The sequence below is a fragment of the Polaromonas sp. P1_F6 genome, from assembly GCF_056405695.1.
The window spans coordinates 1-54,364 of record NZ_JBFUBQ010000007.1 but is presented as its reverse complement, the minus strand read 5'-3'; the positions used below and the strand labels follow the sequence as shown (position 1 = coordinate 54,364).

Annotated in this window: 60 protein-coding genes and 1 tRNA gene (1 of these 61 cut by a window edge); 30 read left to right on the top strand and 31 right to left on the bottom strand. The window is 61.1% G+C overall.

What is annotated here, in order from left to right; translation table 11 throughout:
* Window positions 1-146, top strand: the final stretch of a protein-coding gene (locus tag AC1DY9_RS18555) for a DEAD/DEAH box helicase (protein ID WP_477667286.1). Its footprint begins 1,123 nt before the window's first position; only the last 146 of its 1,269 coding nucleotides appear in the window; its start codon lies beyond the left edge, outside the window; its stop codon occupies window positions 144-146.
* Between the two features lie 41 nt (window positions 147-187).
* On the opposite strand, the gene AC1DY9_RS18550 is transcribed toward AC1DY9_RS18555, so the two are convergent.
* The 9 genes from AC1DY9_RS18550 to AC1DY9_RS18510 form a co-directional block, all read right to left on the bottom strand.
* The gene (locus AC1DY9_RS18550) at window positions 188-658 is read right to left on the bottom strand and encodes a hypothetical protein (RefSeq protein WP_477667285.1); all 471 of its coding nucleotides are present in this window, start codon (window positions 656-658) and stop codon (window positions 188-190) included.
* Complete coding sequence (locus AC1DY9_RS18545) at window positions 655-978, bottom strand: STAS-like domain-containing protein (RefSeq protein ID WP_477667284.1); 324 nt, start codon at window positions 976-978, stop codon at window positions 655-657. The genes AC1DY9_RS18550 and AC1DY9_RS18545 overlap by 4 nt, the downstream gene beginning before the upstream one ends.
* Before the next feature lies 1 nt (window position 979).
* Window positions 980-2,035 carry a hypothetical protein gene (locus AC1DY9_RS18540; protein ID WP_477667283.1) on the bottom strand — a complete coding sequence of 352 codons (1,056 nt, stop codon included), beginning with the start codon at window positions 2,033-2,035 and terminating at the stop codon, window positions 980-982.
* 188 nt (window positions 2,036-2,223) lie between these two features.
* Window positions 2,224-2,769 (bottom strand): CcdC protein domain-containing protein, encoded by a 546-nt coding sequence (locus AC1DY9_RS18535; RefSeq protein ID WP_477667282.1) that lies wholly within the window; start codon window positions 2,767-2,769, stop codon window positions 2,224-2,226.
* Window positions 2,770-2,915: 146 nt separating this feature from the next.
* Window positions 2,916-3,356: an OmpA family protein gene (locus AC1DY9_RS18530; protein ID WP_477667281.1), complete on the bottom strand. Its 441-nt coding sequence runs from the start codon at window positions 3,354-3,356 to the stop codon at window positions 2,916-2,918.
* 26 nt (window positions 3,357-3,382) lie between these two features.
* Window positions 3,383-3,778 carry a type II toxin-antitoxin system PemK/MazF family toxin gene (locus AC1DY9_RS18525; protein WP_477667280.1) on the bottom strand — a complete coding sequence of 132 codons (396 nt, stop codon included), beginning with the start codon at window positions 3,776-3,778 and terminating at the stop codon, window positions 3,383-3,385.
* Window positions 3,779-3,834: 56 nt separating this feature from the next.
* Complete coding sequence (locus AC1DY9_RS18520) at window positions 3,835-4,185, bottom strand: hypothetical protein (protein WP_477667279.1); 351 nt, start codon at window positions 4,183-4,185, stop codon at window positions 3,835-3,837.
* 68 nt (window positions 4,186-4,253) lie between these two features.
* Window positions 4,254-4,757 (bottom strand): hypothetical protein, encoded by a 504-nt coding sequence (locus tag AC1DY9_RS18515; protein WP_477667278.1) that lies wholly within the window; start codon window positions 4,755-4,757, stop codon window positions 4,254-4,256.
* 2 nt (window positions 4,758-4,759) lie between these two features.
* On the bottom strand, window positions 4,760-5,083 hold the full coding sequence (locus AC1DY9_RS18510; RefSeq protein ID WP_477667277.1) for a DUF6172 family protein: 324 nt from the start codon (window positions 5,081-5,083) through the stop codon (window positions 4,760-4,762).
* Window positions 5,084-5,217: 134 nt separating this feature from the next.
* Between AC1DY9_RS18510 and AC1DY9_RS18505 the strand changes: the two genes are divergently transcribed.
* The gene (locus tag AC1DY9_RS18505) at window positions 5,218-5,814 is read left to right on the top strand and encodes a hypothetical protein (RefSeq protein ID WP_477667276.1); all 597 of its coding nucleotides are present in this window, start codon (window positions 5,218-5,220) and stop codon (window positions 5,812-5,814) included.
* Between the two features lie 13 nt (window positions 5,815-5,827).
* Here the strand turns inward: AC1DY9_RS18505 and AC1DY9_RS18500 are convergent, their stop codons facing one another.
* The gene (locus tag AC1DY9_RS18500) at window positions 5,828-6,388 is read right to left on the bottom strand and encodes a helix-turn-helix domain-containing protein (protein WP_477667275.1); all 561 of its coding nucleotides are present in this window, start codon (window positions 6,386-6,388) and stop codon (window positions 5,828-5,830) included.
* Between the two features lie 92 nt (window positions 6,389-6,480).
* On the opposite strand from AC1DY9_RS18500, the gene AC1DY9_RS18495 reads away from it, so the two are divergent.
* Window positions 6,481-7,002, top strand: coding sequence for an N-acetyltransferase family protein (locus AC1DY9_RS18495; protein WP_477667274.1), 522 nt, complete (start codon window positions 6,481-6,483; stop codon window positions 7,000-7,002).
* Here AC1DY9_RS18495 and AC1DY9_RS18490 read toward each other — a convergent pair.
* From AC1DY9_RS18490 to AC1DY9_RS18475, 4 genes are all read right to left on the bottom strand, one after another.
* On the bottom strand, window positions 6,999-7,553 hold the full coding sequence (locus tag AC1DY9_RS18490; RefSeq protein WP_457278576.1) for a DsbA family protein: 555 nt from the start codon (window positions 7,551-7,553) through the stop codon (window positions 6,999-7,001). The genes AC1DY9_RS18495 and AC1DY9_RS18490 overlap by 4 nt on opposite strands.
* A 160-nt stretch (window positions 7,554-7,713) precedes the next feature.
* Window positions 7,714-7,962 (bottom strand): hypothetical protein, encoded by a 249-nt coding sequence (locus AC1DY9_RS18485; RefSeq protein WP_436154840.1) that lies wholly within the window; start codon window positions 7,960-7,962, stop codon window positions 7,714-7,716.
* Entirely contained in the window at window positions 7,949-8,314 is a 366-nt protein-coding gene (locus AC1DY9_RS18480) for a hypothetical protein (protein ID WP_477667273.1), read from the bottom strand. Before AC1DY9_RS18480 ends, AC1DY9_RS18485 begins: the two co-directional genes overlap by 14 nt.
* A gap of 355 nt (window positions 8,315-8,669) precedes the next feature.
* Entirely contained in the window at window positions 8,670-9,581 is a 912-nt protein-coding gene (locus tag AC1DY9_RS18475; RefSeq protein WP_477647799.1) for a LysR family transcriptional regulator, read from the bottom strand.
* A 162-nt stretch (window positions 9,582-9,743) separates the two neighbouring features.
* On the opposite strand from AC1DY9_RS18475, the gene AC1DY9_RS18470 reads away from it, so the two are divergent.
* Genes AC1DY9_RS18470 through AC1DY9_RS18460 form a run of 3 tightly spaced genes read left to right on the top strand, consistent with a single transcriptional unit; the run spans window position 9,744 to window position 13,045 of the window.
* The gene (locus AC1DY9_RS18470) at window positions 9,744-10,709 is read left to right on the top strand and encodes a hydroxymethylglutaryl-CoA lyase (RefSeq protein WP_477667272.1); all 966 of its coding nucleotides are present in this window, start codon (window positions 9,744-9,746) and stop codon (window positions 10,707-10,709) included.
* Window positions 10,710-10,734: 25 nt separating this feature from the next.
* Entirely contained in the window at window positions 10,735-11,943 is a 1,209-nt protein-coding gene (locus tag AC1DY9_RS18465) for a CaiB/BaiF CoA transferase family protein (protein ID WP_477667271.1), read from the top strand.
* A gap of 58 nt (window positions 11,944-12,001) precedes the next feature.
* A complete protein-coding gene (locus AC1DY9_RS18460) occupies window positions 12,002-13,045 on the top strand; it encodes a Bug family tripartite tricarboxylate transporter substrate binding protein (RefSeq protein ID WP_457278581.1) in 1,044 nt (347 codons plus the stop codon).
* Between the two features lie 133 nt (window positions 13,046-13,178).
* Here AC1DY9_RS18460 and AC1DY9_RS18455 read toward each other — a convergent pair whose 3' ends face one another.
* The 3 genes from AC1DY9_RS18455 to AC1DY9_RS18445 form a co-directional block, all read right to left on the bottom strand.
* Window positions 13,179-13,394, bottom strand: coding sequence for a TOBE domain-containing protein (locus AC1DY9_RS18455; protein ID WP_457278582.1), 216 nt, complete (start codon window positions 13,392-13,394; stop codon window positions 13,179-13,181).
* A gap of 107 nt (window positions 13,395-13,501) precedes the next feature.
* Window positions 13,502-14,101: an NADPH-dependent FMN reductase gene (gene ssuE / locus AC1DY9_RS18450; protein ID WP_477667270.1), complete on the bottom strand. Its 600-nt coding sequence runs from the start codon at window positions 14,099-14,101 to the stop codon at window positions 13,502-13,504.
* 168 nt (window positions 14,102-14,269) lie between these two features.
* On the bottom strand, window positions 14,270-15,310 hold the full coding sequence (locus tag AC1DY9_RS18445; RefSeq protein ID WP_457278584.1) for a sulfate ABC transporter substrate-binding protein: 1,041 nt from the start codon (window positions 15,308-15,310) through the stop codon (window positions 14,270-14,272).
* A gap of 145 nt (window positions 15,311-15,455) precedes the next feature.
* On the opposite strand from AC1DY9_RS18445, the gene AC1DY9_RS18440 reads away from it, so the two are divergent.
* Window positions 15,456-15,728 carry an oxidative damage protection protein gene (locus AC1DY9_RS18440; RefSeq protein ID WP_457278585.1) on the top strand — a complete coding sequence of 91 codons (273 nt, stop codon included), beginning with the start codon at window positions 15,456-15,458 and terminating at the stop codon, window positions 15,726-15,728.
* A 150-nt stretch (window positions 15,729-15,878) separates the two neighbouring features.
* Window positions 15,879-17,792 carry a bifunctional tRNA (5-methylaminomethyl-2-thiouridine)(34)-methyltransferase MnmC2/FAD-dependent 5-carboxymethylaminomethyl-2-thiouridine(34) oxidoreductase MnmC1 gene (gene mnmC / locus AC1DY9_RS18435; protein WP_457278586.1) on the top strand — a complete coding sequence of 638 codons (1,914 nt, stop codon included), beginning with the start codon at window positions 15,879-15,881 and terminating at the stop codon, window positions 17,790-17,792.
* Window positions 17,793-17,880: 88 nt separating this feature from the next.
* Here mnmC and AC1DY9_RS18430 read toward each other — a convergent pair whose 3' ends face one another.
* A complete protein-coding gene (locus AC1DY9_RS18430) occupies window positions 17,881-18,747 on the bottom strand; it encodes a response regulator transcription factor (RefSeq protein ID WP_457278587.1) in 867 nt (288 codons plus the stop codon).
* A 66-nt stretch (window positions 18,748-18,813) separates the two neighbouring features.
* Window positions 18,814-20,025 carry an ABC transporter substrate-binding protein gene (locus AC1DY9_RS18425; protein WP_457279760.1) on the bottom strand — a complete coding sequence of 404 codons (1,212 nt, stop codon included), beginning with the start codon at window positions 20,023-20,025 and terminating at the stop codon, window positions 18,814-18,816.
* Between the two features lie 266 nt (window positions 20,026-20,291).
* Between AC1DY9_RS18425 and AC1DY9_RS18420 the strand changes: the two genes are divergently transcribed.
* The 9 genes from AC1DY9_RS18420 to AC1DY9_RS18380 all read left to right on the top strand — a co-directional run bounded on the left by AC1DY9_RS18420 (window position 20,292) and on the right by AC1DY9_RS18380 (window position 29,603).
* Entirely contained in the window at window positions 20,292-21,083 is a 792-nt protein-coding gene (locus tag AC1DY9_RS18420; protein ID WP_477667269.1) for a sulfite exporter TauE/SafE family protein, read from the top strand.
* 44 nt (window positions 21,084-21,127) lie between these two features.
* Window positions 21,128-22,939: a nitrite/sulfite reductase gene (locus AC1DY9_RS18415; protein WP_477667268.1), complete on the top strand. Its 1,812-nt coding sequence runs from the start codon at window positions 21,128-21,130 to the stop codon at window positions 22,937-22,939.
* Window positions 22,940-22,959: 20 nt separating this feature from the next.
* Complete coding sequence (locus AC1DY9_RS18410) at window positions 22,960-23,355, top strand: DUF934 domain-containing protein (protein ID WP_457278590.1); 396 nt, start codon at window positions 22,960-22,962, stop codon at window positions 23,353-23,355.
* Window positions 23,356-23,360: 5 nt separating this feature from the next.
* Complete coding sequence (locus AC1DY9_RS18405) at window positions 23,361-23,981, top strand: phosphoadenosine phosphosulfate reductase domain-containing protein (RefSeq protein WP_457278591.1); 621 nt, start codon at window positions 23,361-23,363, stop codon at window positions 23,979-23,981.
* A gap of 7 nt (window positions 23,982-23,988) precedes the next feature.
* Entirely contained in the window at window positions 23,989-24,945 is a 957-nt protein-coding gene (cysD, locus tag AC1DY9_RS18400; RefSeq protein ID WP_457278592.1) for a sulfate adenylyltransferase subunit CysD, read from the top strand.
* A gap of 114 nt (window positions 24,946-25,059) precedes the next feature.
* A complete protein-coding gene (locus AC1DY9_RS18395) occupies window positions 25,060-26,385 on the top strand; it encodes a sulfate adenylyltransferase subunit 1 (RefSeq protein WP_457278593.1) in 1,326 nt (441 codons plus the stop codon).
* Window positions 26,386-26,477: 92 nt separating this feature from the next.
* Window positions 26,478-26,807: a ferredoxin FdxA gene (fdxA, locus tag AC1DY9_RS18390; protein WP_457278594.1), complete on the top strand. Its 330-nt coding sequence runs from the start codon at window positions 26,478-26,480 to the stop codon at window positions 26,805-26,807.
* 106 nt (window positions 26,808-26,913) lie between these two features.
* A complete protein-coding gene (locus AC1DY9_RS18385) occupies window positions 26,914-28,017 on the top strand; it encodes an NAD(P)/FAD-dependent oxidoreductase (protein WP_457278595.1) in 1,104 nt (367 codons plus the stop codon).
* A gap of 287 nt (window positions 28,018-28,304) precedes the next feature.
* Entirely contained in the window at window positions 28,305-29,603 is a 1,299-nt protein-coding gene (locus AC1DY9_RS18380; RefSeq protein ID WP_477667267.1) for a purine-cytosine permease family protein, read from the top strand.
* Here AC1DY9_RS18380 and thiD read toward each other — a convergent pair.
* From thiD to AC1DY9_RS18365, 3 genes are all read right to left on the bottom strand, one after another.
* The gene (gene thiD / locus AC1DY9_RS18375) at window positions 29,587-30,432 is read right to left on the bottom strand and encodes a bifunctional hydroxymethylpyrimidine kinase/phosphomethylpyrimidine kinase (protein WP_477667266.1); all 846 of its coding nucleotides are present in this window, start codon (window positions 30,430-30,432) and stop codon (window positions 29,587-29,589) included. The two genes, AC1DY9_RS18380 and thiD, sit on opposite strands and share 17 nt — an antisense overlap.
* A gap of 62 nt (window positions 30,433-30,494) precedes the next feature.
* Complete coding sequence (locus tag AC1DY9_RS18370) at window positions 30,495-31,049, bottom strand: DUF4124 domain-containing protein (protein WP_477667265.1); 555 nt, start codon at window positions 31,047-31,049, stop codon at window positions 30,495-30,497.
* 128 nt (window positions 31,050-31,177) lie between these two features.
* A tRNA-Asn gene (locus AC1DY9_RS18365) sits at window positions 31,178-31,253 on the bottom strand.
* A 296-nt stretch (window positions 31,254-31,549) separates the two neighbouring features.
* Here AC1DY9_RS18365 and aat point away from each other — a divergent pair.
* The 3 genes from aat (at window position 31,550) to AC1DY9_RS18350 (ending at window position 33,956) form a co-directional block, all read left to right on the top strand.
* Window positions 31,550-32,326, top strand: coding sequence for a leucyl/phenylalanyl-tRNA--protein transferase (gene aat, locus AC1DY9_RS18360; RefSeq protein ID WP_457278599.1), 777 nt, complete (start codon window positions 31,550-31,552; stop codon window positions 32,324-32,326).
* Window positions 32,323-33,102: an arginyltransferase gene (locus AC1DY9_RS18355; protein WP_457278600.1), complete on the top strand. Its 780-nt coding sequence runs from the start codon at window positions 32,323-32,325 to the stop codon at window positions 33,100-33,102. The genes aat and AC1DY9_RS18355 overlap by 4 nt, the downstream gene beginning before the upstream one ends.
* A 74-nt stretch (window positions 33,103-33,176) precedes the next feature.
* Complete coding sequence (locus AC1DY9_RS18350) at window positions 33,177-33,956, top strand: IclR family transcriptional regulator (RefSeq protein ID WP_477667264.1); 780 nt, start codon at window positions 33,177-33,179, stop codon at window positions 33,954-33,956.
* Window positions 33,957-34,031: 75 nt separating this feature from the next.
* On the opposite strand, the gene pbpG is transcribed toward AC1DY9_RS18350, so the two are convergent.
* The 7 genes from pbpG to AC1DY9_RS18315 form a co-directional block, all read right to left on the bottom strand.
* Window positions 34,032-35,096, bottom strand: coding sequence for a D-alanyl-D-alanine endopeptidase (gene pbpG / locus AC1DY9_RS18345; protein ID WP_457278602.1), 1,065 nt, complete (start codon window positions 35,094-35,096; stop codon window positions 34,032-34,034).
* Window positions 35,097-35,299: 203 nt separating this feature from the next.
* A complete protein-coding gene (locus tag AC1DY9_RS18340; protein WP_457278603.1) occupies window positions 35,300-36,838 on the bottom strand; it encodes a 2-isopropylmalate synthase in 1,539 nt (512 codons plus the stop codon).
* A 54-nt stretch (window positions 36,839-36,892) separates the two neighbouring features.
* A complete protein-coding gene (leuA, locus tag AC1DY9_RS18335) occupies window positions 36,893-38,587 on the bottom strand; it encodes a 2-isopropylmalate synthase (RefSeq protein WP_477667263.1) in 1,695 nt (564 codons plus the stop codon).
* Between the two features lie 173 nt (window positions 38,588-38,760).
* Window positions 38,761-39,573 (bottom strand): CDP-diacylglycerol--serine O-phosphatidyltransferase, encoded by an 813-nt coding sequence (gene pssA, locus AC1DY9_RS18330; RefSeq protein ID WP_457278605.1) that lies wholly within the window; start codon window positions 39,571-39,573, stop codon window positions 38,761-38,763.
* Window positions 39,574-39,816: 243 nt separating this feature from the next.
* Window positions 39,817-40,833 carry a ketol-acid reductoisomerase gene (gene ilvC / locus AC1DY9_RS18325; protein ID WP_348050421.1) on the bottom strand — a complete coding sequence of 339 codons (1,017 nt, stop codon included), beginning with the start codon at window positions 40,831-40,833 and terminating at the stop codon, window positions 39,817-39,819.
* Between the two features lie 127 nt (window positions 40,834-40,960).
* The gene (gene ilvN / locus AC1DY9_RS18320) at window positions 40,961-41,452 is read right to left on the bottom strand and encodes an acetolactate synthase small subunit (protein ID WP_011483239.1); all 492 of its coding nucleotides are present in this window, start codon (window positions 41,450-41,452) and stop codon (window positions 40,961-40,963) included.
* Between the two features lie 110 nt (window positions 41,453-41,562).
* A complete protein-coding gene (locus AC1DY9_RS18315) occupies window positions 41,563-43,341 on the bottom strand; it encodes an acetolactate synthase 3 catalytic subunit (protein WP_457278606.1) in 1,779 nt (592 codons plus the stop codon).
* Window positions 43,342-43,668: 327 nt separating this feature from the next.
* Between AC1DY9_RS18315 and AC1DY9_RS18310 the strand changes: the two genes are divergently transcribed.
* The 6 genes from AC1DY9_RS18310 (at window position 43,669) to AC1DY9_RS18285 (ending at window position 47,176) form a co-directional block, all read left to right on the top strand.
* Entirely contained in the window at window positions 43,669-44,235 is a 567-nt protein-coding gene (locus tag AC1DY9_RS18310) for an RNA polymerase sigma factor (protein WP_457279761.1), read from the top strand.
* Window positions 44,232-44,678: a DUF3619 family protein gene (locus AC1DY9_RS18305; RefSeq protein ID WP_477667262.1), complete on the top strand. Its 447-nt coding sequence runs from the start codon at window positions 44,232-44,234 to the stop codon at window positions 44,676-44,678. Before AC1DY9_RS18310 ends, AC1DY9_RS18305 begins: the two co-directional genes overlap by 4 nt.
* Before the next feature lie 47 nt (window positions 44,679-44,725).
* Window positions 44,726-45,403 (top strand): DUF3106 domain-containing protein, encoded by a 678-nt coding sequence (locus tag AC1DY9_RS18300; RefSeq protein WP_477667261.1) that lies wholly within the window; start codon window positions 44,726-44,728, stop codon window positions 45,401-45,403.
* A 73-nt stretch (window positions 45,404-45,476) separates the two neighbouring features.
* On the top strand, window positions 45,477-46,034 hold the full coding sequence (locus AC1DY9_RS18295) for an RDD family protein (RefSeq protein WP_457278609.1): 558 nt from the start codon (window positions 45,477-45,479) through the stop codon (window positions 46,032-46,034).
* A 36-nt stretch (window positions 46,035-46,070) separates the two neighbouring features.
* Complete coding sequence (locus AC1DY9_RS18290; RefSeq protein WP_457278610.1) at window positions 46,071-46,547, top strand: diacylglycerol kinase; 477 nt, start codon at window positions 46,071-46,073, stop codon at window positions 46,545-46,547.
* A complete protein-coding gene (locus tag AC1DY9_RS18285) occupies window positions 46,544-47,176 on the top strand; it encodes an LOG family protein (RefSeq protein WP_477667260.1) in 633 nt (210 codons plus the stop codon). The genes AC1DY9_RS18290 and AC1DY9_RS18285 overlap by 4 nt, the downstream gene beginning before the upstream one ends.
* A gap of 143 nt (window positions 47,177-47,319) precedes the next feature.
* Here AC1DY9_RS18285 and AC1DY9_RS18280 read toward each other — a convergent pair whose 3' ends face one another.
* Together AC1DY9_RS18280 and AC1DY9_RS18275 are read right to left on the bottom strand one after the other, a co-directional pair.
* Window positions 47,320-47,658, bottom strand: coding sequence for a P-II family nitrogen regulator (locus AC1DY9_RS18280; protein WP_007869659.1), 339 nt, complete (start codon window positions 47,656-47,658; stop codon window positions 47,320-47,322).
* A 148-nt stretch (window positions 47,659-47,806) separates the two neighbouring features.
* Window positions 47,807-49,495 carry an NAD+ synthase gene (locus AC1DY9_RS18275; RefSeq protein WP_477667259.1) on the bottom strand — a complete coding sequence of 563 codons (1,689 nt, stop codon included), beginning with the start codon at window positions 49,493-49,495 and terminating at the stop codon, window positions 47,807-47,809.
* 24 nt (window positions 49,496-49,519) lie between these two features.
* On the opposite strand from AC1DY9_RS18275, the gene AC1DY9_RS18270 reads away from it, so the two are divergent.
* The 4 genes from AC1DY9_RS18270 (at window position 49,520) to AC1DY9_RS18255 (ending at window position 54,061) form a co-directional block, all read left to right on the top strand.
* Complete coding sequence (locus AC1DY9_RS18270; RefSeq protein ID WP_477667258.1) at window positions 49,520-50,761, top strand: GNAT family N-acetyltransferase; 1,242 nt, start codon at window positions 49,520-49,522, stop codon at window positions 50,759-50,761.
* A 201-nt stretch (window positions 50,762-50,962) separates the two neighbouring features.
* Window positions 50,963-51,295, top strand: a complete 333-nt coding sequence (locus AC1DY9_RS18265) for a hypothetical protein (protein WP_457278614.1) — start codon at window positions 50,963-50,965, stop codon at window positions 51,293-51,295.
* Window positions 51,296-51,533: 238 nt separating this feature from the next.
* Window positions 51,534-52,319 carry a hypothetical protein gene (locus tag AC1DY9_RS18260; RefSeq protein WP_477667257.1) on the top strand — a complete coding sequence of 262 codons (786 nt, stop codon included), beginning with the start codon at window positions 51,534-51,536 and terminating at the stop codon, window positions 52,317-52,319.
* Window positions 52,320-52,429: 110 nt separating this feature from the next.
* Window positions 52,430-54,061 (top strand): wax ester/triacylglycerol synthase family O-acyltransferase, encoded by a 1,632-nt coding sequence (locus AC1DY9_RS18255; protein ID WP_477667256.1) that lies wholly within the window; start codon window positions 52,430-52,432, stop codon window positions 54,059-54,061.
* The last annotated feature ends 303 nt before the right edge of the window (window positions 54,062-54,364 follow it).

Sequence of the window (54,364 nt, the reverse complement as noted above, 5' to 3'; positions counted from 1 at the left end):
TGGCGCGTGAGCAGGTGGCGGGGTTTGAGCCGGTAGAGGTGGCGGTGGTGAATCCGGCGGACCCTGCTGGGACCGGTGGGGTCAAGGGGAAACGGCCTAGCAAGAAGGATAAGCTGCGGGCTACGGCATCCAAAAATGAAGACTAGCGTCTAGAGCGTCAACTCTGCCAAATTCGGATTAGTGGCCTTCAGTCATTGATCGCGAACTGACGATGACGAATCTTCAATAGACCCCGCTTCAAGTCCAACATTGCTGCCGCGATCTCTTCATGTTGAATGTCCCCGTCTGCAAGCGGAGAAGTATGCTCATCTTCGAAGTGTCGACCCGTTATTGCCTTTCGTAGCGCCAATATCTGACTGCGACAATGAGCGATAGATGAAGCATCCTTATAGATATCTGTAAGACTTCCAAGCTTCATAGACAGATCTTGCAAATCCATTTTGATTCTGGTTTCAAGTGCAATCACCCTATCTTTCGAGTGATACTCACGCGCATTAGTGAGTATCTCCGTAGCGGACAATGCGATCGCATCAACTGAATCAACGATAGCTTCGCGACGGGCCTTCTCACTGTCGCGTCTGGCAGAGAGCCGATCAACTACATACCACCCGATTCCCACTACAACGGCTTGTCCTAGCCAGGATAAAAAGGCCGTCATGCAGCTAGTGAGCGAGCGGCCTCACTGATATAGCTTGTCACTTCCTCGTTGATGGACGAGTCTGAGGACTCTAAGGAGAGGTGTTCTAAAACATACTCCGACGTTAATTTCAGTTTTCGGACTAAGCCGCCAAACGCCTCTTCTAAGAATGAAGACCCGTAGCCAACCGTACCGTCGAAATTTACCGTGACGTGCTCTCCTGCTTTCAAGGCAGGCTCCAAGAATTTCTCGCGAAATGCCTCGCCACTGGTGTCACCATTAACTTTGTAGCGCCCAGCAGGGAATCGAGTGAAGTCTTTCGCAATGTTTACATAAACCATGTCAATCTCCAATGGGCAACTTCCACCAAATTATCGTACCTCTTATATCTATAGTGAGGCTTCCCCGAGACTCTACAAGGGGCTTTCCCCGCGAAGATGAGTATTGAACCCACCCACTGTTGCTAAGGATCATAAGATCGCCGCGGCCATGTTTTTGTAGGACAGAAAGCGCATCTCTAGATCCCTTCCCTCGCTCTGTCTTTGCAGTCCTGGTCTTTCCGTATTCCATGGCGGTATGTATAGCTACAGCATCACGATTTGTACCCGCCAAAGCTGCGGCTAGCTCAACCACGAATTTTTGCGGCAATGTTTGGGCAATCGTATTGCGATAACCGCACCCCAAGTCACAAACTGCAACAGTAAAAGTACCCGATCTGAGCTGGGTAAACATCCACCACTTCGTATCGTTTAGCCCCTGGAATCCATCGTCGCGGGGCAACGTATAGGCGTGTTCGACAGAATTTCCAACTGCTTCGCTAACTCCACGCCAAACACCGCTCAGTTCGACGTTTTTTGCGTGATCTCGATTAACTCGTTCCGCTACAACTTCGAGGACCGCCAGATTAGTTCCAGATTGGTCGCGGCCTTTTGTTGCTTTCCAATAAACAACATCTTCCCGTTCCGGAATGATGTCACATGTATCTCCCGTGATCTCATGGATGCCGATCTGCTTCAACACTTCTCGAGGTCGCCGCAACCTAGGATCCAGAATCGTAATTGGCTTTACCAAGTCAGACAGAGAGACCACGCGATCGATCTCAGCAAACAAGTAAATGGTAGTGATAGGGAAGAACGACTCAGTGCGACGAAAGTCCAAAACCACAGCCTGCTTCATTGCGAGTACTGTGTGCGCCATCGCGCGGAGAAATTTCAGAACTTCTGTACCCGCCGAGCGAATAGCATCAAATTTCACCGGAGCGATGATGAAAGAGCCTGGACGAACGTACTTGTTCTGAGGCGGTACATGTCTCCGATCTTTGCGCCGCCGACGCTCATCATCTCGAAAGTATGCGAGTCGGTGCTGGCGTTCAAAAAGATGCGGGGTCGGCTTTTTCAAAGCCGTTCCGTCCACAAAATCCTATGTCTCCCCATACCCGCTCCTGAATGTTTTACTGTAAGTATCAGCTAAGAGTGCTCTTTTCGGATTACGTCCATGAAATATCGCCATTTTTGACTCCTAGCATTGGAATAAACGACGCGTAGAGATGTGCGAAGCTTGCCGAAATTAACCTGGCCGATGGGAGGCTACGCCTCTCCCCTCAGCGCCTCGCGCGCCTTCTTGGCCCGCAGAACACGAAATCGCCACCGCACCAGACCGATGGCGTAGCTGATGTAGTAACCCGCAAGCAGCCCAAAGACAGCGAGCGTGAGCGAACTGCGTGCGAAGTCGCCCATACCGTGCTGCACCGTCGGCTCTGCGGTATATATCTCAAACAGGCGGTAAGCAATGCGCCCGACGAACAGCAGTGAAAGTGCGATGCCCAGGTGAGCATTGGGCGTGTAGAACAGGCCTTGGGGTGTTGGTTCGAAGCGCGTCTTGCCCAGCCCGAAGATGCCAAGCAACGCGCCAAGGCCCAGGCCACCAGCCAGCCACCAAAGCCGCTCGAGGTGTTCATGCGCGGCGAAGCCAAGCAACACAAGCAGGACGGGAAAGATGGCCAGAGTGACCCAGGGACGGATCCTCGACAAGCGCTGGCGCCCGACCATGCGGCGAAAGCGTGCGTAAACGCGCCACGCGATCAACGGAAGAAGCACAAGCAATGTGATGGTGGAGGGACTCGGCGCTTGCATGGTGTGGGCCTTCAGGTCACGTCTTTGAGTTTCCGAGAACACTTAAGAATAGTTTCATGTGCTGCTGATGGTTTGGTATGGAGAGATCTAAAAGCCGATCAGGTGTAGGACACATAAACTTCACTCAAAATCCTGCTGCAATTTCCTTAGGGAAACTTCCGCAGTGGCCCGCCGCACGCACCTGGCGGGAAATAAAGAACCTCCAGCTCCACGCGCCGGTTCTTTGCGGCATCTGGCGATCCATAGTAGGGGCCTATCAACTGCCGGCTCTCTACGAAAACTCGTGAGGCAGGAAATCCGGCCTTGACCATCAAGGATTTGACGTAGTCAGCACGAGCGGTTGCAATGCGCTTGATCGACTTCGGGTCGCCTTCCGAGATATCGGCGAAGCCCATTACGATCGCGTTTTCAACGGGATGGGGGATGGCTTTTTCCACAATGGCGATCACCATTGCCCGTGATTTTTCATCCAGAGCCACGGCGCCATTGGCAAAAAAGGCATCGGCTGCCAGCGTGGGCTTGCATGCCAATACAGGCATTGATGCGAATGCAAACAGCAACGCGGCAATCAGTGTTTTTTTCTGCATACGGAGACCGTTGACGGGTTGGGAGACTATCGGTTGTAAAAGGAAGCCTGCAAGAAGCGCATCCCGGCAAAAATCTGCTGAACCCGCTCACCCGAAAGCGTCCCGATATGCGCACCCAGACGTGTTTTGTACACGGAAGACACCTGCGACACAACCACCACACTCTGCCTCTCCAGATTGCCCTCGCCGGGCTCCAGCAAGACATTGCCGGGCTCCGTAGCGCGGTTGAGGTTGGAGGTCAGTGCGCAAACAATGACGGTGCTGATGCGAGAGCGGTTGAACACGTTTTCCTGCACAACGACATGGGGATGCGGGGAGCCTGGGACGGAGCCACGTGAGGGGTCCGCTTCAATCCAGAACACATCGCCCTGCTTGATGGTGTCGGGGTAAGGGCCTTGTGGGGCTTCTGGGTMTCTGTCCATAAGCCGTAGTTTCTCATCCCGCGCAGTCGATGCCCGCGCCTATGCTGCCACGCAGCTTAAAGCGCACGCTTGATTTGCTGCACGGTGCTCACAACTGCCGGCGTAGCCACAAGCATGCAAAGTAGAAGCGGCCCTGCAAGCCCTGCGAGCAGGCAAGCGCGCATCCTCGGGCCGATGAGCAAGCCGATCACACTGGTGAAAGCTGCCAGCACGAGGATAGAGAACGAAAGCAGCCATACACGGAGAAGGAAATCGCTTCGGGGTGAATGAGTGAAGTTTTTACTGTCCATCCTGACCGGCGTGTCAGGAACGAAGCTCCTTGCGTACCACTCACCCGCGCCCCACCCTGCAAACGCGAGCACCAGCAATGCGAACCCTGCAATGACCCACCATGAACAACGTTTCATACAGATTCCTGTGGTTTCGTGAGAAAACGCATACCCACGAAAAATTCCTCCCGTGGGGCGAGACGTCCCTAGGGTTGAGCGCTTTTAGGCACATCGGGCTTGGGCGCTTCCTTCACCCGCACATAGTATTCACGCAGATGAAGACTCTCCGAGTTGTCTTCGCCGCCTGCGTACACCCACAGCATGTCTGGGCTTATGAAGTTATAGACAACGATGGCGTCCCTGCCGGTCACTGGCGCAACGGTTTTGATTGCAACCGAATCCGAAGCAACGCCCAGGACACGGTACGGATGGGTTTCGCGAAAGCCTGTCAGTGGCCTCTTTCGGCCCTCCTGCGTTTTCGTCTCCAGATCCGGCAGCTCGGAAGTCATGGCCTCTGCCGTAAAGGTCAGGGTCATATGACCCATCAGCTGCGAAAGAAACAGGGCCGTCTTGCTGTCAAGCTTTGCGCGCTCGTTATTGAAGCGCATGCTGATTTCGGAGTCAGACTTCCACTGGCCGACAAGATTCGGGTCCGCATTCGCTGAGGTGGCGCACGCGGCCATCAGCAGGAGCGCAAAGAGTCTGCGCATGCTTATTCCACGTCAGCGAAATCGTCGTCACCCTCATTGCGCGCACGGGGCGCCTTGACGCCGACCTTGGCAACCACTTCCACATAGAACTGCGGCGCGCCGTCTTTCACGATCTCGTCAATCGACTTGATGAGGTCTGCCACCGGCACCTCCGAAGCAGCGGCATCACTCGCGCCAGACTTGCAGTCAAAGTCCCAGTAGTCCACGCCCTTGGGCAAGGCTTTGGCGCGTTCGCGTTTGAGGTATTTGCGGATGTCGTGTTTGGCGGCATCGAGCAGGCGGTCGCGGTTTTTGCCTTCGATGGTGAGTTGGTAGGTTTTTTTCATGAGTACTTCTGATCTAAAGAGTAGCGCATTGCGGCCACGGTGTACTACCGATTATCGGGCCGTGGCTGGGCAGGCCGAAAAGTCATAGGAAAAAGCAGCGTCACCGGCAACAATCTGCGCGGCATGGCGTTTGCATGGGTACCCATGCCAGCTTGTTCAACCCCACGTCCCTCACCTGGCAGGGGCACAAGGAGATTCCGATGATCTATGGTTTAACGTACCTCGGTGTGATCCACACCGCCATCAGCCTGGTGGCCGTTGCGGCTGCCGTGATTGCCTTCTTTCGCGACAAGGAAATCATTGCCGCGTCCACACTGGGCAAGGTCTATATCTGGACCACGGTGCTCACCTGCCTCACCGGCTTTGGCATCTTCCAGCATGGCGGCTTCGGCAAGCCGCATGCGCTGGGCATCATTACGCTGCTGGTGCTGGGCATTGCCTGGGTGGCGGGCACCACCAAGGTGCTGGGCCGTGGCTCGCCGTATGTTGAAACGCTGGGCTATTCGATCACCTTTCTGTTCCACATGATTCCGGCCATCACAGAGACATCGACGCGCCTGCCATTGGGTGCGCCACTTCTGCCCAACGCCGATGCGCCCGAACTCAAGGCCGCCACGGGCGTTCTCCTGCTGCTTTACGTCATTGGGGCGGCGCTGCAGGTGCGGCGCATACGCACGCGCCATGCGGCGCTGAACGTCGCGGCTGTGCCGGGGTCTGCTGCCGCTAGTTAAGGGGGCGACAAATTCAACTGGGCCAGACGACCAGCAAATAGCGGCAGGCGCTGCGCCCCAGGGTTTTAAAGGCCACGGGGCGGTCAACGCCGAAGTCCAGGCAGTCACCGGGTTCAAGCTTGAAAACTTCGTCGCCGTATTCCACGCGCAAGCCGCCTTCGACCAGCCAGAGGCGCTGACGGTAAGGCTGGCCGCTCCACCGCGGGTAAGCCACCCTGGCCGACCGCGGCAGCTCGACTTCCACCATCTCGACGCCGTGGTCGGGCCCGCGCTCTGCCACCTGGCGCCGCAGGTAGCCGGCTTCCGGATCGCGCCACACTGCCTGCCCTGCCTTCTTCCGCAGCCTGCGGCCGGCCTCTTCCTCCTTGTCTTCGGTGAGCAGCTGCGCCAGCGGCACGCCCAGGCCGGCGGCAAGGCGGCCGAGGACCACGGCGGTCGGGCTGCTTTCGACGCGCTCCACTTTGGAAATCATGGCTTTGCTGACGCCCGATACCTCAGCCAGTTGCGCCAGGCTCAGGCTCCGGGCCTGGCGCAATGCCAGCAGCCGCGACGCGATCAGGGCGTCAATCGTCATGGGGTGTCCTTCAGAAAAAGCATTCGTCCATCATAAAGGACAAATAATCTCTTATAGTAGACAAATTCAATATCCGCTCGAAAGGAATCCCCATGCACCTCGTCGAATGCAACGAAGAGCGCCATGCCGGCCAGATCCTGGCCATCTTCAACGAGGCGATCGTCAACTCGACGGCGCTGTATGACTACAAACCACGCGCACCTGAAAGCATGGTGACCTGGTTTGCCACCAAGCGTGCCAACGGCTTTCTTGTGATCGGGATGGAAGACGGCAGCGGCAAGCTGCTGGGTTTTGCAAGCTACGGCACCTTCCGCGCATTCCCGGCGTACAAGTACACGGTCGAGCATTCGGTCTATGTGGAGAAAGACAGCCGCGGCCTGGGCCTGGGGCGCAAGCTGCTGGAGGCGATTGTGGCCAGGGCTGAAGCGCAAGGCATGCACGTTCTGGTCGGCGCGATTGACCTGGACAACGCTGTGAGCATTGCACTTCACAAGCGCCTGGGCTTTGAACACAGCGGCACGATCAAACAGGCGGCTTTCAAGTTTGGCCGCTGGCTGGATCTGGCGTTTTTGCAGAAGACGTTAAAGACGCCGCTTCAGCCTGTTGACGGTTAAGTCTGTTGGCTGGTCAACACCTTGTCGATAGCCTCATGCAGATGCTGCAGCCCAAACGACACATCACAGAACACGCCGTTGACATAAAACGCCGGCGTTGAGCGCACGCCCAGGTGGCGGCCGCTTTGCATGTGCTCCTGCACGCGCTGCAGGTAGACGTGGTCGTTCATTTCGTTCTGGTAGCGGGCCATGTCCAGCCCGGCCTGGGCGGCATAGTCAAGCAGGTGCTTGTCCTTGAGGTGGTGCTGGTTGGTAAACAGCAGCTCGTACATGGGCCAGAACTTGTGTTGCGCGCCAGCGGCTTCCGCGGCTTCTGCGGCCAGTTCGGCATGGGGATGCACTTCGCGCAACGGAAAATGGCGGAAGACAAAACGCAGCTGGCGCCCGAAGTGCGGAAGCATCACCTTCAGGGCGCCATAGGCCTGAAAGCAGGACGGGCATTCGAAGTCGCCGTATTCCACAACAGTGACCGGGGCCGACGCCGGGCCATGGATATGGTCGATGGCGTCGTCGGGTTCGAGAAACGGGTCGGGTTGGGACGAATCGGCCATGAAAATCACCTTTAGCTGTGTGTTCAGACATTGAAAAACGTCTTCAGCACAGTATGCGCCCGGGTGTGCGCAGTGATCAAGGAGCCGTACGGCCCCATCGGCGTGTTGGTAGCCGTGGGTAGCCAGGCAGAGCCGGCGGTGCCGGCCCCGCGGTTCAGCTTCAGGCCTGGTTGGCGGCGTTTTCGAGGGCTTCGTCGAGTGCCTTGCACGAGGGCGAGCACACGGCCTGGGACTTGCCCAGCACTTTACGGGTGCCCATCAGGGAGCGGGCGCGGTGCTTGCCGCACATGAAACACGACATCGTGGCAGCGCCAAATGACGTGGTGGCAGCAAACGGTGAGCCCGACACCTTGGACTTGTAGCGCAGGCCGTCAGCGAGTACGGCGGTTTTGGCGTCAGCTCTTGCCATGGTTGGGGTCTTCCTTCAGTTGGGGGTTGATGGGTTTCATGGCCTTTTCAATGGCCTCTTTGGCCTTCAGCTCGGCAGCGAGCGAGGCGTCCAGCGCAGACCGGCACAGGCCCGCATACTGGTAATTGACGTTTTCATACAGCTCGGCCGCAGCCGGGTGCGTGTCGAGCAGTGCGCCCAGCGCCATGCCGGGTTCCACATCGCCCAGTTCGTTGACCAGGTGCAGCACCACGGAGCGGTACTGCTCGGCACCCACCGGCACCGCGCTGTGCTCAAGCCGTTCCAGCAGCCCGGCCAGTACGTGGGTGACCGTGAGGTCGGTTTTGTGGGGATGGGGTTGGGTGGCGTTCATGCAGTGAATTTGGGGCTTCCTTCCCCTAAATCAAGCACTTTGCGGACCAGGTAACCGCCCTTCGGCGGTTGCTGGCCCCCTTTCGGGCTAGCCTGGATCAGCCCTGCGCGCTATATTTTTTATAGCTGCTCGCGCTTGTCTGCTGTGGGTTGGAGGCCTATTTTACCTCTAAACGGCAGGCCCGGAAGCTTTCCCCGGGCTTCCAGAGGCCATTTGGCGTGCCTGCAGGTGTTACCAAACGTCTTTTGAACGCTGTTTAATGGATGAAAAGTAGCTGCAGACCAATGCTGGTAAGCGCAAGTAGCTCCTGATTTGATAGCACCAAAAATACCGCGCAGAGCGTCTACGGTACTTTTTACCCTCCATCGGGCAACCCTTTTGCCGCCAGATGGGCCACCAGCAGCCTGGCCGCCGCCGACAAACCCGCCTCATCCCGAAAGCAGATGGCAAAGCGCCGGCGGGCCCAGGGGTCGGCGAGCGGCATCACACGCAGCCCATAGGTGGCGGCATAAGGCTCGGCCACCTCGCGTGGCACCACGCTGATGGCCAGGTTGGCGCGGACCACACGCAAGGCGGCCTCGAAGTTGGACACGATGACGCGGTGGACAACGACCTTGCCCTTGAGCGCTGCAGCCCGCAAGAGCAGCACCTGCACAGCACTGTGCGCGGGAAGGCTGACATGCTCGAAATCCAGCGTCTGCTCAAAGTGCAGGGTTTTCTCGCCTGCCAGCGGGTGCGACGGGTGGGTCACGATGGCCAGGTGATCGGTGCGGTAGCTGCGCGACTGCAGGCCGCTCAGGTCGGCAGCGTCCCAGCAAATGCCGACCGAGGCCACACCCTCCTTGATGCCGCGAATCACATCGGGGCTGACGCGCTCTTCCATGTCGACCTGGATGTCGTGGTGCGCCGGCTCCTGCAAAAAAGCCGCCACGTCGTCGGCCAGCGACTCGGCCATGACAGAAGCCGTGGCCAGGATGCGCACCTGGCCGCGCACGCCCTGGGCATAGGCGGCCATGTCGCGTTCAATGCGCTCGGCGCTGGCCAGCATGGTGCGCGCGTGCTCCAGCAGGCTTTCGCCAGCAGGTGTGGGCTCCACACCGCGGCGGCGCCGCACCAGCAGCGGCGTGCCGACGGTGTCTTCGAGCTGGGCCAGCCGCTTGCTGATGGCCGAGCCGACGATGTTGGCCTGCTCGGCCGCGCGGGCAATGCTGCGCGCATCACACACTGCCGCGAACAGCCGCAGCGTGGTCATGTCGAGGTCTCTCATGGGCGGCTCCTGGGTACACGTACAACTCGCCTGGAAAAGCGGCGCAGATTTGATATTCCCAAGCGGAACGTCAGTGCTTCCAAAATTGACCAATCAAACCCTTTGGGAAATTCTAAACTGCAGCTGCGCCCCGAAAATGAACAGACGACAACGGAGACCACAGTGAACCTGCCTTCAAGGCCTGCCCTCCCCCGGCAGGCAACGATCCGTGAAGTCGGCCTGCGTGACGGCCTGCAAAGCATTGCCGCCGTGATGCCGACCGCGCACAAGCTGGAGTGGATCCAGTCGGCCTACGACGCCGGCCAGCGCGAAATCGAGGTTGGCTCGTTTGTGCCGGCGCGCCTCTTGCCGCAGCTGGCCGACACCGCCGAGCTGGTGGCCTTTGCCAAAACACTGCCCGGCCTGGTCACGTCGGTGCTGGTGCCCAACCTCAAGGGCGCTGAACGCGCCATTGAATCCGGCGCCGACCTGATGCTGCTGCCGATTTCGGCCAGCCACGCCCACAGCCTGGCCAACCTGCGCAAGACGCCCGACGACGTGGTCGAAGAAATCGCCCGCATCCGCGAACTGCGTGATGCCTCGGGCTCACCTATCGTGATCGAAGTCGGCATGAGCACGGCCTTTGGCTGCACGCTGCAGGGCCGGGTCGAGCCGCGCGAAGTGTTGCGGCTGCTGCGCGCCGTGCTGGACGCCGGCGCCGACCGCGTGGGCCTGGCGGACACCGTGGGCTACGCCGACCCGGAAATGGTGCGGCTGTTGTTTGAGCAGGCTTTTGAAGTGGCTGGAGAGCGGCTTGACTGCGGCCACTTTCATGACACCCGCGGACTCGGCATGGCCAATGTGTATGCCGCGCTGCAAACCGGCGTGACGCGCTTTGACGCTTGCCTGGCCGGCATAGGCGGCTGCCCGCATGCGCCCGGCGCCAGCGGCAACGTGGCCACTGAAGACCTGGCCTATATGCTGGCCAGCATGGGCATTGAAACCGGCATTGATTTTGACAAGCTGATGGCGCTGCGCACCCGGGTGGCGGGTTGGCTTGAAGGCGAAATCCTGCACGGCACGCTGTGGCGCGCGGGCCTGCCCAAAACCATGCGCGCATCTGCTGACCCCACCGCCGCTGCGGCCTGAATTATTTTTTCTTCCGGAACACTGCATGCAACCCATCCCCGAATCCACCACCCCACAGCCGCTGGCCGGCCTGCGCGTGGTGGAGTTCACCCACATGGTCATGGGCCCCACCTGCGGCATGGTGCTGGCCGACATGGGAGCCGAAGTCATCAAGGTCGAACCCATTGACGGCGACCGGACCCGCCGCCTGCTGGGCGCCGGCTCGGGCTTCTTTCCGCTCTTCAACCGCAACAAGAAAAGCATCGGCATTGACCTGCACGACCCGGTGGGCGCCGAAGTGGCGCGCAAGCTCTGCGCCAGCGCCGACGTGGTGGCCGAAAACTTCAAGCCCGGCACCATGGCCAAGTACGGCCTGGACTACACCGCGCTCAGCGCCGTCAACCCGCGCATCATCTACATCAGCCACAAAGGCTTTTTGCCCGGCCCCTATGACCACCGCACCGCGCTTGACGAGGTGGTGCAGATGATGGGGGGCCTGGCCTACATGACGGGCCGGCCCGGCGACCCGCTGCGCGCCGGCACCAGCGTGAACGACATCATGGGCGGGCTCTTCGGTGCCATCGGGGCGCTGGGCGCGCTGATCCAGCGAGGCATTAGCGGCAAGGGCATGGAAGTGCAGTCGGCACTGTATGAAAACAATGTCTTCCTGATGGGCCAGCACATGCTGCAGTACGCCATGACAGGCAAACACCCGGCCCCCATGCCCGCGCGCGACAACCCCTGGGCGGTGTACGACGTGTTCACGGTCAGGGACGGTGAACAGATCTTCCTGGCGGCCGTGAGCGACGCGCAGTGGCAGATCTTTTGCACCGTGCTGGGCTTTCCCGACCTCAAGGCCGACCCGGCGCTGGCCACCAACAACCAGCGCGTGGCGGTGCGCCCCGCGTTGCTCAAGGATCTGGCGACGCGGCTGGCCCCGCGCAGCGCTACCGAGCTTTCAGCCGTGATGGAAAAAGCCGGCTTGCCGTTTGCCCCCATCCGCAGGCCCGAAGACCTGTTCGACGACGAACATTTGCTGGCCACCGGCGGCCTGGCCGATGTGCGCCTGCCCGATGGCCCCAAGGCCGGCCAGATGGTAAAAACCACCCTATTCCCCATCACCATGCAGGGGGAGCGCCTGGGGGTTCGCCTGCACCCGCCCACGCTGGGCGAACACACCCGCGAGTTGCTGGCAGGCCTGGGTTACAGCACGGGTGAAATGGATGACCTGCACCGGCAAGCGGCCGTCAGTTGAGGCAGTGAGTTGAACCTGCCAGCCGATTTGCGCGACTCACGACAATGAAGGAGACAAAATGACCCCGAAGATGAAGATGATCCGCAGTACCGATACCTCAGCCTTGAGCAACAAACCCGCAACCCGGCGCCAGGCCCTCTGGGGACTGGGCGCCCTTTTTGCCGGTGGCGCCTTCCTGGCTTCGCCGCGCAGATTGATGGCCCAGACCACCGACAAGGTGGTGCGCTTCATCCTGCCGGTGGGCGCCGGTTCGGGCGTGGACACCATCGTGCGAGCGGCCAGTGTTGCGCTGGGCAAGGCGCTGGGCAACCCGGTGGTGATTGAAAACCAGCCCGGCGCAGGCGGCATTGTCGGCACGTCCGCGCTTGTGAAGGCTGCCCCCGACGGCATGACGCTGAGCGTGGTGTCCAACAACCACGTGATCTACCCCAGCGTCTACAAGTCGCTGCCGTTCGACCCGGTGGCCGACATCACGCCCATCACCGTCATTGGCACCACGCCGATGGTGCTGGTGGTGAACCCCGCCAAACTGCCGGCCACCAACGTGAAAGAGCTGGTCGCCCTGCTCAAGGCCAAACCCGACGCCTACAACTATGCGTCGTCGGGCAACGGCACCATCCTGCACCTGGCTGCGCAGATGTTTCTGGACGAAGCACAGGTCAAGGCCAAACACATTCCCTACAAGGGCGTGGGCCCCATGGTTGCCGACATGATCGGCGGGCAGGTGGACATGGGCGTGCTGGCGCTCCCTGCCGTGCAGGCGCACCTGAAGAGCGGCGCCTTGCGCGCCATCGGTGTGGGCGGCAGCGCCCGTTCACCCGCGGCGCCCGACATTCCGACCATTGCGGAACAAGGCCTGCCCAACTACAACATGGAAGGCTGGTTCGCGGTGATAGGCCCCGCGAAGCTGCCGGCGGCCGACGTCAAACGCATCCACGACGCGGTGGTTGCCGCCTATGCCACGCCCGAAGTGAAGGAAGCCATGCTCAAGCAGGGCAACACCATCAACCCCGGCAGCCCGGAAGCCGCCGCGCAGTACTTTCGCAGCGAACTGGTGAAGTACGCGCAGCTGGTGAAAAAGGCGGGCGTCGAACTGCAGTAAGGCACACGCACGGGCGGCCGCCCTGCTGTTCATCACAACGGGACGGCCCTGGATTGCTATGGTTTTAATAGCTGCTTGCGCCCGTCAATAAAGCGCCAGGCAGCAATTTGGCAATCAACCCGCCCGGGACGGCCTACAGCTTGGCAATGGACACCTCGGTCGACTTGACCAGTGCCACCACTTCACTGCCGACAGCCAGTTCGAGCTGGTCGACCGACCGCGTGGTGATGACCGACGTGACGATGCCCCATGGGGTTTCAACGTCGAGTTCAGACACCACGTCACCGCGGATGATTTCCTTGATTTTTCCGCGGAACTGGTTGCGGACATTGATGGCTTGGATGGACATAAAAATTTTCCTGAAACTGGTTTAAAACTCGTTGCGCTGAAATTCAGCGAATTCAATGGCGCAGGCCTTACACAGCGGCCTGCAAACCCCGCGCACCGGGACGGGCGTCAGACGCTACATCGCACCCGCGAAAAATGCACCGGCTCAAAGCCTGTCGTGGCCGCCATGCGGAAGCTTTCGGCCAGCAGGGTCAGCACCGCATCGTCCAGACGCACGGTGATCTCGGGGCCGACTTCGTAGCGCTTGTCGGCCGACTGCGGCACCTGCGAATCGGTGGCATACACACCGGGCAGGATGTGGCGGGCCGCCAGCGCCTGCAGCACCGGGCGCAGGGCGTAGTCCAGCGCCAGCATGTGGTGCGGGCTGCCGCCGGTGGCCAGCGGCAGCACGGTTTTTTCCTTCAGCGCCGTTTGCGGCAGCAAATCCAGCAGCACCTTGAGCAGGCCGCTGTAAGCCGCCTTGTACACCGGCGTGGCCACCACGATGGCGCGCGCACGGGCAATCTGGTCAATCGCCTTGACGATCGCCGGATGACCCCACTCAGCCAGCAGCAAGGCCTGGGCCGGCAGCTCACGGATGTTCAGCCGATCGACCACCAGGCCACCCCGCAGGGCCAGCCTGTCGCTGACGGAGTCAAGCAGCGCCGCCGAGCGGGACTGCTCAGAAGGACTGCCGGCGATCAGCAATACGGATTGTTGCGAGGACATTATTTGTGGAGCTCTCTGATTTGCATTGATTACCAAGCGGCGTGTGCCAGCTCTCTCATTCCAGTGCCGGCGCGGAACCGGCTTCGCCGGGCCGCAGCGGGCGCCCCCTGGGGGGAGGCGGCCAAAGGCCGCTTCGGGGGGGGTTACTGTTTTGCTTCGGGGGGAAGCCTACTTCCTTGTATAGATCTGATCGAACGAGCCGCCGTCTGCGAAATGCTCTTTATCAGCCTTGGCCCAGCCGCCGAAGGCCTGGTCGATGGTGAACAGGTTCAGCTTGGGAAACTGCTTGGCGTACTTGGCAATGGCTTTCTGCGAAACAGCGGGGCGGTAGAAGTTCTTGCCGGCGATGTCCTGGCCTTCTTCAGAGTAGAGGTACTTCAGGTATTCCTCGGCCACGGCGCGGGTGCCCTTCTTGTCGACGTTTTTGTCGACCACGGCGACGGCGGGCTCGGCCAGGATGCTCAGCGACGGCACGACCACGTCGAACTTGGCGCCGAATTCTTTTTCGAGCAGGTAGGCTTCGTTTTCCCAGGCGATCAGCACGTCGCCCTGGGCACGCTGGGCAAAGGTGATGGTGGAGCCGCGCGCTCCGGTGTCCAGCACGGAGACATTGCCGTACAGCTTGGCAACGAACTCTTTGGCCTTGGCATCGCTGCCGTATTTGCGCTTGGCGAATTCCCAGGCGGCCAGGTAGTTCCAGCGGGCGCCGCCCGAGGTCTTGGGGTTGGGCGTGATCACGGTGATGCCGGGCTTGATCAGGTCGTCCCAGTCCTTGATGCCTTTGGGGTTGCCCTGGCGCACGGCCAGCACGATGGTCGAGGTGTAGGGCGACGAGTTGTGCGGGAGTTTCTTTTGCCAGTCGGCCGACAACCAGCCGCCGTTTTTGACCAACGCGTCGGTGTCGCCGGCCAGGGCCAGGGTGGCCACGTCGGCGTCCAGGCCGTCAATGATGGAGCGGGCCTGCTTGCCGGAGCCGCCGTGCGACTGCTTGATCGTCACATCCTGGCCGGTCTTGGCTTTCCAGTATTTGCTGAAGGCCGCGTTGTATTCGACGTAAAGCTCACGGGTTGGGTCATACGAGACGTTGAGCAGCGTGACGGGCGCTTGCTGGGCCTGGGCGGTCAGCAGTGACCCTGCCAGCGTCAAACCCAAACCGGCCGCCACGGCAGTGCGGGCGGAAACATTGATAAAGTTGCGGCGTGAAGTCATGGTTGCTCTCTTTTCCAAAAAATTGCGTGTAAATGCGAACAAAATGGATTCTGGAAGCAGACCTTAGAAACTGGAACGAATAAAAAATCAGTTCTTTATTCCACAAACATCCTTAGACACCTTAGCCCTACGAAAGAACTACCCCATGGCACGCCTCGTCAAATGCATCAAACTCGGTAAAGAAGCCGAAGGCCTGGACTTTCCGCCCTATCCCGGCCCGCTGGGCAAGCGCCTTTGGGAAGAAGTCAGCAAGGAAGCCTGGGCGGAGTGGATGAAGCAGCAAACCATGCTGGTCAACGAAAACCGCCTGAACCTGGCCGATGCCCGCGCCCGCCAGTACCTGGCGCGCCAGATGGAAAAACACTTCTTCGGCGACGGCGCCGATGCCGTCCAAGGCTACGTTCCCCCGACTCAATAAGGCCCCCACGCTTGTCGCTTCGCGTACTGCGCTGCCCCCCGAGGGGGCCGCTGCGCCTGCGGCCCGGCAAAGCCGGTTCCGCGGCCCCGGCTGGCCTGAAACCGGGGACCACACGCCTGTCACTAACAATGAAACTTGCATTGGTCGGCCATGGCTGAGGTGATCGAGTGGCTGGACGACGGCACAGCCGGCGGCAGCCCCTACAGCCCGCGCTTTGGCGACCGCTACCGCAGCGAGCTGGGCGGCCTGGACCAGGCTAAAGAAGTCTTCCTCAAGGGCTGCGGCCTGCCCGAAGCCTGGGCTGGCCAGCCACAATGGACTGTTCTTGAAACCGGCTTCGGCCTGGGCCTGAATTTCCTCGTGACTTGGGCCGCCTGGAAGGCCGACCCACAGCGCCCTGGCCTGCTGCATTTCGTCTCGACGGAAGCCTTTCCGGCCAGCGCCGAAGACGTATTGCGCAGCGCCCGAACCCACCCTGAACTACTTCCCTTCGCCGAACAGCTGCAGCGCCAGCTGTGGGGCCTGCTGCCGGGCTTTCACCGGCTGGTGTTTGAAGGCGGCCAAGTCTTGCTGACGCTGTGCATCGGCGACGCCAAGGCCATGCTGCGCGAACAATCGTTTGAGGCAGATTCGGTCTACCTGGACGGTTTCAGCCCGCAGCGCAATCCGGACATCTGGGACGTGCACACCTTCAAGGCGGTGGCCCGCTGCTGCCGGCGCGGCACGCGAATCGCCACCTGGACGATTGCACGCAGCGTGCGCGACGCCTTGGCGCAATGCGGATTTGTGGTCAACAAGGTGCCGGGCATTCCGCCCAAACGCGACAACCTGCAGGGTGAGTTCAACCCGGCGTGGGAACCTAAAAAAGCGCAGCCCTCGCCCGCTCGCCGGCTGCCCGGGCGCTGCGTGGTGATTGGCGCCGGCCTGGCCGGCGCGGCTGTGGCGGCCAGCCTGGCGCGTCGCGGCTGGCAGGTCGTGGTGCTGGACGCAGCCGAAGAGCCCGCCACCGGGGCGTCCGGCCTGCCCGCCGGCTTGCTGGCGCCGCATGTCTCGCCCGACGACAACCCGCTCTCGCGCCTGTCGCGCCATGGCATTCGCGCCACGCTGCAGCAGGCCGAGGCAATGCTGCAGGCCGGCGACTGGGGCCGCACCGGCGTACTGGAGCATGCGGTGGAGCACCCGCGCAAACAGCCCGAGGCCTGGCAAACGGACTGGGCCGACGCCGCTGGGGACTGGACAGGGCCAGCCGACGCTGCCCAGCTCAGGCAATGCGGCCTGCCGCCGGATACGCCCGCGTTGTGGCATGCGCGGGCGGGCTGGATCCGGCCGGCCGCCCTGGTCGACGCCTGGCTGGCTGGGCCGGGTGTGCAATCGCACGGCCGATCAGTGGTGAGCCGCCTGAACCAGGCCTCGGGCCAGTGGCAGGTTCTGGATGCGCAGGGCCGGGAGTTGGCCCGCGCCGAACTCGTGGTGCTGGCGGCCGGTTATGCCAGCCTCGAACTGGCTGCCGGCGCCGCAACGAACAAGGCTGGTGACCTTGCACTGCAGGCCATCCGGGGCCAGGTGAGCTGGGGCCTGCATGAGCCCGGCGCGGCCAGCGCACTGCCGCCCTTTCCCGTGAACGGCCATGGCAGCCTGGTGCCCGCGGTGCCCCTGCCCAGCAAGGCCGGCGGCCTGGCCTGGGTCATGGGCTCCAGCTTTGAACGCGACAACACCCAGGCCGAAACGCGGCCCCAGGACGACCAGCACAATTTCAGCCGGCTGCAAACCCTGCTGCCGCAAACCGCCCGTGCACTGGCCGCACAGTTTGAGCCCGGGAAGGTTCAGTCCTGGGCGGGTGTGCGCTGTGCCACGCCCAGCCGCTTGCCCGCACTGGGCCCGCTGGAAGAAAGCCCGGGCCTGTGGGTGTGCAGCGGCATGGGCTCGCGCGGGCTGACGTTTGCCGCGCTTTGCGGGGAATTGCTGGCGGCGAAGCTGCACGCCGAACCTTTGCCGATTGAACAGCGGCTGGCGGAGGCGCTGATGCCGCAGCATGCCCTGCCCGCGCTGATCGTCAATATTTGAGATTTTTAAGCCAAACAGGGCTGAAACCAAGGGGGAACGGGCGCAAGCAGCTATCAAATAGATAGCATTCAGGGCGTAATGAGCGCCTTCACTCCACGCTGCGCAGCAGGCGTTTGAGCTTTCCGGGGTGCAGGGGTTTGCGCAGGCTGCCGCGCGCGCCGCCGAACCATCCGCGCACGGTGTCCAGCGGGGAGAGACGGTTGCCGGTCAAAATCAGATAGGCGATGGCAGGGCGCGATGCCTCCACCCGCTTGACCATTTCCCAGGGCTCAATGTCGGGGAGCTCCATGTCGAGAATCACCAGCTTGTAAAGATGCGTGTCAATCAGCTTGAGCGCTTCGGTGCCGGTGGTCGCCTCGTCTATCTTCACGAAACCGGCCATGGCCAGCCTGGCACGCAGGTAAAGACGCGCGTCGCGATCAGCATCCACCACCAACACTTGAGGGCGCTCCGGCAGGGGCTCCGGGGCTTCCAGCGGCGCCGGCGCGGTAGGCGCCTGCGAATCAAAGTCGAGATCGAGGTCCAGCAGCGCGGTGGATTCGGACAGCAGGTCGAGATCCAGGTCCTTCTCACCACGCGTTTTGCCCGGCGGCAGAGCCTGCGCGGCCTGCCGCCGTTCAGCGGCCAGCAATTCGTCCATGCCGTCAATCACGGCGGTCCACTGCAGCGGGCGTGGAATCACCAGGCGCGCCCTGGCCGGCGGGTTGTCGCCGATCCAGATCAGAGTGAAGTCGTCATTCGCGGGGTTGGCCAGCTCCAGCGCAGCTTCCCAGCTGTCGCCGTCAATCAGCGCCATCAAGGCCTCTTCGGGCGCGTCGGGCGTCCAGGGGGTGTAGGCGATAGGTCGTGTTTCGGAAATGCGAAACACCGCGTTCAGGGCATGACGCTCAACGTCATCAAACCCGAACACTTTTACAAAAACCCGCTTGACAGCCTCACCACCCGTATTCGTCATTGCGCCCGATTATGGGGGGATCGCCGGGGAGGCTTCAAGGAATTCAGCGCCTGCGTTGTCAAAACGTCACTTCATGGCCGCGGCGGGCCTGCGGGCCTTGACATACGCATCGCTTGGCAAATAGGCCTTGCCGTCGGCATAGCGCCATTGCACCATGGTGCCCTTGTGGCCGCGCAGGTCCAGCCTGCCCACATAGGCGCCCATGGTGGACTGGTGGTCAATGGCGCGGAATTCGGCGGGGCCGAAAGGCGTGGAGAATTTCAGGCCACGCAGCGCCACCACCAGCTTTTCGTTGTCGGTGGAATTGGCCCTGCGGATGGCGGCAAAAATCGCCTGCATGGTGGCGTAGCCCACCGCCGAACCGACTTTGGGATATTCATTGAAGCGGCGATAGTAGTTGGCGGCAAAGCTGGCATGCTCGCGGGAGTCGATCTGGTCCCACGGATAGCCGGTGACGATCCAGCCTTTCGGCGTATCGTCTTTCAGCGCATCCAGGTACTCGGGTTCCCCCGAAAGCATCGACACCACCGGCATACGGGAAAAAATGCCGCGCTGGTTGCCCTCACGAACCAGCCTGGCCAGGTCGGCGCCGAAAGTCGCGTTGAAGATCGCCTCGGGTTTTGCCTGCATGGCCGCCTGCAGCGTCGGGCCGGCTTCTATCTTGCCCAGGGCCGGCCACTGGTAACTCACAAACTCGACGTCCGGGCGCCTGGCTTTCAGCAACTCCTTGAATACAGTGACTGCGCTCTGGCCGTATTCGTAATTGGGGGCAATCGTGGCCCAGCGTTTGGCCGGCAACCTGGCTGCCTCTTCGACCAGCATGGCCGCCTGCATATAAGTACTAGGCCGCAGGCGGAAGGTGTAGCGGTTGCCTTGCTCCCAGACAATGGCGTCGGCCAGCGATTCGCTGGCGATAAACACCCGCCGGCTGGCCTGGGCATGGCCGGCCAGCGCCAGCCCGACGCTAGAGTAAAACCCTCCCGCCAGCACATCCACCCTTTCCTTTGAGGTCAGCTCGACGGCCTGGCGCAGGGCTTCTTCGGGTTTGCCGGCGTCATCGCGCGAGATGACTTCGATCTTGCGCCCCAGCAGACCACCAGCCACATTGATTTCCTCGACCGCAAGCTGCCAGCCTTGCCGGTAAGGCTGGGCGAACTGGGGAATGGCGGAGTAGCTGTTGATTTCGCCGATCTTGATGGGAGGTTTCGGGCTGCCCTGGGCGAGCGTCACCGCCGTGGCGCAGGCCAGAAACAAACCGCCCATCAGGGCGGACTTCATCAATTTCACGGGTTTTCTCCAAAAATGGGCAATTCGGTTCGTGCGGCAAGCCCAAAACCGGGCAGCTCATCCGAAAGAGCAGGGACTGTACCAGCGCTTTGTGACGGGTCGGCTGGTGAACGGCCAACCTGAATGCAAGCCTTATGCCGCCAACACGAAAAAACCGTTCGAAACCCGCATATTTATTGGCGAATAAGCTTATCTGCATAACGGCAGAACAAATGTGTAGTTTGTTTTTATAAGTCGCGCACTTACATTCTCCCGCTATGCATGAATTTGCCTTTGTATTTGCTGGTTTTGCCGTCGGCCTGGTTGTGGGTTTGACAGGGGTGGGCGGCGGCTCGCTGATGACGCCGCTGCTGATCTTCTTTTTCGGCATCAAACCGCACCTTGCCATCGGCACCGACCTGCTGTTTGCGGCCTTTACCAAGATGGGCGGGACCGTCAGCCTGGCCCGCGCCCGGGTGGTGGACTGGAAAATCGTCGGGCAAACAGCAGCCGGCAGCATTCCGGCGGCCCTGGCCACCCTTTATATGTTGCAGCGCATGGGCCCGGCCAACCCGGCTACGCAAGCCATCATGACCACCACCCTCGGCCTGGCGTTACTGCTGACGGCTGGCGCCACGGCCTACAAGGTGCTGCGCGGCAAGGCCGCCCCGACCACCATCGCGCCCGAACTCATAGGCCAGGCCACGCGTGCGCGCCACTGGTCGCTGCCGCTGCTGTTTGGCGCGGTCATCGGCACGCTGGTCACTTTGACGTCAGTCGGCGCGGGTGCCATCGGCGTGATCGTGCTGATGCTGCTCTACCCCACCCTGCCGCTGCCGCGCATCGTGGCGGCCGACATCGCCCACGCCGTACCGCTGACGCTGGTGGCAGGCTTGGGCCATGCCTCCATCGGTTCGGTCGACTGGCCTTTGCTCATCAAGCTGCTGGCCGGCTCCCTGCCCGGCATCTGGCTGGGTTCGCACCTGGTGCACAAAACGCCAGACCGCGTGATCCGCTCGCTGTTGTCCGTGCTGCTGGCCTATGCCGGCGTGAAACTGATTTCGATCTGACCCGCTCCTTATAAAAATCCCACGACGTTTGAATCCCGACAGCCATGTACCAATACACAGAATTTGACCGCGAGTTTGTCAAGGCCCGCGCCAACCAGTACCGTGACCAGCTGACCCGCTGGCAGGCAGGCCAGTTGCCTGAAGACGAATTTCGCCCCTTGCGCCTGCAAAACGGCTGGTATGTGCAGCGTTACGCGCCCATGCTGCGCGTGGCCGTGCCTTATGGCGAACTATCCAGCGCACAGGTGCGCGTGCTGGCCAAAATCGCCCGCGAGTACGACCAGCCCAACGCCGCGCTGTTCAACGAAGCCCAGTCCAAACAGGACAAGCTCGGCCCCGTGAACCTGAAAAACGGCCTGTCGGTCAACTCCAAGCTGACCACCGGCTACGCCCACTTCACGACGCGCCAGAACATTCAGTACAACTGGATCCCGCTCGACAAATCCGCCGAGGTAATGGACCTGCTGGCCAGTGTCAGCATGCACGGCATCCAGACCAGCGGCAATTGCATCCGCAACATCACCAGCGACGAGCGCGCGGGCATCGCCGTCGACGAAATCGCCGACCCGCGTCCCTTCGGCGAAATCTTGCGCCAGTGGAGCACGCTGCACCCCGAGTTCGCCTTCCTGCCGCGCAAGTTCAAGATCGCCATCAGCGGCGCCCGCGAAGACCGCGCCGCCACCGCCTGGCACGACGTCGGCCTGCATCTGATCCGCAACGCCGAAGGCGAGCTGGGCTTCAAGGTGCTGGTGGGCGGCGGCATGGGCCGCACGCCGGTGATCGGCACGGTGATCCGCGAGTTCCTGCCCTGGAACCAGATCATGAATTACCTGGAAGCCGTGGTGCGCGTGTACAACCGCTATGGCCGCCGCGACAACATCTACAAAGCCCGCATCAAGATTCTGGTGAAAGCCGAAGGCCAGCGCTACATTGACGACGTCGAGGCCGAATACAAGCAGATCCTGGAACACGATGGCGCGCCGCACACCATCACGCAGGAAGAACTCGACCGCGTGACAGCCTGCTTTGTGCCGCCTGCGCTCAATTGCGACCGCAAGAGCGCCGATACAAAAATTGCCAACATCCTGCGCGCCGCCGCCGAAGACGACGTGGAGTTCGGCCGCTGGCTGCAGCGCAATGTGGCCCCGCACCAGAACCCCGACCTGCGCGCCGTGACGCTGTCGTTCAAGCGCCTGGGCCAGGCGCCCGGCGACGCGACGGCCGACCAGCTCGACATCGCCGCCGATCTGGCCGACCAGTTCAGCGCCGGTGAAGTGCGCGTCACGCACGACCAGAACCTGCTGCTGCCCTGGGTGCGTTGCGACGAGCTGCCCGAACTCTGGCGCGCCGCCCGCAAGGCCGGTTTTGCCAAGCCCAATATCCACCTGCTGACCGACATGATCGCCTGCCCCGGCGGTGATTTCTGCTCGCTGGCCAATGCGCGCTCCATCCCGATTGCCGAAGCCATCACCGAGCGCTACCAGGACATGGACGAGCTGCACGACCTGGGCGAGATCGACCTGCACATCAGCGGCTGCATCAACTCCTGCGGCCACCACCACAGCGGCCATATCGGCATCCTGGGCGTAGACAAGGACGGCCTTGAGTGGTACCAGGTGTCGTTGGGCGGCTCCGATGGTTCCACGCTGAGCGGCGCCTCGGTGCCTGGCAAGGTGGTGGGCCCTTCGTTCACCGGCGCCGAAGTGCCGGAAGTCATTGAAGCAGTGCTCGACACCTATCGCCAGCTGCGCGAAGACGGCGAAACGTTCATTGCGACTTTCCGCCGCGTCGGCATCGAACCCTACAAGGCCGCCGCCAAGAATGCGCGCTTTGCCCCCAACACCGTCGCGCACTGAACACTGGAAAGGAAATCACGATGAAATTACTGCCTTTCAGCGAACAAAGCGGCGCCGAACAACCCGGTACCCTGGTCCTTGCGAACGATGCCGATCCATTCGAGATCACACTCGACGGCATCGCGCGCATTGACCTGCACTTCCCGAAGTTCACCGATGGCCGCGCCTACAGCCAGGCCTTCCTGCTGCGCCGCCGCCGCGAGTTCAAGGGTGAAATCCGCGCCACCGGCGACGTACTGGTGGACCAGCTCGCCCAGATGGAGCGCAGCGGCTTTGACACTGCCGTGCTGCGTGCTGACCAGGACATGGCCGTTGCCCAACGTGTGTTGAGCAGCTACCCCGGCTACAAAGCAGGCAAATACCAGGGCGATGCGGTAGACGTGCAACCCCACTTCAAGGAGGCGGCTGCCGCCTGAACACCATGAGCCTCGACCTTGCAAAAATCAACGCAGAACTCGGCCACAACGCACAGGGCCTGGTGGGCTGGGCCGTGGGACTGGGCCGGCCTGCCATCGTCACCACCAATTTCCGCCCCTTCGAGGCGGTGATACTGCACATGGTGACGCGCGCCAATCCCCGCGTTCCCGTGGTCTGGATGGACAACGGCTACAACACCGAGGCCACTTACCAGTTCGCCGACGAAGTGACCAAGCTGCTCAAGCTGGACCTGCATATTTACCTGCCGCGCCGCTCCCGTGCGCACCGCGAGGCGGTGGAAGGCCTGACCCCGGCGCTGGACGATCCACGCCATGCTGCCTTCACCGAAGAAGTCAAACTCGAGCCATTTGCCCGCGCCCTGCGTGAAACCGCGCCCCAGGTCTGGTTCACGGCCTTGCGCGCCACCGACACCGCGGTACGCGCCCAGATGGACCCGGTCAGCGTCAACCCCGACGGACTGATCAAGGTCGCGCCGCTCCTGCACTGGTCGTCCAAGGACCTTTACCAGTACTGTGAGATCAACGGCCTGCCCAACAATTTTGACTATGTGGACCCCACCAAGGGCGAAGACAACCGCGAATGCGGCCTGCACCTTGCGCACTGACTGACCTATGAACGCCCGCACACCATCCCACCTGCTGCCAGCCGACCCGGCGATCTCCATCGCGCGGCTGTCCAACTCCCATCTCGATGCGCTGGAAGAGGAAACCATCTTCATCCTGCGCGAAGTAGCCGCCGCCTTTGAGCGCCCGGCCCTGCTGTTTTCGGGCGGCAAGGATTCGCTGGTGATGCTCAAGTGCGCGGAAAAGGCCTTCGGCGTGGGCCGCATCCCCTACCCGCTCCTGATGATCGACACCGGCCACAACTTCCACGAAGTGACCGACTTCCGTGACTTCCGCGCAAAAGAACTGGGCGCCGAGCTGATCGTGCGCAATGTCGAAGACTCGATGAAACGCGGCACGGTGCGCCTGGCCCACCCAGGCGAATCGCGCAATGTGCACCAGTCGGTCACGCTGCTTGAGGCGATTGACGAATTCCGCTTTGACGCCCTGATTGGCGGCGCGCGCCGCGACGAGGAAAAAGCCCGCGCCAAGGAGCGCATCTTTTCGCACCGCGACAGCTTCGGCCAATGGCAACCCAAGGCCCAGCGCCCTGAGCTCTGGACGCTGTTCAACACCCGGCTGCAGCCCGGCGAGCACTTCCGGGTGTTCCCGATCTCCAACTGGACCGAACTCGACGTGTGGCAGTACATCGAACGGGAGCAAATCGCACTGCCTTCGCTCTACTACGCGCACCAGCGCAAGGTGGTCGAACGCAAGGGCCTGCTGGTACCGGTGACGGACCTCACCCCGGCACGCGACGGGGAGCAGATCGTTGAAAAGACCGTGCGTTTCCGCACCGTCGGCGACATCACCTGCACCTGCCCGGTCGACAGCCCGGCCGCCACGGCCGCCGAGATCGTGATCGAAACGCTGGCCGCCGACGTGAGCGAGCGCGGCGCAACGCGCATGGACGACAAGACCTCCGACGCTTCGATGGAAAAGCGCAAGAAAGACGGGTATTTTTAGTTCTCCCCCGGACAGGCTTCGCCTGCTCCCCCCAGGGGGCGGCGCCTGCGGACCGGCACAGCCGGACCCGCGGCCCCCACTGATAAAGACCTTGCCACCATTTTTGAGACTGAGATGACCACAAGTACCCACACTACTGATTTGATAGCTGACGGCGCACAGCCAGAAACGGTTGCAGGCCAAAATGACCTGAAACCTGCGTTGAAATTCATCACCTGCGGTTCGGTCGACGACGGCAAAAGCACTCTGATCGGCCGCCTGCTGGTGGACAGCAAGGCCGTGCTGCAGGACCACCTGGCCGGCGTGCAGCGCCAGGGTGAAACCGACCTGGCATTGCTGACGGACGGCCTTTCGGCCGAGCGCGAGCAGGGCATCACCATTGACGTGGCCTACCGCTATTTCGCCACTGAAAGCCGCAAATTCATCATCGGCGATGCCCCTGGGCATGAGCAATACACCCGCAACATGGTGACGGCCGCCTCCAGTGCCGACGCCGCCGTCGTGCTGGTGGATGCGACCAAGCTCGACTGGAAAAACCCCGCGCTGGAGCTGCTGCAGCAAACCCGCCGCCATTCGCTGCTGGTCAACCTGCTGCGCGTGCCGTCCATCGTGTTCGCCGTGAACAAGCTCGACGCCGTGGAAGACCCAACGCTGGCTTTCAGGAACATTCAAGCAGCGCTGGCAACATTCGCCCGGGCCGCGAAAATCCCGGTGAAAGCGACCGTTCCCGTGTCTGCCCTCAAGGGCTTTAACGTGGTGGACGCCCAGCCCGGCTGGTGCGGTTATGAAGGCTTGTCGCTGCTGCAGTTGCTGGAACACCTGCCCGTCACGCCGGCCGAGACCACCGAAGCCTTTGCCTTCCCGGTGCAATGGGTTGAAAAGTTTTCGTCCTCATCCGATACCTCCCAGGGCCGGCGTGTCTTCTGGGGCCGCGTTGCCTCGGGCGGCGTACAGCCGGGCCAGAGCGTGACCATACTCCCCAGCGGCAAGACGGCCGTGGTGGCCCAGGTGCTGGACCATGCCCGCCAGCCCAAGGCCATCCTGGCCGGCCACAGTGCAGGCATCGTGCTGGACCGGGAAGTCGATGTGTCGCGCGGCGACTGGCTGCTGGCCACGGATACCTTTGAGCCCTCACGGGATATCTCGGCCACCGTGGCCTGGATGGACGATGAGCCGCTGGTCGCCGGGCGCATCTACTGGGCGCTGCACGGCCACCGCTGGGTCAAGGCCAAGGTCAAACGCATCGTTCACAAGCTCGATGTCAACACCCTCGCCGAAGAAGACGCCAGCGAGCTGCCGCCCAATGCCATCGGCCACATCGAGCTGAGCCTGCAGGAACCGCTGGCCACCCTGCCCTATGCCCGTTCGCGCATGCTGGGCTCGCTGGTCCTGGTGGACACCGCCTCAAACAAGACTTCAGGTGCCGTGCTGGTCCTTTGACCGGGATCCAAGCCCCGCGCCCTTCAACGACTTAACCCTGCTCACGGAATCCTCTTAAAATTGAGGGTTTCCACCGATTAGCCCCAAATAACATGACTCACATCGTCTCCGAATCGTGCATCCGCTGCAAATACACCGACTGTGTGGATGTCTGCCCCGTGGATTGCTTCCGGGAAGGCCCCAACATGCTGGTGATCGATCCGGACGAATGCATCGACTGCGCCGTCTGCATCCCCGAATGCCCGGTCAATGCCATCTACGCCGAGGAAGACGTGCCGGCCGACCAGGTGGCATTCATCCAGCTCAATGTGGAATTGAGCCGTGCCGCGGGCTGGAAAAGCATCACCAAGCGCAAGGATGCCCTGCCCGACGCCGAGGAATGGAAAGACAAGACGGGCAAACTGTCCGAATTGGTCCGCTAAGCCCTACTAAGCCGGTTCATCCGGCTATTCGGCTTATCCGGCCTGAAGCCACCGGCATCTCGCCCTCCCCGGGCCGCCACGCGCTTTGCAAAGCGCCCCAGGAACCATGGAACCCCAACTGAACCAAGAAGTGATCAATACCGCAGCGCAGCACGACGGTCCCATCGAAACCGATGCGGTGATTGTGGGCGCCGGGCCTGTCGGCCTGTTCCAGGTGTTTGAGTTGGGGCTGCTTGAGATCAAGGCCCATGTGATCGACTCGCTGGCCTACCCGGGCGGCCAATGCATTGAGCTTTACCCCGACAAGCCGATTTACGACATTCCGGCCGTGCCCGTCTGCACCGGCAAAGAGCTCACCGACAACCTGCTCAAGCAGATCGAGCCCTTTGGTGCGACCTTTCATTTCGGCCAGGAAGTCAGCGTGGTTGAAAAGCAGCAGGACGGCCGCTTCTTCGTCGAGACCTCCAAAGGCACGCGCTTTCTGACCAAAACGATTTTTATCGCGGCAGGTGTGGGTGCCTTCCAGCCCAAGCTGCTGCGCGTCGAAGGCCTGGAGAAGTTCGACGACAGCCAGCTGTTCTACCGCGTGAAAAGCCCGGCCGACTTTGCCGGAAAAAACCTGGTGATTGTGGGCGGCGGTGATTCGGCGCTTGACTGGACGCTGAACTTTGTCGCCGAAGGCCCGAACAAGGCCGAGAGCGTGATCCTGATTCACCGCCGCGACGGCTTCCAGGCGGCGCCTGCCAGCGTGGCCAAAATGCGCGAGCTTTGCGATGCCTACGAAATGCAGTTCATCGTGGGCCAGATCACCGGCTACGAAGAAAAAGAAGGCAAGTTGACCGGTGCCAAGGTCACGGGTTCCGACGGCGTCACGCGCGTGGTGCCGCTGGACGTGCTGCTGGTGTTCTTCGGCCTGTCACCCAAGCTGGGGCCGATCGCCAACTGGGGCCTGGACATCGAGCGCAAACAGCTCAAGGTGGATACCGAGAAGTTTTCCACCAATGTTCCGGGTATCTTTGCCGTGGGCGACATCAACACCTATCCCGGCAAGAAGAAGCTGATTCTGAGCGGCTTCCATGAGTGCGCGCTGGCAGCCTTTGGCGCGGCTCCCTTGATCTTCCCGGACAAGAAGATCCACCTCCAATACACCACGACCAGCCCGAAACTGCACAAGGTGCTGGGCGTTGAATCTCCGGTGTTTGACGACTGAGCCGAGCTGGCTCGCTTCCACCTGAAAGCCCGCCGCGTGCGGGCTTTTTGTTGCCTGTACGGCTTACGCAATAGGCCCGCCCGGAATCGCCCTACAATTTGGCTGGCGTCTACACAGGCGCTTTCGCTGGGGGTGTTGCTGCAATTCGTCGTGCGAGTTGCGGCGGCTGAGAAAGTCCCTTTGAACCTGATTTGAGGTAATCCTCGCGCAGGGAAGCATGTTCCGGATGCCCGCTGTTCTTGCGGGCTTCAAGCAGGCCGACCTGGCATCGATGATCGGAACTGCTGATGACCACGACTTCTACTTCTGCTGCCGCCGGCAACACCGCGCTTGCGCCGTTGCCCTCCAGCGACCGCCTGTTCGGCTGGAGCGACCATGCCGCACTGTGGCTCAGCCTCGGGGTGGGCCTGCTGGTCATGCAGATCGGCGCCTACCTGGTACCGGCCGTTGGCACCCAGACAGCCTTGACGGTAATCGTCTGCGGCTCGGTACTTGGCGCCGGCTTGCTGGCCTGGACGGCCAGGATCGGCTGCGACAGTGGGCTTTCCAGCGCCGGGCTGATGCATGCCACCTACGGCAGCAGCTTTGCGCGCCTGCCGGTGCTGCTCAACATTGTGCAGCTCATCGGCTGGACCACGTTTGAGCTTGTGGTGATGCGCGACGGAACAGTGGCTATTGCGCGCCAGTCCGGCAACTTTGCAGGTGCCTTCTGGCCGCTTCTGGCCACTTTGCTGTGGGGCGCGGTGCTGCTGGCGCTGCTGTCGGGCTCCATGGTCAAGCTGGTGCGCAAATTCATAGGCCGCTACGGCTTGCCACTGGTCATCGCCTCGTTGCTGTGGCTGAGCTGGCAATTCCTGGCCAAGGCCAATGCCCAGGGCCTGAGCGCGCTGTGGATGCGGCCAGGCGAAGACGGCATGAGCACGCTGTCCGCACTCGACCTGGTGATCGCAATGCCGGTGTCGTGGTTACCCCTCGTGGCCGATTTCGCGCGCCATGGACGCGATGGCAAAGCCGCGCTGCGCGGCACCTGGATGGGCTACGCCGTCGCCAATATCTGGTGCTATGCGCTGGGCGTGCTGGTCGCCATCACCGCACCCAGCACCGACCTGGTCGCCGCATTGCTGCTGGCGCAAGGCGGCCTGATCGCGCTGGGGCTGATCCTGATCGACGAGGTCGACAACGCGTATGGCGATCTCTATTCGGGCTCGGTAGCCGGCCACAGCCTGAAACCTGCCTGGAGCGTGCGGCGCTGGGGCGTGGGGCTGGCACTGCTGTGCACCGCGCTGGCACTGGTGCTGCCCATGCACAGCCTGGAGCCTTTTTTGCTGATGCTCAGTTCGGTGTTTGTACCTTTGTATGGCGTGATCCTGGCACGGCTGGCCGGCACGGCCGATATCGCTTCGCTGGTAGCCGAACGCAAGGTGAACCCCAGCGCCGTCGCGATCTGGGTGCTGGGCATTGCCTGCTATCACCTGTGCGCCAAGTTCGCGCCGGATTGGGGAGCGGCTTTGCCAACACTGGTGCTGACCTTTGTGCTGGCACGCCTCACTCGCGCCGGAAATCCAAGCCCTAGCGCAGCAGCTTAAGCCGCATCGCGATGGGCGCGTGGCCGTGGTTCAGCGGTCCGCCACCGGCACCTGTACGCACCCGCGCACCGGCCTCCAGCGCCGCGCGCACATAGGCACGTGCGAGCTGCACGGCCTGCAGCAGTGGGTGCCCCAACGCCAGGTGCGCGGCAATCGCAGACGACAGCGTGCAACCGGTGCCGTGGGTATTGGGGCTGGGAATGCGAGGCCCGCGCATCCAGTGCAGTTCGCCACTTTGCGTGGCCAGTAAATCGCTGACCACATCGCCGGGCAAATGCCCGCCCTTGAGCAGCACGGCGCGGGCGCCCTGCGTCAGCAACTCCTGTGCGGCGGCCTGCATGGCCTGCTCATCGCCCAGCGGGCGGCCCACCAACAGCGAAGCTTCGTCGAGATTTGGGGTGACCACCATGGCACGCGGAAACAGCTCCCGCACCAGTACCGCAATGGCCGGGTTGTCGATCAGCACCGCGCCGCTGGTGGCGACCATGACAGGGTCCAGCACCACATTCTGCAACGCATGCCGATCGATCGCCTCGGCCACGGTCTGTACGATGTCGGGCGCGTGCAGCATGCCGATCTTCACCGCATCCGTACCTATGTCTTCGATGACAGCGTCGATCTGGTCGCGCAGCATCTGCGGCGGCACGCCATGGATGGCGCGAACGCCGCGCGTGTTCTGGGCCGTCAGCGCGGTGATGGCCGTCATGCCGTAGCAACCCAGCGCGGCAAAGGTCTTGAGGTCAGCCTGGATGCCGGCCCCGCCGCCGCTGTCGGAACCTGCAATGCTCAGCACGCGGGGGTATTCGTGGTCGAAAACGGTTTCAGTCATGGATGCGGTCATTCGTTTTCCGTGGCCTTCAGGAACACGCGCAAATTTAAGCAGCGGTGCCACTAGCGGCAAAATGCCCGGACATCATTTTGGGCAACGTCACGATCATATTTGTCCGTGGGTTGCCCATTGCGGTGCCTTACAGCGCCGCTAAGGACGTCCCGAGCCAGCGCACAGCGTGACGCATCGGTGCCATCTTCTTTTCCCCCGGAGAGCGATTTGGGCGGTTTTGGCGTGGGCGGGCTGTCAGCCTCCTTCTCCGGCACCAGGCGTGGTGGCGTTTGCTTGTTTTGCCCACGCAAGTATTCGGCTGAAGGTTTGGCTATTGGAGAGGGTGCTGGCTGAGGCGGCAGCTTCACTTCATCTGCCCTGGCCGCGCCGGCATCATCCTTTCGCGAAGAATAATGCGTTTGCCCCTTCGCATCTACCCACTTATAGACTTGCGCATGACTGGCTGACACAAATAGCAAAGGCACCAGGAAGGCGCCGAATATCCGCTGCTTGATGTTGGAGCTTTGCATGTTGTCCATGGTCCGGAAGTGATCAACTTTGAACTGGACAGGCGGATATAGTTGATCCGGTCCTGCTCGTTGGCTTGCGTGTCCGAAGATTTTCATGATCACGATGGTACTAGGTACCTACCCGGCGATTGATCACTCCGCGGCAGAACACGAGGCTGGAAATTACATTCGCAACGCCTGAAAAGACAAAAGGCCCGCACTTGCGTGCAGGCCCTTGAATTTATTGGCTCCTCAACCTGGGCTCGAACCAGGGACCTACGGATTAACAGTCCGGCGCTCTACCAACTGAGCTATTGAGGAATACAGCCTTAGATTATAGCGTCAATTTTCTGGCTTTTTGAGCTCGCGGCATTCTGCCAATGCCGTTTCTGCTGAATGGCGAGCGGCCGGCCCCGCACGGGCAAAAAGCACAAAGCCCTATTGGCCCCTGACCCTTGTTTGATATGCGCAAGCAGCTATCAAATCAATAGCATCTCTATGAATCACTGATCTCGGCAACGCGTTGGCCATGTCGCGGTAGCCTGCTCGGCTACCATTTGCGCATGTCCTTCACGGCCCACTGTTTTAATGGCTTTATGACTGTCCATTTTTAAACCATGGGTAAACTCCCGCGCCCCGTGCCCTGGCTTGCCGCCGGCGAAAACTTTCCCTCGCTGGATACCGCGTGGGGACCTCATGACCCGGCACCCGGTTTGCTGGCGGCTGGTGCAGCGCTGGATGTGCCGACCCTGGTCCATGCGTATTCGCAGGGCATTTTCCCCTGGTACAGCCTCGGCCAGCCCGTGCTCTGGTGGAGCCCTGACCCTCGCATGGTGCTGCAGACTCGCCACTTCAAGCTGCACCGGTCGCTGCGCAAAACGGTAGTTCGTTTTCAGGAACAGCCTCGCTGCGAAATCAGGTTCGACAGCGCCTTTGAGCGCGTCATCGACGCCTGCGCCAGCAAGCCGCGTTCCGGCCAACCCGGTACCTGGATTGTTCCTGACATGGTGCAGGCCTATACCGCTCTTCATGAGGCAGGCCATGCGCACAGCGTGGAGACCTGGATCGACGGCGAGCTGGCGGGTGGCCTGTATTGTGTGAATCTGGGCCGCATGGTGTTTGGCGAATCGATGTTTGCGCACCAGACCGATGCATCCAAAATCGCGCTGGCGGCACTGGTGGCTTTTTGCCGTGAACATCACATCACCATGATTGATTGCCAGCAAAATACCCATCACCTGGCGTCCCTGGGCGCGGGGGAAATCAGCCGGGCGGAATTTGTTGCCCACCTCGGGCAAAGCGTGGGTAAAACGGGACCCGGCTGGCGCTTTGAGCCCGTATACTGGAATCAGATACTGACGACGGGAACGAAGGGAACCCTGGACCTACCGTGACACATCTCAAAGACCTGCCACTGCAAACCTTGCAGTTCTACGCAACGGCGCCCTACCCGTGCAGCTATCTGCCGGGCAAGCAGGCCCGCTCGCAGGTTGCCACACCCAGCCACCTCATCCACAACGACGCTTATTCGGACCTGGTGACCAACGGCTTCCGGCGCAGCGGCATGTTCACCTACCGCCCCTACTGTGATGGGTGCCAGGCCTGCGTCCCGCTACGGGTGCCTGTTGGCAGCTTCAGCCCGAACAGCAGCCAGCGCCGCGCCTGGAAGCGGCACCAGACGCTGCAGGCCCGCATCCTCAAGCTCTGCTTCATGCCGGAGCACTACCAGCTCTACCTGCGTTACCAGAACGGCCGTCACGCAGGCGGCGGCATGGACCATGACAGCATTGACCAGTACACACAGTTTCTCCTGCAAAGCCGAGTGAATTCGCGCCTGGTTGAGTTTCGTGAAAGCCTGCCTGACGGCGAACCGGGCGCCCTGAAGATGGTGTCCATCCTTGATGTGCTGGAAGACGGCATTTCCGCGGTCTATACGTTTTATGAGCCGGATGGCCGCGCAAGCTACGGCAACTACAGCGTGCTGTGGCAGATCGAGCAGGCCCGGCGCCTCGATTTACCCTATGTGTACCTGGGCTACTGGATCGCGGAAAGCCCAAAAATGAATTACAAGGCCGGATTCAGGCCCAACGAAGTGCTGATCGACGGGCAGTGGGTGCTTTCCGCAGAGCCTGCGGTGGAAAATACAGGCAGGTCATCCGACCAGGCATAGGTATAGGCCAACCAGGCACCCCATCCAGCGCATCGGGATTTCACAGGGTAAAATTTGCAGCAGAAAGCCTGCAAATGAAAAAGTCCGACTCAGCCCTTCCCGCCACGCCGACCGTTCAGGTCATTGAAAGGATGTTCACGCTGCTCGAAATCCTGGCGAACCGCGAGGAAGCGCTTTCGCTCAAGGAAATCAGCGAGAAGTCGGGGCTCCACCCCTCTACCGCACATCGCATCCTGAACGATCTGGCCACGGGCCGTTTTGTGGATCGCCCCGCAGCGGGCAGCTACCGGCTGGGCATGCGACTGCTGGAGCTGGGCAACCTCGTCAAGGCCCGTCTGGACGTCCGCGACGCTGCGCTGCTGCCCATGCGCGAGTTGCACAAGCTCACACAGCAACCGGTCAACCTGAGCATGCGCCAGGGCGATGAAATCGTGTACGTGGAGCGAGCCTACAGTGAACGCTCCGGCATGCAGGTGGTACGGGCCATCGGGGGTCGTGCGCCGCTGCATTTGACGTCTGTGGGCAAACTGTTCCTCGCGTTTGACGACCCGCAGCGCCTGCGGACCTACGCGACGCGCACCGGCCTGCCGGGGCAGACACGCAACAGCATCACGCAGCTGCCAATTCTGGAACGCGAGCTTTCCAAAGCGCGCCAATACGGCATCGCACGCGACAACGAAGAACTGGAGTTGGGAGTGCGCTGCATGGCTGCAGGTATTTACGATGACCAGAACCAGCTGGTAGCGGGCTTGTCGATTTCGGCCCCGGCCGACCGGCTGGACGAACACTGGCTGCCCAAGCTGCAGGCGACTGCGAATGAGATTTCAGCCGCACTGGGCTACAAACCCAAGTAAAAATAGGCTGCAGCCCAATCAGGTCGGGCGCAAGCAGCTATCAATACAATAGCAGGCTGCGCACCTCGGGAATGCTCAGCCGTTCACCTGCTTGATGGAAGTGCTGACATTCACCTTGGGTTCGGCCACCGGATTCGACTCCACCCAGCGGCGTACACGTTCGGCATCACCCAAGCGGCTCAGCTTGCCGGCGGAATCCAGAAACACCATGATCAGTTTGCGGCCCGCGATTTTGGTCTGCATGACCAGGCACTGGCCGGCCTCAGAGATGTAGCCGGTTTTTTGCAGGCCGATATCCCAGTCGGGATTCTTCACCAGGCGATTTGTATTGTTGTACTGCAGCGTGCGGGTGCCGACAGCGACTTGATAACCCGTCGACGTGGAGAGCTCGCGCAGCATCGGGTCGCCATGTGCAGCGTTGACCAGCGTCGCCAGATCCTGCGCACTGGACTGATTGCGGCTGGAAAGGCCGGTGGGTTCTACATAGCTGGTGTCCGTCATGCCCAGCATTTTGGCCTTGGCGTTCATCAGGCTGACAAACGTGCCCATGCCACCGGGATAGGTACGGCCCAAGGCGTGCGCAGCGCGGTTCTCGCTGGACATCAGGGCCAGGTGGAGCAGTTCACCACGCGTGAGCGTGGTGCCGACCTTCAGGCGTGAACTGCTTCCCTTTTCGGTGTCCACGTCGTCCTGCGTGATCGTGATGAGCTCATCCATGGGCAGCTTGGCGCCGCTGACGATGACGCCGGTCATCAATTTGGTGAGGGATGCGATCGGCAACACAGCATGATCGTTCTTGCTGAACAGCACTTCACGTGTGTCCTGGTCGATCACCAGCGCAACGCTGGACTTCAGTTCAAGGGGATCTTGCGAGCCGTGCAAACCGGCAATCTGACCGAAGGATGGTTTGGCCGGAATGGACACGCGGATGATGCTTCTGCGTTTTGTACCTGCAACAAAACGTACGCTCTTGCGTGTGGAAATAACTTTTTGGGAAGCCGACGCCTTGGACGAGGCGTGCTGCTTTTTGACAATGGTTTTTTTGGCGGTTGCCGCATTCGCGGCTGGCACTGCAAAGGCGGCGATCAGGGCCATGAATCCAACGATTTTTAATGCGCGATTGAAAATCTGATGAGACATGATGGTCTTGCCTGCGTGGATTGCAATGAATGGGATGGCTGGAGTGTATACAAATAGAAAAAGTCACGCAATATCAAAAACTTGCGCGACTTTCCTAAAAATACAATCACTTTGTGACGTTTTTAACGCCTGAAGCCCCATCTGCACCCAGATTCAACGCTAAGTCATTGAATACAAAGGATTTTATTTTCCGAATTGTTACATCATCCCTGTGCCGCCACGCGGTCAGCTTTACTTTGGAGCTTGTTCAACGCGCTCAAATAGGCTTTTGCCGATGCCACCACAATGTCGGGGTCGGCGCCCACACCATTCACCACCCGCCCGCTGTTCTGCAAGCGCACCGTGACTTCTCCCTGGCTTTCCGTCGACCCGCTGATGGCGTTCACGGAGTAAAGCACCATTTCCGCACCGCTTTTGACGTGTGACTCGATGGCTTTGAGGGAGGCATCAACAGGGCCGTTGCCGTCGGATTCGCCTTTGACTTCCTTGCCGGCCACAGTGAACACGACGCTGGCCTGGGGGCGTTCGCCGGTTTCGCTGTGCTGCGACAGGGACACAAAGCCGTACTGCTCGTTGTCGTGGGAAGCGCTTTCATCGCTCGCCAGCGCCAGGATGTCTTCGTCAAAGATCTCGCTCTTGCGGTCTGCGAGCTCCTTGAATTTTGCGAAGGCATTGTTGATGTCCGCTTCGCTTTCCATGGCCACGCCCAACTCCAGCAGGCGCTGTTTGAACGCATTGCGTCCACTCAGCTTGCCCAGCACGATCTTGTTGGCGCTCCAGCCCACGTCTTCGGCGCGCATGATTTCATAGGTGTCGCGCGCCTTGAGCACGCCGTCCTGGTGGATGCCCGAGGCATGCGCAAACGCATTGGCGCCGACCACGGCCTTGTTCGGTTGCACCACGAAGCCCGTGGTTTGGCTCACCATGCGGCTGGCGGCCAGGATGTGCTGCGTGTCTATACCGAGTTCGAGGCCAAAGTAATCTTTGCGGGTCTTCACAGCCATGACCACTTCTTCGAGCGAGCAATTTCCGGCACGCTCACCGAGTCCGTTGATGGTGCATTCCACCTGCCGCGCGCCGCCAATCTTCACACCGGCCAGAGAGTTGGCCACGGCCATGCCCAGGTCGTTATGACAGTGCACGGACCAGACAGCCTTGTCGCTGTTGGGTATGCGTTCGCGCAAATTTTTGATGAAATTGCCGTAGAGCTCGGGGATGGCGTAGCCCACGGTGTCCGGCACGTTGATAGTGGTCGCGCCTTCCTTGATCACGGCTTCCAGCACACGGCACAGGAAGTCCGGATCTGAACGATAACCGTCCTCAGGACTGAACTCGATATCACCCATCAGGTTTTTGGCAAAGCGCACGGAGAGCTTGGCCTGCTCGAATACCTGATCGGGTGTCATGCGCAGCTTTTTCTCCATGTGCAGGGCGCTGGTCGCCAGAAACAGGTGCAAACGTCCCGAGGCCGCGGGCTTCAGGGCCTCGGCGGCGCGTGAAATATCCCTGTCGTTGGCGCGTGCCAGCGAGCAGATGGTGGAGTCCCTCACCACCTCCGCAATAGCCTTCACGCATTCGAAATCACCATTGGAACTGGCGGCAAACCCGGCCTCTATCACATCGACCTTCAGGCGCTCCAGCTGGCGGGCAATCCGCAGCTTTTCGTCCTTGGTCATGGAGGCGCCGGGCGATTGCTCGCCGTCGCGCAAGGTAGTGTCAAAAATAATGAGTTTGTCGGTCATGGTGGGATTCCTGATGCGTTGGGCGCTCTTTTTTTTGAAAGGTCTTGAACCGGGTTAACCGCTAATGGTAGCCTCGCCGACGGTCTGGCCGGCCTTGCTGCGCTGCAGGCCGGAAACAATGGCCTTGAGCGATGCCGAGACAATGTTGCCATCCATGCCGACGCCGAAAAGCGTCTGGTCGTTGATGCGCAACTCAAGGTAGGCCACGGCCTGCGCGCTCGCCCCCGCCCCGATGGCGTGCTCGTGGTAGTCCAGCACGCGAACCGTGTGGCCTGTCGCCGCAGCCAGGCCGGCCACGAAGGCATCAATGGGCCCGGTGCCTGTGCCCTCAACGGCGTGACGTCTGCCGCCAAGCTGAACCTCGGCCTTGATGTGGAAGGACTCGCCGCCGGCTTTTCCGGTTTCCTCAATCACCAGACGCTGCGGTGCGGCTACGGTCTGTACGCCGTATTCCTTCTCAAACAGCGCAAAGATGTCTTTGCCGGTCAACTCCTTGCCGGTCGCATCCATCACCGATTGCACCACCTGGCTGAACTCGATCTGCAATCGGCGCGGGAGCTCGAGGCCGAACTCGCTTTCCAGCAGGTAGGCGATGCCGCCCTTGCCTGACTGACTGTTGACGCGGATCACGGCCTCGTAGCTGCGGCCCAGGTCCTTGGGATCGATGGGCAGGTAGGGCATGTCCCATATATCGCCTTCTTTGCGTGCGGCAAAGGCTTTCTTGATGGCGTCCTGGTGGGAGCCCGAGAAAGAGGTGTAGACCAGATCGCCTGCATAAGGATGGCGGGGATGCACGGGCAACTGGTTGCAGTGCTCCACTGTGCGGCGTATCTCGTCGATTTCAGAGAAATCCAGTCCGGGCGACACGCCTTGCGTGTAGAGATTGAGCGCGATATTCACCAGGTCCACATTGCCGGTGCGCTCGCCGTTGCCGAAGAGACAGCCTTCAATCCGGTCGGCGCCCGCCATCAAGGCCAGCTCGCCGGCCGCGGTGCCTGTGCCGCGATCGTTGTGGGGATGAACCGAGATCACGATGGCGTCGCGCCGAGCCAGGTTGCGGTGCATCCACTCCATCATGTCGGCAAAAATATTCGGCGTGGAATGCTCCACCGTGGACGGCAGGTTGATGATGCATTTGCGCTCGGGCGTCGGCTGCCAGACCTCGGTCACGGCATCGACAACGCGCTTGGAAAACGCCAGCTCGGTGCCCGACCACATCTCGGGTGAGTACTGGAACGTCCATTGCGTTTCAGGCTGCGCCGCAGCCAGTTGCTGGAAGAGCCGCGCATTGTCGGTCGCGAGCTGGACAATCTCGTCCTCATTCATGCCCAGCACCACGCGGCGCATGACCGGCGCGGTGGCGTTGTAGAGGTGGACGATGGCTTTTTTGGCGCCCTTGAGCGACTCGAAAGTGCGGCGGATCAACGGCTCGCGCGCCTGGGTCAGCACCTGGATGGTGACATCATCGGGAATCAAATTCCCGTCGATGAGCTGGCGGAGAAAGTCGAATTCAATCTGGGACGCGGATGGAAAGCCCACCTCGATTTCCTTGAAGCCGATTTTCACCAGGGTGTGGAACATCCTGAGCTTGCGGGAAATATCCATTGGCTCGATCAACGCCTGGTTGCCATCCCGCAGGTCCACGCTGCACCAGATGGGCGCTTGCGTCAGCACGGCGTCGGGCCAAGTGCGGTCGGCCAGTCGAACTGGCGCGAAGGATTGGTATTTGCTGGAAGGTGTTTTCAACATGGTCATCTCGTCAACCCCAAAGATTACAAAAAACCAGCAACCCAAAGAAAAACGGCCCGTTGCTGGTGCAAACGGGCCGTTGAATCAGGTGTACGCGTGCGCTACCGTCTCCGCCCGTTGGCAGATAGCAGTAGTGCTAGCGAAATTTGTTTCATACGGTCAATGTACCACAATTATTTGTGAAGGCCGCGCTCGTCGGGTTCGTCGGTGGACGTCGAGATCACGCTGGTCTGCTGGCCCTTGGCCTTACGCCAGCCGTACAGCACGTAGCCCGAAAAACCGTACAGCACAAACAGGCCGAACATCACGGTCGGTGGATGGATATTGATAACGGCGATCCCAAGCGCAATCAACACAATGGCCGCGAAAGGCACGCTGCGCTTCATTTGCACGTCCTTGAAGCTGTAGAACGGCACATTCGTGACCATAGTGAGGCCCGCATAGAGCGTGAGGCCGAAGGTCACCCAGCGCACTTCCAGTCCACTGACTCCCGCATCGGTCATCAGCCAGATAAAGCCGGCCACCAATGCCGCCGCGGCGGGCGACGGCAGACCCTGGAAGAAACGTTTGTCAACCACGGCCGTGTTCACATTGAAGCGAGCCAGACGCAACGCCGCGCAGGCGCAGTAAACAAAGGCGCCTATCCAGCCCCAGCGCCCCAGGCTGGTCAAGGCCCAGACGTAGGCGATCAACGCCGGTGCGGCGCCGAAAGACACCATGTCCGAGAGCGAATCCATCTGCTCGCCGAAAGCGCTTTGCGTGTTGGTCATCCGGGCGACGCGGCCGTCCAGGCTGTCGAGAATCATGGCGCAAAACACACCGATGGCGGCCTGGTCGAAGCGCCCGTTCATAGCCATGACGATGGCGTAAAAGCCGCCAAACAGGGCGGCCAGCGTGAATAAATTGGGCAATATGTAAATGCCCTTGCGTCGCTTGCGTATCACCACCGCTTCGGTAGGGAACGCCGAATCTTCACCATCATGCATAAAAACACTCCTGAGGCACAACTGGTGCGCGCAAACAGCTATCAAATTCATAGCATCTGTAGATGCCATCCAGAAGCCGGGCCTCCTTGAAGGAATAAGCCGTCGACTCAAGCCGCCAAGGATACCAAGATCGGCCCCGGCAGAAACCTTCACCTCATCCCATCCAGTCTGCCCTGGTCAGAAAAAAAGCCGCGCAGGACCTTTGCGCGGCTTTTTGCAGGACAAAGCCCTGACGGGCTTGGATCAGTTGCGGGTCTGGTCGACCAGCTTGTTTTTCGCGATCCAAGGCATCATGGCGCGCAGCTTTTCGCCCACGATTTCGATCTGGTGCTCGGAATTCAGGCGGCGGCGGCTCAGCAGGGTTGGCGCGCCGGCCTGGTTTTCCAGCAGGAAGCTCTTGGCATATTCACCCGTCTGGATGTCTTTCAGGCACTTGCGCATCGCGTCTTTCGTGGCCGAGGTCACGATGTTCGGGCCTGTCACGTATTCGCCATATTCTGCGTTGTTCGAGATCGAGTAGTTCATGTTGGCGATGCCGCCTTCATAGATCAGGTCAACGATCAACTTGAGCTCGTGCAGGCATTCGAAGTAGGCCATTTCGGGGGCGTAGCCGGCTTCCACCAGTGTTTCGAAGCCGGCCTTGATCAGCTCAACGGTGCCGCCGCACAGAACGGCCTGTTCGCCGAACAGGTCGGTTTCGGTTTCTTCGCGGAAGTTGGTTTCAATGATGCCGGCTTTGCCGCCGCCATTGGCCATGGCATAGCTCAGGGCCAGGTCGCGGGCCTTGCCGGACTTGTCCTGGTGCACTGCGACCAGGTGAGGCACACCGCCACCCTGGGCGTAGGTATTGCGCACCGTGTGGCCGGGTGCCTTGGGGGCGACCATCCAGACGTCAAGGTCGGCGCGCGGAATCACGGCGCCGTAGTGCACGTTGAAGCCGTGGGCAAACACCAGGGAAGCACCCTGCTTGATGTGGGGAGCCACGTCGTTCTTGTAAACCGCGCCGATCTGTTCATCGGGCAGCAGGATCATGACCACGTCAGCGGCCTTGACCGCGTCCGCGACTTCAGCGACCTTCAGGCCGGCCTTTTCGACCTTGGGCCAAGAAGCGCCGCCCTTGCGCAGGCCGACGACCACTTTCACGCCGCTGTCGTTCAGGTTTTGCGCGTGCGCGTGGCCCTGGCTACCGTAGCCGATGATGGCGACTGTTTTGCCCTTGATCAGGCTCAAATCACAATCTTTGTCGTAAAAAACTTTCATGTTTCTCTCCAGAATAGGTATTGGCGAAAATGCCCTTCGACAGGCTCAGGGCGAACGGTAAACGCATATCGCCACTCAAAATCCGTTCGCGTTGAGCCTGTCGAAACGCGCGCACGGACGACTTAAATCAAACCCGCAAAATCCGCTCTCCACGGCCGATGCCGCTGGAGCCGGTTCGCACCGTCTCAAGGATCGCGCTGCGGTCTATGGCTTCCAGAAACGCATCGTTCTTGGACTGGTCCCCAGTCAGCTCGATGGTGTAGCTTTTCTCCGTCACGTCGATGATTCGCCCGCGGAATATATCAGCCATGCGCTTCATCTCTTCGCGCTCCTTGCCGACCGCGCGCACCTTGACCATCATGAGTTCACGCTCGGTGTAGGAGCCTTCGGTCAGGTCGACAACCTTGACCACTTCGATCAGGCGATTCAGGTGCTTGGTGATTTGTTCGATGACGTCGTCGGAACCGGTGGTCTGTATCGTCATGCGCGACAGGCTCGGGTCCTCCGTCGGGGCGACGGTCAGGCTTTCGATGTTGTAGCCGCGCGCCGAGAACAGGCCGACCACGCGGGAAAGAGCGCCCGGCTCGTTTTCCAGCAAAACTGCAATGATGTGTTTCATAAGAAGATTCCTCTTTTCGCTGCCCTCCCCTGCGCACGGTAATGCGCAGGCTCGGCAGACAATAGATTCGTCAGGTGACGGTGAATGAATGGGTGTGGTTGGCGTGGGGCCTAGAGGTCTTCCGACCCCAGCAGCATTTCGGTAATGCCCTTGCCGGCCTGTACCATCGGGAACACGTTTTCGGTCGGGTCCGTGCGGAAGTCCATGAACACCGTGCGGTCCTTGAGCTTGCGGGCTTCGCGAAGCGCCGGCTCCACGTCCTGCGGTTTTTCGATCAGCATGCCGACGTGACCATAGGCTTCGGCCAGCTTCACGAAATTGGGCAGCGCGTCCATGTAGCTGCTGCTGTAGCGGCCTTCATAGTCAATTTCCTGCCACTGGCGCACCATGCCCAGGTAACGGTTGTTGAGCGAGACAATCTTGATCGGGGTGTTGTACTGCAGGCAGGTGGAAAGCTCCTGGATGCACATCTGCACCGAGCCTTCGCCCGTGATGCAGAACACTTCCGAGTCGGGCTTGGCCAGCTTGATGCCCATGGCATAGGGAATACCGACGCCCATGGTGCCCAGGCCGCCTGAATTGATCCAGCGGCGCGGCTCGTCGAACTTGTAGTACTGCGCGGCCCACATCTGGTGCTGCCCCACGTCCGACGTGATGTAGGTATCCGCGTCTTTGGTCAGCTTCCAGAGCGTTTCGACTACATGCTGGGGCTTGATGACGTCGCCTTTGCCCATGCTGTACTTCATGCAGTCGCGTTTGCGCCAGCCTTCAATCGTGTCCCACCAACCGCCCAGCGCGTTCGCGTCAGGCTTGAGGCCGGATTCCTTGATCATGGCAATCAGTTCGGTCAGTACATCCTTCACGTCGCCCACGATTGGAATGTCGACCTTCACGCGCTTCGAAATGCTGGAAGGATCGATGTCGATGTGGATGATCTTGCGTTCGTTCTGCGCGAAATGCTTGGGGTTGCCAATCACGCGGTCATCAAAACGCGCACCTACCGCCAGCAACACGTCGCAATGCTGCATCGCGTTGTTGGCTTCTATGGTGCCGTGCATACCCAGCATGCCGAGGAATTTTTTGTCGCTGGCCGGATAGGCGCCCAAGCCCATCAAGGTGTTGGTGCAGGGGTAGCCCAGCATGTCGACCAGCGTGCGCAGTTCTTGCGAGGCATTGCTGAGCAACACGCCGCCGCCGGTGTAGATATAGGGCCGTTTGGCCGCCAGCAGCAATTGCAGGGCCTTGCGGATCTGCCCGCCATGGCCTTTGCGCACCGGGTTGTAAGAGCGCATCTCAACGGTTTGCGGATAGCCGTTGTAAGGCACCTTGTTGAAGGACACGTCCTTGGGGATATCAACGACCACAGGGCCGGGCCGGCCGCTGCGGGCGATATGAAACGCCTTTTTCAGGGTTTCGGCCATGTGCCGCGCATCCTTGACCAGGAAGTTGTGCTTCACGATGGGCCGGGTGATACCGACGGTGTCGCATTCCTGGAAGGCATCCAGCCCGATGGCGTGGGTAGGAACCTGTCCCGTGATGATGACCATCGGGATGCTGTCCATGTAGGCGGTGGCAATGCCGGTCACGGCGTTGGTCACGCCCGGGCCGGAAGTGACCAGCGCCACGCCCACCTCGCCTGTGGCGCGAGCATAGCCGTCGGCTGCGTGCACAGCGGCCTGCTCATGACGCACCAGGATATGCTGGATCGAGTCCTGTTTGTAGACGGCGTCGTAGATATGCAGGACTGCACCGCCCGGATAACCCCACATGTATTTGACGCCTTCAGCCTGAAGGGACTTCATGAGGATTTCCGCGCCGCGGAGTTCTTGAGAATTTGTTTGTGCAGACGCAGCTGCCGCGGAAGCGATTTCCGCTTTGGAGATTTCCATGATGAACCTTTGTGAATTTCTCTAACGAAATACCTTGGGTGCCTCTTCGCCCACTCTTGTGAAGCAGCGTCGAGACTTGAGGCCAAAACCATGAGCGGAAACATAAACCGCCGAGTCATGACCCGTTTGCCTTTTGAATTGCAGGCCGTATTATGACATTTCGCGTTGCGCAATGGCTGCACGCGGTGAAAAATCGCAGCCGGGACCGGCCGGGATGCGATAATTTTCCAGCTGTATCCTTGGACACATGCCTTATCGGCATCGGCCCTGCGAGTACCCGCAGACCACCACCCTGTGCAGCGCTGGACGAACCGGAACCCCACACCGTTGGCAACTGAACAAGAACTCTCGGATTTCCTGAAAAGCGTTGAAAAACGGGCTTTCAAGCGCAGCATCTACCACGTGCGGGATGAAGAAGCGGCCCTTGACATCGTTCAGGACAGCATGATGAAGCTGGCCCAGCACTACGGCGACAAGCCTGCGGCCGAGCTACCCATGCTGTTCCAGCGCATCCTGGCCAACACCACGCTGGACTGGTTCCGCCGCCGCAAGACCCGGAACGCGCTTTTCTCCAACATGAGCGACTTTGAATCGCAGGGAGAAGACGGAGATTTCGATCTTCTGGAAACTTTAGAGAGCCTTACCAACTCAGAGGGTACAGAGAGCGCCCAGGATGCTACTGAGCGGGCGCAAATATTGCATGAGATCGAACTGCAGGTAAAGGAATTGCCGGGCCGTCAACGGGAAGCCTTTCTGATGCGTTACTGGGAGGAAATGGATGTCGCTGAAACAGCAGCCGCCATGGGCTGTTCGGAGGGCAGTGTCAAAACACATTGTTCCCGTGCAGTTCACGCCCTCAGCAAAGCCCTGAGTGCCAAAGGTATAAAACTATGACTAACTCACTACAAAAAAGAGCCGAAATCCTGCAGGACCGCTTTGCCCTGAAGACCGCGTCCTACCTGTCCGCAGGAGCTGCAGACCTGCCTTACGACATTTCCGAGCGCCTGCGCGCCGCACGCGCCCAAGCTGTTTCAAAACGTAAAGTCGCCAAAACACAAACCGCCACCAACGTCGTCGGCGTTGGCACAAGTGCCGCCCTGTCATGGGGATCTGATGACGGCCTGAGCTGGTGGGCACGGATTGGTTCGGTCCTTCCCCTTGTTGCACTGGTTGTCGGCCTGCTGGCCATCAATTCGATCCAGAACGATAACCGCGCCCAGGAACTGGCAGAAGTCGATGTGGCGTTGCTTACGGACGAACTCCCGCCCGCTGCTTTTGCCGATCCGGGTTTTGTCCAGTACCTCAAAACCACACGCCAAGTCCCCACGGCCCAATGATCCCGCGCGCAATCTCCCGACGCGCCCCATCGGTCGATGGCCGCTCAATGCGGTTGAGGCTGCAATGGCTGTCGTTCGGGCTTGTGACGGCTACCCTGCTGGCCTGGCCCATTCTGGGCCTTGCACAGGCGCCTAAACCCGTAGCCCCAGCCAGCGCAGCTGTGAAGCCGCCTGCCGTTCCTGCCAAGCCCGTCGTGGCCAAACCGACCTGGGCCGAACTCACGCCCATGCAGCAGCAGGCGCTCAAACCGCTGGCTTCAAGCTGGGATACCGTCAGCGAGGCGCAAAAGCGCAAATGGCTGGAAATCTCCAAAAATTACCCCTCACTCGCACCGGAAGGGCAGGCTAACCTGCACAGCCGCATGAATGAATGGGTCACCTTGAGCCCCCAGCAGCGTGCGCAAGCCCGGCTGAACTTCGGCAAGACCAAAGAACTCTCCAAGCAGCTCACGCCTGAAGAGAAAAAAGCCAAGTGGGAGACCTACCAGGCCCTCAGCCCCGAAGAAAAGCAGAAGCTGGCCGCCAAGGCCAGTCCAAAGCCTACCGGAGCGGCAACAGCGGTGAAACCAGTGGCGCCGCAAAAGCTGGCGCCCGTGACACCGCATCCGGTCAAGGCAGCCAGCAAACCTGGCCCTAAAATCACGGCTTTGCAACCTGCCTCAGCTGCTACGCCCGCCGCGCCGTCCGCAAGCGGTGCCGCAACAAGCGCTACGCCCCAACGCTAAACGCTACCCGCAGCGGCTGGGCTTGGCCCATGCCTGCTGCCGTTCACTGTGGCCAACCTTTATCGCGACATCTTTGACAGTCACAGACACCCTCCCCATTCCGTCCATTCCCCGCCGCATGGCCTGCTGGATGTACGAAGGCATGCTGATGTTCGGCGTGGTTTTTCTGGCCGGTTACCTTTTCAGCACATTGAGCCAGACCCGAAATGCCCTGGACAATCGCCATGCCCTGCAGGCGTTCGTGTTTGTGATTTTCGGTATTTACTTCGTCTGGTTCTGGGCCAAAGGCCAGACCCTGGCCATGAAAACCTGGAACATCCGCGTAGTCGACGTCAACGGTGAACCCGTCACCCAGAAACGCGCCCTGCTGCGTTATGCGCTGAGCTGGCTCTGGTTTCTGCCACCCCTGGCCGTGAGCTGGGCAATGGCGCTGCCAGGACGGGAAGGCGCTGTACTGACGCTGGGATGGGTCGCCATCTGGGCCATCCTGGCGCGCTTTCATCCGCAAAAACAGTTTTGGCACGACGCCTGGGCAGGCACGCGGCTCATCACCTGGGTCGCACCCGAAAAACCCGGGCGCAAGGCCAAAAACAAGGCCGGTATCGCCAGTACTGCGCCCCATCAGCCCTAACATCAATGTGCCATAAAGCTGCGCGACAATGGCACCATGTCAGAACAAGTTCCGTTTCCCATGTCTGTGCCAGCGCCGCCATCTGATGCTGATGTCGCTCCTGCTGGCGCCACCTCCCGAGTGGGCTCCAATGAGCCCGTCAACCCCCAAAAACACCGCAAGGGCCTGAGCCGCGTCTGGCACGCCACGGGCTATTCCGTTGCCGGCCTGCGCGCAGGCTGGCACGAAACCGCTTTTCGCCAGGAAGCGATCGCATCGATTGTGCTGATCCCCGCCGCTTTCTGGCTGGGCCGCAGTTGGGTCGAAACGGTGCTCCTGGCCGGCACGGTCATCCTCATCATGATCGTGGAACTTCTCAACACGGGCATTGAAACCGCCATCGACCGCATCGGCCCCGAATGGCATGACCTTTCCAAGCGCGCGAAGGACATGGGCAGCGCCGCCGTCCTGCTCAGCCTGCTGTTGTGCGCCGGTACATGGGCCCTGGCGCTGTTCCAGCGATTTGCCGCATGAATGCAAGCATCAACAAAGTGACCGATATCTCCAAACCCGCCTCCAAACCTGCTTTTTCCATCTGCGTTTATTGCGGATCCCGTCCCGGCAACCAGCCCGAATTCGCCGCCATTGCCGCCTTCGTCGGCACCTGGATAGGCAAGCGCGGCGGGCAACTGGTCTACGGCGGCGGCCGCAACGGCCTGATGGGCATCATGGCCGACGCTGCGCTGGCGGCCGGCGGGCGTGTTGTGGGAATCATCCCCAAGGCACTGGTAGAGAAAGAATGGGCCCACACCGGATGCACCGAGCTGCACATCGTGGAAAACATGCATGAGCGCAAATACCTGATGGCCGAGCATGCCGATGCGTTCCTGGCATTGCCTGGCGGCATCGGTACGCTGGAGGAGTTTTTTGAGGTATGGACCTGGCGCCAGCTTGGCTACCACGACAAACCGGTCGGCCTGCTCAACATGAACGGCTACTACGACGCCCTGCTGGCGTTCCTGGCCTCTTCGGTGAAAACCGGCTTCATGAATGACTGGCTGATGGACCTGATCCGCACCAGCAGCGACGCGGAATCACTGCTTGAAACGCTGGTACAGGCAGCCGGCATGACGCCAGGCAACACCCGCCTCGACCAAATCTGACACCGGTCGCAGGGACTTTTCTTCAGGCCAGCAGGGGCCGCGGAACCGGCTTTGCCGGGCCGCAGGCGCAGCGGCCCCCTCGGGGGGCAGGAAGCTACACGCAGTGAGCGACCGTGGGGGCCTATTTAAGCGTGGGGGCCTATCTAGACCGCCGCTTCGTCTTCTTCGCCCGTGCGGATGCGCACCACCCGCTCGACGCTGGTGATGAAAATCTTGCCGTCACCGATCTTGCCGGTGCGCGCAGCACGCACGATGGCATCCACGCAGCGTTCCACGTCTTCGGTTTTCACCACGACTTCGACCTTGACCTTCGGCAGGAAATCGACGACATATTCGGCGCCACGGTACAGCTCGGTGTGGCCCTTCTGGCGGCCAAAGCCCTTGACTTCAGTGACGGTCAGGCCGGTAACACCGCATTCTGCCAAGGCCTCGCGGACTTCTTCGAGTTTGAAAGGCTTGAGGACGGCGGTAATTTGTTTCACTGAATATCTCCATTCGTTCTAAATATCGTCAGCATAGGGCATCCTCTCCCAAACCCAGCAGGGGCCGCGGAACCGGCTTTGCCGGGCCGCAGGCGCAGCGGCCCCCTCGGGGGGCAGCGAACCACACGCAGTGGGGAGCGTGGGGGCCCTATTGCCGAAATTTGCTGGTAATAGGATAGCGCCAATCCTTGCCAAAGCTCCTGTGGGTGACCCTGATACCCACGGGCGCCTGGCGGCGTTTGTACTCGTTGATGCGGATCAGTTGGGCCACGCGCACGACCATCGCGCGGTCAAACCCGGCAGCGGCGATGGCGTCCACGCCCTGATCGTTCTCCATGTAGCGCTCCAGGATGGCGTCCAGCACCTCGTAGGGCGGCAGGCTGTCCTGGTCGGTCTGGTCGGGCCGCAGCTCGGCGCTGGGCGGCCGCGTGATGATGCGCTCGGGAATCGGGTTGCTGCCCGTGCCGTACGGGTCGTTTTCGTTGCGCCAGCGCGCCAGGCGAAACACCGTGGTCTTCAGCAGGTCCTTGATGACCGCAAAGCCGCCGGCCATGTCGCCGTAGAGCGTGCAATAACCGGTCGCCATTTCGCTTTTGTTGCCGGTGGTCAGCACGATGGAGCCGAACTTGTTCGACAGCGCCATCAAAAACACGCCGCGGATACGCGCCTGGATGTTTTCCTCGGTGGTGTCTTCCTTCAGACCCTTGAACTCACCAGCCAGCGACGCCTTGAAGGCTTCGAACTCCGGCACGATGGAAATCTCGTCGTAGCGCACCTTCACGCGCTCAGCCATTTCGCGCGCATCAATCCAGGAGATGTCTGCCGTATAGGGCGAAGGCATCATCACCGCGCGCACCTTGTCGGCGCCCAGCGCATCCACCGCGATCGCCAAGACCAGGGCCGAATCAATGCCGCCCGACAGCCCCAGGATGGCACCGGGAAAACCGTTTTTACCGAGGTAGTCGCGCACGCCCAGCACCAGCGCGTCCCACAAGTCCGCCTCGTGGCTGCGTTCAGGCACCGTGCTTGCTATTAATTTAATAGCTGCTTGCGCTCGTCCCGCCTGAATTACAAACAGATTTTCCTTGAAACTTTCAGCCCTTCCGGCCAGGGCGCCATCGGCCTGCAGCGCAAAAGACGCCCCTTCAAAAACGATTTCGTCCTGCCCCCCCACCAGGTGCGCATAAATCAGCGGCAACCCGGTGGCTTGGGCCCGGACCTGCATCATCTGCTCACGTTCGCCGCCTTTGCCGACGTGAAACGGCGAGGCATTGATGACCGCCAGCAGTTCGGCACCCGCTTCCCTGGCCAGGCGTGCCGGCTCTTCAAACCAGGCGTCTTCGCAAATCAGCAGCCCGACGCTGACGGCGTCATCACCTTCCCCGGCCTGGAAGACGCAAGTGCCCTGCCCCGGCGTGAAATAGCGGCGTTCGTCAAACACCTGGTAATTCGGCAGTTCGCGCTTGGCATAGGTGTCGACGACGCGGCCCTCGCGCAGCACCCTGGCCGCATTGTGGCGCTGCTGCACTTCCACACTTTTGGTGCGCAGGCCCTTGCCGTTGTCGCCGTGGGTGGGCGTGCCCACCACCACTGTCAGGCCTTTTAACCCGGCCAGCTCGCGGGCCACCAGATTCACGGCATCATCACAGGCCTGGATGAACGATGGGCGCAAGAACAGGTCTTCTGCCGCATAGCCGCAAATGGCCAGCTCGGGCGTCAGCAGCAGCCGGGCACCGCCCTCATAGGCCGTGCGGGCAGCGTCGATGATCTTTTGCGCATTACCCGGCATATCGCCGACGCAATAGTTCAATTGGGCAACGCAGATTTTGAGTGGCATGTTGAAGTAGAACCCCGAAAACACGTGAAAAAGAACTCAAACGATTATGTCATTCGCGTGCTGAATTCACCGCTGGAGGTGAATGCGGCCGAGTGGAACGCCCTGCTGGCGGCGCAAAGCCCGGGCGGGCCCGCAAACCCCTTCATGCGCCATGAATACCTGGCCGCGCTGCACGAAAGCGGCAGCGCCACGCCCGAAACCGGCTGGACACCGCGTTTTGTCACCCTCTGGCAGGGCAAGGTGCTTGCAGGCGCCTGCGCGCTTTACCTCAAGGAGCATTCCTACGGTGAATACGTGTTCGACCACGCCTGGGCGAATGCCTACCAGCAGCATGGGCTTGAGTACTATCCCAAGGCACTGGTCGCCGTGCCCTTCACACCCGTACCCGGCGCCCGCCTGCTGGCCCGCACGGCCGAAGAACGCAGCTTGCTGATCAAGGCCCTGGTGGCCTGGTGCACCGAAGAAGACCTTTCATCCCTGCACCTGCTGTTCACGACCGATGAAGACGTGGTGGCGTGTGAAGAAGCTGGTTTAATGCTCCGCCACACAGTCCAATTCCACTGGACTGGACCACCTTCCAGCTACCGCAACTTCGACGACTTCCTGATGTCGCTCAGCCAGGAAAAACGCAAAAAGATCCGCCAGGAGCGCCGCAAGGTCGCCGAGGCGGGCATCACTTTCCGCTGGTCGCTGGGCAAGGGCATCAGCAACGCCGACTGGGATTTTTTCTACCGCTGCTACGAGCGTACTTATTACGAGCACGGCAACGCGCCTTACCTGAGCCGCGACTTCTTCCAGCGCATGCAGGACACCATGCCGGAGAACTGGCTGCTGTTTGTGGCGGAGCACAACGCCGACGGCCAGCGGCGGCCCGTCGCGACAAGCCTGATCGCCGTCAGTGCCCGTCCTGAAAGGGATCACGGCGACGAAAGTGCCGAAAACCAGTCCCTGGTTGCGTACGGCCGTTACTGGGGCGCCCTCGCCCGCGTCGACTGCCTGCACTTTGAAGCCTGCTACTACCAGCCGCTGCAGTGGTGCATTGAGCACGGCTACCAGCGTTTCGAAGGCGGCGCGCAGGGCGAGCACAAAATGGCCCGCGCCCTGCTGCCCGTCAAAACCACCAGCGCTCACTGGCTGGCGCATCCTTCGTTTGCCGATGCGGTCGAGCGCTTCCTGGCGCGCGAAGGCGCCGGCATCGACAACTACATGGAAGACCTGGAACGCCGCAGCCCTTTCAGGCAAGCTGCGCCACGCACTTCGGCTTGAGCACTGGCTTGCGTTAGCCGCGGGTGCTACGTTTTTCATAGCTGCTTGCGCTTTCCCATATTGGGTTTCATGGACTTTTTCCATAAATATTCTGTGCAAAACATGCACTGGCCGCGCTCCCACCCATACCTGCAACCCCGTCATACCTGTCATCACACGGGCAAGCGTTATTTGCTATAAAGCCCGTTCAAAGGAATTTCCATGAGCAACAAAAACCGCGCCAACGAACGTACGTACACCGTCAACCTCGTCGAATGCCCAACCCTGACCGCCGACGAGCGCGCAGCGGCCGAACTGCGTTTTCGCATGGCACTTGAATTCGCCTTGGGCGGCCCCGAATATGTACTGCCTTCGCTTCAGGCCTACATGCTGACGCAAACGCTGCACGAAGGCCTGCCGCTGGAGAACGCCTCAGAGGCGGAAGAACAGGTCATCGCGCTCTGGCAACACGCCGAGACCGACGCGATTCTGGCGGCGATGCGGCCGCTGGGCGACAACCTGGACAACGCGCGCTTCGAGATCCTCCCGCTTTGACCCCCTGGGCCGCTTGGCCGGCGGCCCGCTTCGCAGGGCAACCACCGCCGCCTGCGGTGAACGCGGAAACGCCGTAACGCTATCGTATTGATAGCTGCTTGCGTCCGCCAGTATTGCGCCAACGGTTCATTTCCCTTAAGCCACAGCTTGATTTAAGCTCTGTCTTTCACGCCTGTTTTCGAACGGTTTTCAAGGCGCCGGCGGCCACCTTGCCGCCGGCTCAAACCGCTATTTCCCCATGAATGCTCTCGTGACTGCTACACCCGAAAACCCCGAAACGCAGACTGCCGACCCTGCGCCCCTGCTGGGCCGTCCGCATGCCCGGCGCCTGCGTGAGGTCTACCGCTCCGCCGGCTGGCCCTGCCAGGACCTGCTGGAGATCGAACTGCTGGCCACCGGCATGCTGCAGCGCGTGGCCGGCCCTGCAGGCCACGAAACCCTGCGCGTGACCGATGCCGGCGTGGCCTACTTGGCCACCGTGCTCGTGCGCAACCGCTCGGCGCTTTCAAAGCACGAGGCACTGGTCGAACAGGTGGCCTGCGAAATGGTGCGTGCCGGCCGCATCACCTGGCGCGGCCTGGGTTTGCGTGCCCAGCTGCCGCCCGAAGAAGAAGGCGGCAAGGCCCGCTGGTGCATCGCCCGGCCCGACGTGTTTTCCATCCGCAACACCACGGTGCAGGAATATGTCGAGCCGATCGTGCACGAGATCAAGGTGCACCGCTCCGACCTGCTGGGCGACCTGCGCCGCCCCGAAAAACGCGCCGCCTACCTCGACCTGGGCGGCGAGTGCTGGTATGTGCTCGGTTGCGACGCCAAGGGCCGGCCGATCGGCGATGCCAGCGAGGTGCCGCTGGAATGCGGTGTGATGGTGCTGGAGAACGCGCGCCTGGCCGTTGCCAGGGCCGCGCCGCGGCACACGCGCCAGCAGCTGCCGCTCGGCGTCTGGATGGCGCTGGCCAAGGCGACGCCGGTGGCCGGACTCAACGACGATGAGCAAGGCATGCTGGGCGACTGCGAAGCTTGAACGCAATCACGGCCGCGCGCTGAGCCTGGCGTGACAGCTGCCGCTACGGCAAACCCTAGTGCCGCAACCCCGTCCACTCGGTTAATGTCTTCCTCACGGAGACAACAACAATGAAATCCCTCACCGGACTCGACGCGACCTTTCTTTACCTTGAAACCCCCGAAATGCCCATGCATGTGGGCTCGCTCAACCTGTGTGAATTGCCGGAGGGCTTCAAGGGCAGCTTTCACAAGGCGGTCAAAGCGCACATCGCCAAACGCATGCACCTGGCGCCGGTGTTCAGCCGCAAGCTGGTGTTCATGCCGCTGGACCTGGGCCACCCGCTGTGGGTGGATGCCGACGAGGTGGATATCGACTTTCACATCCGCCGCGCGGACTCCGCCAAAAAACGGGCGACGCCCATGACGCTGGCCGAGGTGCACAAGCTGTGCGCGCAACTGCACAGCGAGGTCATCGACCGCAATTTCCCGCTCTGGGAGTTTTATATTTTTGACCGCATCCAGTTGCCCGCATCGCAGGGCGGCAAGGTGGTGGCGGGGTTTTTCTCGAAGATTCACCATGCGGCGCTGGATGGCAAAGGCGGCGTGATGCTGGCCAATGCCCTGCTCGATTTCAGCCCGGTACCGCGCGAGGTGCCGCCGCCCGACCCTGCCCGCCGCCGCAAAACCGAGGCCGACCTGAAGCTGGGCAAGATGATCGGTTCAGTGTTTTCGAGTTCGCTGGGTCAGCTGGCCAAACTGGCCAAGGCGCTGCCTTCTGCGGCCAGCACCTTTGGCAGCACGCTGGCAAAACAATCCACCACCAGTTCGGCCACCGGCATCAAGCCCAAGATGCCGATGAAGCTGGCGCCGCAAACGCCTTTTAATACCGGCATCACCACAGACCGCGTCTTTGTGACGGCCACCCTGCCGCTGGCTGAGTGCAAGGCCATGGGCAAGGCGGTGGGCGGCTCATTCAATGACGTGGTGTTGTGGATCTGCTCAACAGCGCTGCGCAGCTACCTCACGCAGCACCACAGCCTGCCGAAAAAATCGCTGGTGGCGGCCATGCCGGTGTCACTGCGCGAAGCCGGCGCCACCGACGCCAGCAACCTGGGCAACCAGGTCAGCATGAGCCTGGTGGAGCTGGGCACGCAGCTGGCGCACCCGCTCAAGCGCATGAACGCCATCATGGCATCGACCGCCAAGGTAAAAACGTCGATGCAAAGCCTGAAGGGCCTGCTGCCGACCGACTACCCTTCGCTGCTGGCGCCGTGGCTGGTGGGCGGTGCGGCCAAGATGGCCCTGAACGCCTACGGCAAAAGCGGCATGGCAAGCCGCCTGCCCATGGTGGCCAACCTGGCGATTTCCAACGTGCCGGGCCCGCCGGTGCCGCTGTACCTGGCCGGCGCGAAGTTCCTGACCTTCCATCCGCTGTCCATCGTCATGCACGGGTTGGCGCTCAATATCACCATACAGACCTATGCCGGCCATGTGGATTTCGGCATCGTTGCCGACAAAAAGGCGCTGCCGCATGCGAAGGACCTGGCCAAGGCCATTGAAGACGCCTTCCTGCAGGCACAGGCGCTGATGTCCGCTACGGCGCCTGTCGCCCCCGCCGCCACGGCGCCCGCGCCGAAAAAGACGGCCAAAGTCGCTACCAAAAAGGCCACCGTCAAAGCTGCAGTGAAGGGTACCCCGGTAAAAACCCGCAAAGCCGCTGTCACAAACGCGACGAAAACCACGGCGAAGCGCTCAAGTTAGAGGTGCCTCCCTCTGTAAAAACCTGTAGGCGCCTCCATACTCTTAGGGTCTAATAGCGCTGTTTTTGCAAATGCGAACGGGGTAAAAAAGGCGCCAATCAAGGCGCGCGACGACGCTCAGACCGGGCGTCTGAGCTAGGAGCGCAACGCTGAGTGGCGCCTTTTTTACCCCGTTCCCTACGGGTTGCGATCAAAAAGGCCCTGCGCGGCGTTGCAAAGCCTTGACGGGGTTCACCCCGCCTGCGTTTTGCGCCTTGCTCATGGCCTTTTTGACTCGCAACGCATCTTGCAAAAACAGCGCTAT

What these genes read in the sequence shown, in the direction of transcription:
- AC1DY9_RS18510 (WP_477667277.1), bottom strand. Translation starts at nt 5,083, where the DNA reads ATGAAAAAAACCTACCAACTCACCATCGAAGGCAAAAACCGCGACCGC.
- thiD (WP_477667266.1), bottom strand. Translation starts at nt 30,432, where the DNA reads ATGACTGAAACCGTTTTCGACCACGAATACCCCCGCGTGCTGAGCATT.
- leuA (WP_477667263.1), bottom strand. Translation starts at nt 38,587, where the DNA reads ATGTTGAAAACACCTTCCAGCAAATACCAATCCTTCGCGCCAGTTCGA.
- AC1DY9_RS18275 (WP_477667259.1), bottom strand. Translation starts at nt 49,495, where the DNA reads ATGCCACTCAAAATCTGCGTTGCCCAATTGAACTATTGCGTCGGCGAT.
- AC1DY9_RS18420 (WP_477667269.1), top strand. Translation starts at nt 20,292, where the DNA reads ATGCATGAATTTGCCTTTGTATTTGCTGGTTTTGCCGTCGGCCTGGTT.
- ilvC (WP_348050421.1), bottom strand. Translation starts at nt 40,833, where the DNA reads ATGAAAGTTTTTTACGACAAAGATTGTGATTTGAGCCTGATCAAGGGC.
- AC1DY9_RS18500 (WP_477667275.1), bottom strand. Translation starts at nt 6,388, where the DNA reads ATGACGATTGACGCCCTGATCGCGTCGCGGCTGCTGGCATTGCGCCAG.
- AC1DY9_RS18260 (WP_477667257.1), top strand. Translation starts at nt 51,534, where the DNA reads ATGAATGCTCTCGTGACTGCTACACCCGAAAACCCCGAAACGCAGACT.
- AC1DY9_RS18350 (WP_477667264.1), top strand. Translation starts at nt 33,177, where the DNA reads ATGAAAAAGTCCGACTCAGCCCTTCCCGCCACGCCGACCGTTCAGGTC.
- AC1DY9_RS18465 (WP_477667271.1), top strand. Translation starts at nt 10,735, where the DNA reads ATGCAACCCATCCCCGAATCCACCACCCCACAGCCGCTGGCCGGCCTG.
- AC1DY9_RS18255 (WP_477667256.1), top strand. Translation starts at nt 52,430, where the DNA reads ATGAAATCCCTCACCGGACTCGACGCGACCTTTCTTTACCTTGAAACC.
- AC1DY9_RS18300 (WP_477667261.1), top strand. Translation starts at nt 44,726, where the DNA reads ATGCGGTTGAGGCTGCAATGGCTGTCGTTCGGGCTTGTGACGGCTACC.
- AC1DY9_RS18405 (WP_457278591.1), top strand. Translation starts at nt 23,361, where the DNA reads ATGAGCCTCGACCTTGCAAAAATCAACGCAGAACTCGGCCACAACGCA.
- AC1DY9_RS18415 (WP_477667268.1), top strand. Translation starts at nt 21,128, where the DNA reads ATGTACCAATACACAGAATTTGACCGCGAGTTTGTCAAGGCCCGCGCC.
- AC1DY9_RS18520 (WP_477667279.1), bottom strand. Translation starts at nt 4,185, where the DNA reads ATGAAACGTTGTTCATGGTGGGTCATTGCAGGGTTCGCATTGCTGGTG.
- AC1DY9_RS18395 (WP_457278593.1), top strand. Translation starts at nt 25,060, where the DNA reads ATGACCACAAGTACCCACACTACTGATTTGATAGCTGACGGCGCACAG.
- AC1DY9_RS18410 (WP_457278590.1), top strand. Translation starts at nt 22,960, where the DNA reads ATGAAATTACTGCCTTTCAGCGAACAAAGCGGCGCCGAACAACCCGGT.
- fdxA (WP_457278594.1), top strand. Translation starts at nt 26,478, where the DNA reads ATGACTCACATCGTCTCCGAATCGTGCATCCGCTGCAAATACACCGAC.
- AC1DY9_RS18480 (WP_477667273.1), bottom strand. Translation starts at nt 8,314, where the DNA reads ATGAACGCCACCCAACCCCATCCCCACAAAACCGACCTCACGGTCACC.
- pbpG (WP_457278602.1), bottom strand. Translation starts at nt 35,096, where the DNA reads ATGTCTCATCAGATTTTCAATCGCGCATTAAAAATCGTTGGATTCATG.
- AC1DY9_RS18495 (WP_477667274.1), top strand. Translation starts at nt 6,481, where the DNA reads ATGCACCTCGTCGAATGCAACGAAGAGCGCCATGCCGGCCAGATCCTG.
- AC1DY9_RS18530 (WP_477667281.1), bottom strand. Translation starts at nt 3,356, where the DNA reads ATGCAGAAAAAAACACTGATTGCCGCGTTGCTGTTTGCATTCGCATCA.
- AC1DY9_RS18430 (WP_457278587.1), bottom strand. Translation starts at nt 18,747, where the DNA reads ATGACGAATACGGGTGGTGAGGCTGTCAAGCGGGTTTTTGTAAAAGTG.
- aat (WP_457278599.1), top strand. Translation starts at nt 31,550, where the DNA reads ATGGGTAAACTCCCGCGCCCCGTGCCCTGGCTTGCCGCCGGCGAAAAC.
- AC1DY9_RS18545 (WP_477667284.1), bottom strand. Translation starts at nt 978, where the DNA reads ATGGTTTATGTAAACATTGCGAAAGACTTCACTCGATTCCCTGCTGGG.
- AC1DY9_RS18535 (WP_477667282.1), bottom strand. Translation starts at nt 2,769, where the DNA reads ATGCAAGCGCCGAGTCCCTCCACCATCACATTGCTTGTGCTTCTTCCG.
- pssA (WP_457278605.1), bottom strand. Translation starts at nt 39,573, where the DNA reads ATGCATGATGGTGAAGATTCGGCGTTCCCTACCGAAGCGGTGGTGATA.
- AC1DY9_RS18440 (WP_457278585.1), top strand. Translation starts at nt 15,456, where the DNA reads ATGGCACGCCTCGTCAAATGCATCAAACTCGGTAAAGAAGCCGAAGGC.
- AC1DY9_RS18460 (WP_457278581.1), top strand. Translation starts at nt 12,002, where the DNA reads ATGACCCCGAAGATGAAGATGATCCGCAGTACCGATACCTCAGCCTTG.
- AC1DY9_RS18340 (WP_457278603.1), bottom strand. Translation starts at nt 36,838, where the DNA reads ATGACCGACAAACTCATTATTTTTGACACTACCTTGCGCGACGGCGAG.
- cysD (WP_457278592.1), top strand. Translation starts at nt 23,989, where the DNA reads ATGAACGCCCGCACACCATCCCACCTGCTGCCAGCCGACCCGGCGATC.
- AC1DY9_RS18380 (WP_477667267.1), top strand. Translation starts at nt 28,305, where the DNA reads ATGACCACGACTTCTACTTCTGCTGCCGCCGGCAACACCGCGCTTGCG.
- AC1DY9_RS18370 (WP_477667265.1), bottom strand. Translation starts at nt 31,049, where the DNA reads ATGAAAATCTTCGGACACGCAAGCCAACGAGCAGGACCGGATCAACTA.
- AC1DY9_RS18305 (WP_477667262.1), top strand. Translation starts at nt 44,232, where the DNA reads ATGACTAACTCACTACAAAAAAGAGCCGAAATCCTGCAGGACCGCTTT.
- AC1DY9_RS18455 (WP_457278582.1), bottom strand. Translation starts at nt 13,394, where the DNA reads ATGTCCATCCAAGCCATCAATGTCCGCAACCAGTTCCGCGGAAAAATC.
- AC1DY9_RS18285 (WP_477667260.1), top strand. Translation starts at nt 46,544, where the DNA reads ATGAATGCAAGCATCAACAAAGTGACCGATATCTCCAAACCCGCCTCC.
- AC1DY9_RS18490 (WP_457278576.1), bottom strand. Translation starts at nt 7,553, where the DNA reads ATGGCCGATTCGTCCCAACCCGACCCGTTTCTCGAACCCGACGACGCC.
- AC1DY9_RS18505 (WP_477667276.1), top strand. Translation starts at nt 5,218, where the DNA reads ATGGGTACCCATGCCAGCTTGTTCAACCCCACGTCCCTCACCTGGCAG.
- AC1DY9_RS18315 (WP_457278606.1), bottom strand. Translation starts at nt 43,341, where the DNA reads ATGGAAATCTCCAAAGCGGAAATCGCTTCCGCGGCAGCTGCGTCTGCA.
- ilvN (WP_011483239.1), bottom strand. Translation starts at nt 41,452, where the DNA reads ATGAAACACATCATTGCAGTTTTGCTGGAAAACGAGCCGGGCGCTCTT.
- AC1DY9_RS18485 (WP_436154840.1), bottom strand. Translation starts at nt 7,962, where the DNA reads ATGGCAAGAGCTGACGCCAAAACCGCCGTACTCGCTGACGGCCTGCGC.
- AC1DY9_RS18265 (WP_457278614.1), top strand. Translation starts at nt 50,963, where the DNA reads ATGAGCAACAAAAACCGCGCCAACGAACGTACGTACACCGTCAACCTC.
- AC1DY9_RS18445 (WP_457278584.1), bottom strand. Translation starts at nt 15,310, where the DNA reads ATGACTTCACGCCGCAACTTTATCAATGTTTCCGCCCGCACTGCCGTG.
- AC1DY9_RS18475 (WP_477647799.1), bottom strand. Translation starts at nt 9,581, where the DNA reads ATGAGAGACCTCGACATGACCACGCTGCGGCTGTTCGCGGCAGTGTGT.
- AC1DY9_RS18385 (WP_457278595.1), top strand. Translation starts at nt 26,914, where the DNA reads ATGGAACCCCAACTGAACCAAGAAGTGATCAATACCGCAGCGCAGCAC.
- mnmC (WP_457278586.1), top strand. Translation starts at nt 15,879, where the DNA reads ATGGCTGAGGTGATCGAGTGGCTGGACGACGGCACAGCCGGCGGCAGC.
- AC1DY9_RS18550 (WP_477667285.1), bottom strand. Translation starts at nt 658, where the DNA reads ATGACGGCCTTTTTATCCTGGCTAGGACAAGCCGTTGTAGTGGGAATC.
- AC1DY9_RS18515 (WP_477667278.1), bottom strand. Translation starts at nt 4,757, where the DNA reads ATGCGCAGACTCTTTGCGCTCCTGCTGATGGCCGCGTGCGCCACCTCA.
- AC1DY9_RS18425 (WP_457279760.1), bottom strand. Translation starts at nt 20,025, where the DNA reads ATGAAGTCCGCCCTGATGGGCGGTTTGTTTCTGGCCTGCGCCACGGCG.
- ssuE (WP_477667270.1), bottom strand. Translation starts at nt 14,101, where the DNA reads ATGTCCTCGCAACAATCCGTATTGCTGATCGCCGGCAGTCCTTCTGAG.
- AC1DY9_RS18290 (WP_457278610.1), top strand. Translation starts at nt 46,071, where the DNA reads ATGTCAGAACAAGTTCCGTTTCCCATGTCTGTGCCAGCGCCGCCATCT.